The following is a 57,671-nucleotide window of genomic DNA, read 5'->3' as shown; positions in this document are numbered from 1 at the left end:
CGCGACGCCACAGGGAGGGTGCAGTGAACCGGTTCTCCATACCGTCTCTGACGCATGCGGGCGCGGAGGCGTCCTTTGTCCGCCACCAGTTCGCCCGGCTGTTACGCTGGGTGTACATGGTCGGGCACGGCTTCGTGGCGGATCAGTGTCTGCTTCGCGCCTCGGCGCTGGCCTACACCACGGTGCTCTCCCTCGTTCCGCTTCTGGCCGTGGCCTTCTCCATTTCCAAGGGCTTCGGCATCCAGAACTCGCAATTCATCCGCGAGATGCTCATGCAGGCCACCGCCGGAAATCCGGATGTGGTCGAAGCCATCATCGGCTACATCAACAACACCAACGTCGGCACCCTCGGCGTGGCTGGCGTGGCGCTTCTGTTCATGACGGTCATTTCCCTTCTGGGAAACATCGAGGCCAGCTTCAACTCCATCTTCGGCGTGAAGGCACAGCGCAACCTGTGGCGCAAGTTCTCGGACTACCTCGCGGTGACCATGGTCTGTCCGCTGCTCATTCTCGTGGCCATCAGCTCCACGGCCTCCCTGCAAAACAACGAAATCGTCCAGCGCATCCTCGGCGTGTCGGTGTTGAGCGCCCTGTACCTCGCCGCGCTCAAGCTGTTGCCCTACGTCACCACGTGGCTGGCGCTCCTGTTCATCTACGTGTTCATCCCCAACACGCGGGTGCGCCTGACCTCCGCCCTCGGCGGGGCCATCCTCGCCGGAAGCCTGTGGCAGATCGTGCAGGCGGGCTACATCCGCTATCAGGCGGTGAGCACCAACTACAACGCCATCTACGGCAGCTTCGCGCAGGTCCCGCTCTTCCTCATCTGGATGTTCATCAGTTGGACCATCGTGCTGCTCGGCGCGGAAATCTGCTTCGCCCTCCAGCGTAGCGACACCTACTACAGCGAAGCCCGCATGAACGAATACAGCTTCGACGACCGCCAGAAGCTCGGCGCGCTCATCCTCGCCCTGCTGACCCGCGCGTTCATCGACGCGCGCCCCACACCGTCCAACGAGGCCATCGCCAGCCGCCTCGGCGCGCCAGTCAAGCTGGTCAACGACGTGCTGTTCATGCTCGGCAAGGCGAATATCGTGGTCAAGGTGGACCGCCCCGGCGGCGAGGCATACGCCCTCGCCAGCCCTCCGACCACGGTCCACGTGCTCGACGTCATGCGCGCACTGGCCCGCTATCGCGAGACCACAGGACGCGAAATGTTCGACGCCCACGCCGAAGCGCTGGCCCCCATCTTCGACGGACTGCGCACAGCCGCTGCCGAAAGCCCCTCGAACCTCACCCTCGAAGCCTTCGCCACCGCCTGTGCCGACCTGCCCTTCTGCGCGCCCGACACCGGCCCCGCACAGCATACGGACGAGAAATGAAACACAGCTACCGCTTCTTCCGAAACACGGACTGCGCATACTTCCCCTGCCACGCCAAGGCCGATCCAGACAGCTTCAACTGCCTGTTCTGCTTTTGCCCGCTCTATTTCCTCGAAGACTGCGGCGGAAACCCCACGGACCTCCACGGCATCAAGGACTGCTCGAACTGCACGCTCCCGCACTCGCCAAACGGCTACGACCACATCATCGCTCGCCTCAAGGTCGAGTTCGACCGGCGCAGGCGAACCGGAGACAACGACTGACGGCCCTTCACAGATCGAAGGATTGCCACTATGATGCCCGCCTATTGGCCGCATTGAAAAAACAAATGGCAAGTATGCCCTCACCGTCAGAACAGGAAACATCAATGACCATCGACATCCACGACATTCTGAAGCAGTCCCGGGACGCGGTCCCCTTCTCCCGCCAGCAGATCATCGACATGCTCGCCCTGTCGCCTAGCTCGCCCGAGGCGTACCTCATCATGGCCGAGGCGGCGCGCATCTCGCGCGAGCTGACCGGCGACCGCGCCGAAATCCACGCACAGTTCGCCCTGAACCTCGCCCCCTGCCCCAAAAACTGCGCCTACTGCTCGTTTGCGGCCATGAACAAGGTCTTCCCCAAGCCCATGAAGCTCACTGTCGAGCAGGCCGTGGAGCACGCCACGTTGCTTGAGGAACAGGGAGCCAACGCCGTCTACATGATGGTCACGGCCAACTATTCCTTCGACGAATTCTGCGAGGTCACCACCGAAGTCCGCCGCCACCTGCGCCCGGAGACCGTCCTCATCGGCAACCTCGGCGACCAGACATCCGACACGGCCCCCCGCCTGCGCGACGCCGGGCTCGACGGCGTCTACCACGCCCTGCGCCTACGCGAAGGCATCGACACCGGCATCGACCCCGAGCTGCGCAAGCAGAGCATCCGCGCCTTTCAGGACGCCGGACTGGTGGTCGGCACCTGCGTCGAACCCGTCGGCCCCGAGCACACCAACGACGAACTCGCGGACATGATCCTCTTCACCGCGTCCATCAATCCGGCCTTCAGCGGCGCGGCGCGGCGCATCACCATTCCCGGAACGGCCATCGCCAAGCGTGGCATGATCAGCGAACTGCGCATGGCGCACATCGTGGCGGTCGCCCGTCTGGCCATGCCGCGTTCCGTCATCGGCAACTGCACCCATGAGCCTTACTCTCTCGGCGCTGCCGCCGGAGCCAACCTCTTCTGGGCGGAACTGGGCGCAAACCCCCGCGACATCCGCGAAAACACCGAGGAAGGCAGAGGCTTCACCGTCGCCAAGTGCCACGACCTGTTCCGCGACGCGGACTGTGGCGTGCTCGACGGCCCCTCGGCCTTCTTCCGCAACAACTGAGCACCGAACAATCAAGGACGGCCTACATGACACTCACCCGCAGAAACTCTCTCCTCCTCGTCGTGGTCCTCGCCGCTCTCGTGGCCGGTTTCTGGGTATGGAACTCCCTCAAGCCGAAAGCCGTTGAGGCCCCCGCCCCCGTGGTCGAAGCCCCGGCGACGGACTACGTCTCCGAGCTTCCCGCACCCGTTTCCGATGACCAGAACGCGACGGCAGAGCAGAGCGCGCCCCCTGCGGAAGAGGTCAATGCCTCGCAGGTTCGCGGCGTGGCCGCACCGGAGCATCCGCAGGACGACGCCGTGGTCACGCCCGACTTCGTGCGTGACATCGCGCGCCTGTGCGCCACGAACTACCATCCCGCGCACACCCGCAACAACGATTCCGCCATCGGCATGACCACGCTCACCTTCAAGAAGCTCAACATGCACTACGGCGTGAACCTCACTGGCCTACACACCGGCACCCGCGACGTCCTCGAAGGCCGCACCGCCGTCCTCAATCACCTCATGTCGCCCATCGCCCTGCGGCTGGTCTACGGCCTCTATGCCGACGCCTTCGTGCAGGCGCTCGGCGAAGAGGCGCTGGCCCAGACCCGCGAATACCGCCTCGACGACGGCGGATATGCGTTCCGCAGCCTCACCGAGGCCGAGGCCCGCGGCATGCTCACCCTCTACGCCCAGCTCGTGGACGAAATCGGACTCTGCTTCCGCACCTTCGCCCGCCAGCCCAAGCTCGTGGACGCCATGCGCAACTACACTCTCGCCGCGCGCAACGTGAACGCCGCCTACGGCACCTACGCCGACCTCGAAGCCTCCGACGCCGCACAAGCCAAGCTCGACGCCGTGGCGCAGGACATCAAGCAAGCACTCACGGAACGCGACCGCCTGCGCAACACCATCCTCGCCATGGCCATGCCCACCAAATCCCGCAAACTCCTCACCGGCGGCGACGTCATGGATATCGCCACATGGATATCCCGCCGACTCGCCACCAACCCCGATAACATCAACGGTATCGGTGCACTCGCCTCACTCAGTGAGGAACTCTCCACGTCCCTGCGCTCCGCCACCCCCACCCCGCAGGCCGACACGGCACAGGCCCAGCCCTGACCTCGGCCCACGACACAAACGCACAACGGCCCGCCTCCGCAAGGAGGTGGGCCGTTTTCGTTGCCGCGCCCCGCGCAGCGGCTAGCGCACCGCCGCTGTGGCGAGCCGTATCGTTCATTGCCACATGCAAGACGAAGGCTCCGCCGGCCAAGGGGCCGCTGGCCCCCTGGACCCCCGACATGCGATGGGCCGTCTGCCCTTAGCGGACCGTACGGCTTTGCGCGACGAAGCCCTAGTGAGGATTGTCAAGGAAATCATTTCCTTGACCGGGTCCAGGGCAGAGCCCGGCCGCCGGAGGCCCAGCCCCGCGCAGCGACGGGCGCTGTGGCAGGGCGTATCGTTCGTTGCCACATGCAAGACGGAGGCTCCGCCGGCCAAGGGGCCGCTGGCCCCCTGGACCCTCGACATGCGATGGGCCGTCTGCCCTTGGCGAGCCGTACGGCTTAGCGCGACGAAGCCCTAGTGAGAATTGTCAAGGAAATCATTTCCTTGACCGGGTCCAGGGCAGAGCCCGGCCGCCGGAGGCCCAGCCCCGCGCAGCGGATTTCCCCCTATGGCCACTAGGAAACGGCGTAATAGCCGATGCCGACGAGGATAACGGAAGCGGCGCGCAGGGTCTGGTTGGCGGCGATGAGCTTGAGCGCAATGCTCGGGCGGAACATGCCCGCGTAGTAGGGGAGCTGATGCCTGAAGGCACGCATGGGTGTGGACAAGACGTTGCCGAGGAGCAGGGCAAGGACGATTTCGCGCACGGCGAGGGTACCGCCCTGCAGGAGCGCTCCGGCGGTGGCAAGTCCGGCGGTGAACTCTGCGGCAACGTGGAAGACGACAATGGAGAGGGCCTCGGCCGGGAGCCACGAGATAAAGGTGACGTGGTCGGCGAGGAAGGTCTCGAAGGCGGCGAACGCGCCGTAGCGATTCAAGAAGAATATGGCGACGTAGACTGGCACGGTGATGCGCAGAATGCGGCTGATGCGCTGGCGGAAGCGCTTCCATGTCCGGTCAATGGCCTCGCGCCACGAGGTGGAGGCCTGCTCGTCGAGCCGACACACGACGCACCCCGGCGGAAGCGGGGGCAGGACGAGGCGACCGAGCAGGATGATAAACGAGGTGCGCAGGAAGGCGGCGCAAAGGGTGAGACCGACGTAGATCACCGCCGCCTGCCCAATGAAGGGGACGGTGATGAAGAAAAGGGTCGGCATGTGCAGGAAATAGGTGGGCAGGCTGTTGAACAGGTTGGAAATCATAAGTTCCCTGTCGGACAGCGTGCCCTTCTCGTGGGCCTCGGCAAGCATGGTGTTGGCCGCGATGCCGGAGAAAAAGGCCATGGAGAAGCTGGCCCCGGTGATGTCCTTGAGCCGCGCCACGCGGGTAAGCGGCTCGGCCACGCGTGCCACGGCGCGGGTCCAGTTGAGGGCCTCGATAAGGTTGCCGATAAGCAGGCCGAGGGAGATGAGGAAGACGAGGCGGCACAAAGGCCAGCCAAATCCGTGCCAGAGCGTGTTCAGGTCCATCGTTGCAATCCGTGGGGTGCTGGAATGTCAGGCATTGCGCAATACGCTACACAGACGGCGCACCGCTGCGTGGCGCATTCGTCCCGGCACGGTATCAGGCCACACGAGCACTGACAACAATGGCGCAGAAAAACCCCGTCGGGTTTCCCTGCGCCATCAAAATGCAGACTCGGCACTGGAGCGTGCATCGAAAGGAGAGGCTAGGCCTCCTGCATCATCCACACCATGCGGCCCACGACCTTGCTGCCATACTCCTCGATGGAGAGGCGCTGATCGGCGTGGCTGGGGTTCTCGGCCTTGAGGATGAAGCCGCCCTGCTGGGCGTCGAAGTACACGCGACGGATGACAAGCCCCTCGTAGGGGACGAGCACGCCGTATATCTCGCCGGAGGTAACGCCCTTCTGATCCCTGTCGAGACCGATGAATGCGCCGCGGCGGATGAGCGGCTCCATGCCTGCACCGTCCATCTTCACCACCAGCAGGGCCTCACGGTCGAAGCTGGCAGGAATGATGATCTTGCCGGCGGCAATGGGCTTCCACTGGCCCTTCTCGGTCAGCTCGCCACTCATGCCGTAATAGGTGACCACCTTACCCGACGCGAGGGGATCACCATAGGGCGCGCCTTCCTCGTGCAGGGTTTCGGACAGGGCAGGCTGATCGAAGGGCTGATAGCCTTCCTTCGTCTTTATGAACTTGGGTCCGCGCCCCATGGCCAGCCAATCGGGATTGAGCCCGTACTTGCGGAACAGGGTGAGGAACCAGTCGGCAGGAACGGAATCCCTGCGCTTCGCGTCGGAAATGCTCGACTGCCGGATGCCGAGGACCGTCGCCAGCTCGACCTGCGTACGCGTTGCAGTCGCGTCCTTTATTCGTTCGACAACCGGACCGAATCCTTGCCCGTACTTGGAACCAGTCTTGCTCATTCGCATATCCTTTTCTTTCCCCGGGCAAGTTGACAGCATATGTACATGCCTATATAGTCCACCCACCAGAGAATATTATGGAAAATGAAATCGGTAAAATCCTTGACCAAAATCCAGCCAACCGTCAGGCCGCGCTGCGTGCATGGCTCGCCTATCATGGCGTGCAGATGAAAGACCTCGCACGGATGATAGGGGTTCATCCCTCGATGATGACGCACATCGTCAAGGGCAACAGATCACCGGCCAAACGCATCGAACAGCTCGTCGCTCTGGGCATCCCGCGCCACCTCCTTCCGGAGCCGTCGCGTCCTCCCGGACGCCCCTCTGCAAAAAAGCAGAGCACACCCGTCGCGCCATCCATCCCCTTTCTCGGATGAACCAGCACCTGCCGACAGGGACGGCACAACCAAAGCGCCCGACACGAACGTCGCGGCACATATCCGCGACCTTCCGTTTCGGCACACCCCAGCTGCACGTACAGACTGCTTGATAATCTCTAATAGGACTTCTTGCGGCTGGCAATTATCATAGTATTTTGCTCCAGTTTGTCAATTCGCGCCACGCAAGCGAGAAAACAGACCACAACCATCTGTTTTTCCGCTCCTTTCACCCACGGATAACGTCCGCTGCCCGACATCGGATATATTCAAATCATGATGCGAAGTGTGTCGCTGAGTATGGATTGCCGCGCGGTGTCCATCGCGGCACCGATGAAGGTCTTCGGCGGAACCAATTCCGTAGGCACGCCTGACCGACGGGGAATTCCCACAGCCCTCTGGTTGGGCCATCTCCCCCGCCGAGCGATGTCCATCGACATCTCCTCCCCGTCCGCCGAACGAAAACGGCCCGGAGACGTATCCCCGGGCCGTGACGTTCTTCCCGTCAGCTAAAGCCCTCTTCAGCCCGCTGCGCGAAGCTCCCTGATAAGTCCCTGCAACTGCGAGGCTCGCGAAGCGATGCCGCGAATGGCCAGGGCGGATTCCTCTGTTCCACGGGCGGTCTCGGCCGAAACCTGACTGATCTCCTCGACGGAGCTGTTGATCTGCTCCGACGCGGCGGACTGCTCCTCCGCGGCGGTGGCGATGCTCTGCGCCATCTGGGCGGTCTGCTCCACGCTGCTCACGATGCTTCCAAGCATGTCCCCGGCCTCGCGGGCATGCATGACCGTGGCGGCAAGGGCCTCCTCGGCCACGCGACGCTTGGCGATGGTGCTCTGCACGGACTGCTGCACCCCGGCGATGGCCCGGCCGACCTCTTGCGTAGCGGCCATGGTCTTCTCGGCCAGCTTGCGCACTTCGTCGGCGACGACGGCAAATCCACGTCCGGCGTCGCCAGCGCGGGCGGCCTCGATGGCCGCGTTGAGGGCGAGCAGGTTGGTCTGGTCCGCGATGTCGGCGATGACGGTCATCACCTCGCCGATGGAATCGGCCTTTTCGCTCAGGTCGTTCATGACGGCGGAGAGTTCCTCGGTGCTCGTCTGCACCTGCGCCACATCCTGCACGGTGTCCACGACACGCTTTCTACCTTCCAGCGCGTCATGCTTGCTCTGGTCCGCCGTATGAGCCGCAGAGGACGAGTTGCGTGCCACCTCAAGGATGGTGGACGTCATCTGCTCCATGGCGGTGGCGGTTTCGGTAACGCGACGCTGCTGTATCTCGGCCCCGCGCGAGGTCTGCTCCACCTCGGCGGCGAGCTGCGACGCGGCTGCGGACAGGCCCTCGGAAATTTCGGCGGCCTGCGCGGAGACCTCTTTGATCTTCTCAAGCAGCGAACGCACGTGCCGTTCGTTCTCGCGCGCCTCCTCCATGGCTTCATTGGCCGCGCGAGCCTGCTCGGCGGCCTCGTCGCTCTTGGCATGGGCCTCGTTCATGGCCCTGCGGATTCCGGCGACCATCATCTCGATGTCGTGCCGCAGGCTCTCGAATTCGCCTGAGAAGGCTTCCCTGCCCACGGCCTCGTAATCTCCGCCTGCCACATCACGCGAGCACTGCTGGAGCCTGTCGAGCGGTCTCGAAATGGACCGCGCCACAAGCACCACGCACACCAGAAGCGCAACCGCGATGCCAAGCGTGGCGGGCACCGCTGCGGATATGACGCCCACGAAGACCCGCTTCTGTCGGGCGCTCGCCATGTCGGCCATCTCCAGCACGGCAGGCTCCACCTTGCGCGCCACATCCGTGAACACCTGCTGCTGTGCGGCACTTTCGCCCCGGCCATCCACATAGCGCCCAAAGGCTCGGGCATAGCGATCGAGATAGGCCGCGAAGTCCGCACGGTCCATTTCGGAAACGCTCTCCGCCACGTTGATCTGCGTACGGAACCGCGCCAGTTCCGACTCAAAGGCCGCGACGTACTCCTGCCTGCCTCGGATGATGAAATCCTTCTCGTGACGACGCAGTTGGAGCAATTCCGTCATGAGCGACGCATCACCGAGTCCTTCGATTTCGCTTTCAAGGGAGTGAATAGCCGCGCGAAGTTCGCCACGCATGCCGTCCTTTTCTGTCAGGCCCAGATCGCGCTGCACCCCAGCCATGGAACGAAACGCCTTCTCGTAGTCGCCGATGAGCGCCACGATGCCCCCGACCTTCTCGGCAGAATCGGGATGAACCTCGGCAATGCGCTTCAGCTTGACGCGCACGTCATCCAGCGCTGCGATGGTCTTTTCCTCATAGACCGCTTCATTGCGCGCCAGGAAATTCTTTTCGTGCCTGCGCGCCTGAAGCATTGCGCTTTCGCCCTCGCGCGCGAGGGATTCCAGCTGCATGGCCGCGCGAATCTGGCTGCATCCGAATGCACCGATCGCGAACATAACGGCAAGGCCACCAACGGCAATTCCAGCTATGAGAAGCAACTTTGTCTTGACGGTCATTCCCTCTCTCCTGCGTTGTCACCAACGGCGTCAGAATGTTGCGCAACCAGTCATGCATACGTGGCGGCGCACGCATGCTGGATACGTTCCCGATATCCCCCTCCAGAGAATCGGGTATATCGAACAATATGCATAAAGCTGTTATTGTGGATACAACCGAATCATCGAGAAAGGCAAGTTTTTTCACAATATTACAATATCGGGAACACAATGTGACGAATTGCATACTCCATGCCTGCTCATATGCATCATCTGATGCTCAACACGGTACACCATCTGTCGGCATGCATGGTCGCGTGCGTAATGGGAGGAGCACATTCCTTCCTGCGTGGGCGCTTGCAGACGAGGGATCCACTTCGATACCGCCCGCGCGCGGCACGCGTGGCACGGTGTTTGCGATATGTCGAAGCGAAGGCAATTTTTTCCTTCCGGGCATAATCGGTTGCGTGCAAGGAGTACGGTCATGAGTTTTTCATCCCTTTACGTCGGGACGACGGGCATGAAGTCCCACGGCGAGCGGATGGGTGTCATCGGCAACAACCTCGCCAACGTGAGCACCCTCGGCTTCAGGGGATCGGAGGTCCACTTCGAAACCCTCATGAGCCAGTTCACGACGACGGGGGCCTCGCCTGATGTCGCCGTATCCCAACGGGGCCTCGGTGTCGGCCTCGGTGCCATCCTCACGGACTTCAACGAAGGCGGCTTCGAACCAGGAACCGCATCCACGGACCTCGCCATCGCTGGCGAAGGGTTCTTCCGCGTGGTCAACGGCGACAAGATCCGCTACACCCGCGCAGGAAACTTCCGCTTCGACGAAGACGGCTTCCTCGTCGATCCCAACGGCTTCCGCGTGCAGGGACGTACCGTGTCCGACGACGGCGTCGTGTCCGGCGCATCGTCGGACATCTCGCTCAACATCGGCGACGACGGACAGATCACCGTACCGCCCTTCGCCACGCGCGAAGTGAGCCTGAGCCTAAACCTCGGCACCAACACACAGGACGAAGCCGTCACCGACGCCACGGACCCCTTCTTCGCGATGCTCAAGAGCTGGAACGCCAACGCCACGGACGGACCACTGTCCGAAGGCTCATCGTCCTACTCGACATCCATCAAGGTTTATGACGACGCAGGCGAAGCCCACACGCTGACCGTACACTTCGACCCCGTCTCGGCCAGCAACGCCAGCGGTCGCCGCACCTTCGAATTCGTGGCGGGCTTCGACCCGGCCGAGGACGGCCGCACGGGCATGTCCTCGGCGGCTGGGGCGGGGCTTGCCATGTCCGGCACGCTCACCTTCGACACCAGCGGCCAGCTCGTCGACATGTCCGCCTTCAGCTATTCCGGCGAAGGCGACGCCACGGACCCGGCCAACTGGAATCTCGCCGAACTGTCCGCCGACGGGCTTCCCGTCTTCTCCATGACCTTCCGCAACACGGACCTCACCACCGGCGAAGTCACGACCTCCGGCGAAAGCACCATCGCGCTGGACCTCGGCCTGTCGGCTACGGCATGGGATTCCGGCGCTCCGGCCACCGCCGCAGAGGTCGGCAGCAACGCGGGCAGCCTGCCCTCCATGTCCACGCCCACGGTCCGCAACCTCGCTTCCACGGCCTACGAGGGCACCAGTTCGACCATCGTCCAGAGTCAGGACGGTAGCCCCGAAGGCTACCTGATGAGCATCAACATCGACCGCACGGGCATGATGGTCGGCAACTTCTCCAACGGCGTGCACAAGGATCTCAGCCAGCTCACCCTGTACACCTTCCAGAGCAACTGGGGGCTTCGGCGCGAGGGGTCGAACCACTTCTCGGAGACGGCCCAGTCCGGTGCCGCCGTGGAAGGCACGCCCGACACGGACAATCTGGGTGCCATCACCTCGCAGACGCTGGAGACCTCCAACGTGGACATGGCCGAACAGTTCGTGAAGATGATATCCACAGAGCGCGGCTTCCAGGCCAACTCCAAGGTCATCACCACGGCGGACATGCTGCTTCAGACGCTGGTCAACATGAAGCGCTAGGCAAACCTTTCCGCCCACGCGATATTCGAGGCAGGCCCGTGCTCTGCCGCCACCACGCACGAAAAAGGGCGCTCCCCATGGGGAGCGCCCTTCATTTTACGATTGCGGCAGTTCCTACAGACCGAGATTGGACTTGAGGTAGTCGTAGTCGATGCTGGAACTGACCAACTGCGCGCCCTGACGTATCTTGATCACATCGCGCAGCTTGTGGCGGGAGAGGATGGTCTCCATCTTCTTGGCCACGGAGTAGGTGTCGTCGCGGACGATGACGATGGGCACCTCCAGCACCTCGGAGCGGGTGAGGATGATGTCGTTGGGATAGAGGTTGCCGGTCAGCACGAGGCAGGGGCAATTGCCCTCCAGCGCCACAAGCTGCACGTCCGAGCGGTCGCCGCCGACGATGATCGCGGAATTCTTGTTCTTGCGGAAGTGGGTCATGAAGTTCTCCACCTGCATGGTGCCGATGAGGAAGTTCTCGACCACCTTGTCCGCCTTATTGTGCGCGGAGATGACCTTGCCGCCCAGCCGTTCGGCGAGGTCGGACACCTTGATGGCACCCATGAGCGGATCCTTGGGGATAACGCCCAGCACCTTCACGCCCGCGCGCTCCAGACAGGGGCGCAGCATGCCTTCCACCTCGTCCATAAAGGACGGCGGAATATCGTTGAGGATGACACCTGCCAGCGCATCGCCGAGGGTCTCCTTCATGACCATGAGGTAGTCGTACTTCAGCTCCTCCTGGTAGCGGTCAATGACCACCGCCTTAAGGCCGAGCTCGCGGACCACGGTGATGCCGTCCACGTTGCAGTACTTGCCGGAGTACATGCTGCCGGAGCCGCCGACCACGGTAATGTCGTTGCCCGCGCTGATCTTGGCGTAGGCGTCGCGGATGCCGGACATGAGGTCGCCGCACTGGCCGGAAAACGCGCGGACCTTGAAGTCCTGCGTAACCAGCACCGGAGTGACGTCCTCGGGTTCGTTCTTCAGCCCCAGAATGTTCTGGACGAAGTAGGCGTCCTCGTCCCAGGGGCGGCCGCCCATCTCGGTCGGCATGGCGCCCACGGGCTTCATGTAGCCGACGTTGTAGCCGTCCTTCTGGAGCTTGAGGCCCAACCCCATGACCACCATGTTCTTACCGGAAAACCCGGAGGTCGAGCCTATGTAGATGCCTGGCATTGTGTCCTCCTCATCTATGCTATGGCCTCTGTTTACACCTTTTTTTCTGCAAAGCAAACGAGTTGCGTACCGCCTGCCGCCCTACTCCGCGTGCGTGCACAGGGTCACCCGCACGTCGGCCACGGTGGCCCCATCATGACTGACGAGAATGGGATTGAACTCCGCCTCGTAGATGTCCGGGAAATCGAGGGCGAGCTGCGACATGGTCAGCAAAATGTCCTCAATGGCCTTGAAGTCCACTGGCGGTTCGCCGCGCACCCCGCGCAGGAGCGGGTAGGAGCGTATCTCGCGAATCATGACGTGGGCGTCGTTCAACGTGAGCGGAGCGAGGCGGAAGGCGATGTCCTTGAGCACTTCCACGTAGATGCCGCCAAGGCCGAACATGATGAGCGGCCCGAACTGCGGGTCACGCTTGAAGCCCACGATGACTTCCTTGGCACCCTTAGGGGCCATGGCCTGCACAAGGCAGCCGGAGATGAAGGCATCCTTGCGCAGGCGCTGAGCGCGCGAGGTGACATCCATGAACGCAGCACGCACGGCCTGCGCGTCGGCCAGCCCCACGCGCACACCGCCCACGTCGCTCTTGTGCGAGATCTGGGGCGATGCGATCTTGACCACCACGGGATAGCCGATCTGTTCCGCTGCGGCCACGGCCTCGTCGGACGTGCGAGCCAGCGTGGTGGGCGGCACGGGCAGTTCGTATGCGCGCAGCAGTTCCTGCGCCTGAAATTCCACGATCTCGACGCATCCGGAGCGTCTGGCCGAGGCGATGAGCCGCTCCGCGCGCCCCCGATCGCTGCGGTAGCACACCTCCACCGGGGCCGGGCTGTTCTTCCACACGTAGTGGCGATACATGGCCTCCACGCTGGCGATGGCCGGCTCGGGGAAGCCGTAGCACGGCACGCCAGCCTCCAGCAGCAACTCCCGCCCAGGTGCCACGCGCTTCTGCCCCATGAAGCAGGCAAAGATGGGTTTGTCGCAGGTGGCGGCCACGTCGGCCACGGCCTGCGCCGTCTCCACGATCTGCGCCGATGCCGTGGGGGTGAGCAGCACGAGGATGGCGTTGACCAGCTCGTCGGCGGCCACGGCCTCAAGGGTCTGGCGATAGCGCACGGCGTCGGCGTCGCCGATGATGTCAATGGGGTTGTAGAGCGAGGCGAAGGGCGGCAGGAAGGTCTTCATGCGCTCCACCGTGCTCGCGGTCAACGGACTCATGAGCAGCGCGCTCTTTTCGCACACGTCGGCGGCCATGATGCCGGGCCCGCCGGAATTGGTTATGATGGCGAGGTTGGGACCGGCGGGTAGCGGCTGGCGCGAGAAGGCCTGCGCAAGGTTGAACAGCGTGGCCACGTCGGCCGCGCGCATGACGCCCGCCTGCGAGAATGCGGCGGCATAGGCCTGCTCGGACCCGGCCATGGCACCCGTGTGGCTGGAGGCGGCCTTGGCACCCGCAGCCGTGGTGCCGGACTTGATGACGATGACCGGCTTGCGGGCGGTGACCTCCCGGGCCACGCGGATGAAGCGCGCGCCATCGTCGAGGCTCTCCATGTAGCCGATGATGACGTCGGTGTCCGGATCGTCTCGCAGGTATTCGAGCATGTCGGATTCGTCGAGCACTGCCTTGTTGCCGAGGCTTATGAACTTGGAGAAGCCGATGTTCTCGCCGAGTGCCCAGTCGAGGATGGCGGTGCACAGCGCGCCGGACTGCGAGAAAAAGGCGATGTTGCCGCGCGGAGGCTGCCCGGCGGCGAAGGAAGCGTTGAGGCCGCAGGCGGTGTTGTTCAGGCCGAGGCAGTTGGGACCGAGTAGCGCGATATTGTTCTCGCGGGCGATGGACGTGAGTTCCTGTTCAAGGTAGTACCCTTCGCGTCCGGTCTCCTTGAACCCGGCGGTGATGACGATGACCGCGCGGACCTTGCGCTCGGCGAGTTGACGCACGGCGTCCACGACGTGCCGGGGCGGGATGCTCACCACTGCGAGGTCGAGCGGCGACGGTAGTTCCGCGATGCTCGGCACCACCGGCAGGCCAAGCATTTCGCCGCCCTTGGGGTTGACCGGGAAGATTTTCCCCTGAAATCCGGCCTCGACGAGGTTGGACAGAATACTGTGACCGACCTTGCCCGGAGTGGCCGATGCGCCTATGACTGCAACGGTTCCGGGATTGAAGAGCGCTTCAAGATTGCGTTCGGGCATGATGACCTACGTGCGGAGTACAAGATGAATCAGGACCTCGAAACACTGCAGGAAACTATTTCCCATCGGTTTATGCAAGTCAAGCTCCTGCAAACGGCGTTGACTCACAGTTCCTATGCCAACGAACACGGCGAGGATGCGGGCGACAACGAACGTCTCGAATTCCTCGGGGACGCCGTTCTGGAGTTGTGCACTTCCGAGATGCTGTTCGCGCGCTTTCCGGATGCGCCGGAAGGCCAGCTGACGCGTCTGAGGGCGCGGCTCGTGAGTGAGCCTGCGCTGGCCGACGTGGCTCGCGAGCTTCATCTGGACCAGCTCATCCAGTTGGGAAAGGGCGAAGAGCAGCAGGGCGGACGCGAGCGCGACTCGCTGTTGTCCGACGCGCTGGAGGCCGTATTCGGCGCGGTCTTCCTCGACGGAGGCTACGCGGCGGCAAAGGCCGTGATCGCGTGCGTGTTCGAAGAGCGCTGGCCCACCAGTTGCGACGTGAAGCGCGTCAAGGACGCCAAGAGCAGATTGCAGGAACTGACGCAGAAGCTCTTCAAGGAGCGCCCGGTGTACGTGCTGACGGACAGCACGGGTCCGGAGCACGCCAAGACCTTCGTCGTGGAGGTCACGCTGCCGAACGGCACCGTGCTTCGCGCCGAAGGGGCGAGCATGAAGAAGGCCGAGCAGAACGCAGCGGCCAGCGCCATCGATTTTCTGGAGAAACGCTAGAGGCGGGAATGGCATATTCCGGGGAGACCACCATTGGCCTCCCCGGCATATGTCTTTGGTCGGGCAGAAGACGCAGCAGGATGCCGATCAGACGCCCGAGGCCGGATCAACCGCCGCCGCCGATGAGCTGCATGGCCATGCGCGGCAGGCTGTTGGCCTGGGCAAGCATTGCCACGGCGGACTGGGTGAGAATCTGGTTGCGCACGAATTCGGTCATCTCGGTGGCAACGTCCACGTCCGAGATACGCGATTCGGCGGACTGAAGGTTTTCAGCCTGAATCTGAAGGTTGGAGATGGTGTTCTCCAACCGGTTCTGCAACGCACCGAGGTTGGCGCGGATCTTGTCCTTCGAGATGATGGCCGCGTCGAGCGCCGCCAGAGCGGCCTGCGCCAGCGACTGGGTGGAAATGCTCATGCCACCCTGGCTGGTTGCCGAATCCGCAGCGAGGCCGATGCCGAAGTGGCTGGCCGTGGCACCACCGATGGAGATGAAATAGTAGTCTTCCGACGAATCGTTGCCGGTGCCGAAGTGAATCTTCATCGGACCGGAGGGCTGGAGCCCGGAACCGTCATGATCCGTGGGGATCGCGCCGGTGAGGGTGCCGTCCAGCAGGTGGACCTGGTTGAAGTCCGTGGCGGTGGCGATTCGCGTGATTTCCGACGCCATGGCCTGATACTCGGAGTCGATGATCAGACGCTGGTCGGAGTTGTAGGTACCGGTGGCTGCCTGTTCCGCAAGTTCCTTCATGCGGATGAGCTTCTCGTCGATGACCTGAAGCGCGCCGTCGGCGGTCTGCACCATGGAGATGGCGTCGTTGGCGTTACGGATGCCCTGGTTCAGGGTCGACACGTCCGAGCGCATGAGCTCTCGGATTGCCAGTCCCGCAGCGTCGTCGGCGGCCGTTCCCACGCGCAGGCCCGAAGACAGGCGGCGGGTGGACGTAGCCAGCTGACCATAACTCATGTTCAGATTTCTGGCCGCGTTCATAGCCATCAGGTTGTGATTAATGACCAAAGACATTTCAAAACCTCCTTGTTTTGACTTGTCTTTCTAGAAGCAGACCGCGTGCCAAAAGCAACTTATCGTTACATTCTACATAGTTATAAAACGCACCTTCTCAAATTCGCCCACCACACTGCCGTTTTCGGCCTTTTTTTCCCCCTCCGGGTCGGCAGGATGACGCTTGGCCCGGCAGGCAATGCCACAGCCTTGTTCAACTTTTGACCATCCGCCGAGAAGTCCCCGCCACACACAGGTTTTCGCATCCCTGCCCACCCCTAAACCCGTGGACAAAATTGCCGATGAAGTGAATGAAGCCTCATGTACCCGCCCGTCGGCGGGACGCGGCGAGGGGGTGGAACCATGCAACTCACGGAAATTCTGGCCAAGGCCGCGCAGGCCTACGAGCAGAACCTGCGCATCGAGCGGACGCAGGACCGTCCGCACGGCGACGAGGGCACGACGAAGCAGCTTCCCGAGCACAAGGACGACGCGACGCGACGCATAGCGAAGGTCGATGCGGCGCGCTCGGTCCTCGAACCGGTGGAGCGTTTCGCCATAAGCGTGGGCGTGGACCTCAAGTTCCACGTCAATGCGGATACCGGCGAAATGCAGGCGGAGGTGCGCGACTCCAGCGGGCACAAGGTCATCCGCAAGGTCCCCGCCGACGAGGTGATGCGCCTTGCGGCGTCCATCAAGGAACTCTCGCATAATTTCTTCGACCGCGAGCTGTAGCTCCCCTGCGGCGCAAGACGCCACGCTCCCCGCCAAACGAAACGCAAGACGCCCCCACCAGTTGCTGGCGGGGGCGTTCGCTTTCGGGGTCCGCGCCGGGCCGGGCATGACCCGGGCGCGGATTCGGTTGGAAAGGCATTCGGTATGCGTCAATCGGTCACGGTCTATCTCTTCATCGAAATGACGGTCTGGAGCATGTTGTCGGTGGTGGTGATGACCTTGGAGTTGGCCTGGAATCCGCGCTCCGTGGAGATCATTTTCACGAACTCCTTGGCGAGGTCCACGTTGGACTGCTCAAGGGAGTTGGAGTTGATGCTGCCGTAGCCGTTGGCGTTGGCCGGTCCTGCGGTGGCCTCGCCGGATTCGCGCGTCTCGGAGAAGAGGTTCGATCCGTCGCGCCTAAGGCCCCACTTGTTCACGAAGTCGTAGAGCGTCACCTGATAGAGTTCGAGAACCACACCGTTGGAGTAACGGCCGGTGAGAATTCCGTCGCGATCCACCGAGACGCTTTGCAGGAAGCCGAAGGTGTAGCCGTCCTGCGACTGGAACTGCGTGGAGCTGGACCCGGCGAAGCTGGTGGTGGCCTTGGAGTTCAGCACGGGGTCCGAGAATCCCGGCAGATTGTTGATGTCCGTGCCGACCTGTGAAGCGTTGGAGACCGTGGCTCCGGTGCTCCATCCGCTGTTGGGGTCGCCGTTGGTCAGGCCGAAGTTGACGGCGATGGGCTTGGCGTTGGACGCGCCGACCACGCTGGCGTTGGACTGCAAGGTGAAGTTGGCGACGAACACGGGCTGGCCGTCCGTATTGAAGTCCGCGGCCTTCCAGTTGGACAGTTCCTTGATGTTGGTGCCGGTGGACGTCTCGTCGAGGGTGAAGGCGCTCTGGTTGCGCAGCTGCCCGGCGGAGTCGAAGGTCAGCGAGCCAACCATCATAATGCCCGCGGCGGAGGTTCCATTGACGGCGACACCGCCGATGGTGCGACCGTCCTCGCTGGGCGGAACGGTGACCATGTACTCCCAGTACTGATTGCCGCCGGAGTTGCTCGCCGTGACCTGATCGAAGTACACGGTCAGTTCGTGGGCGGTGCCGCCCTCGTCATAGACCTTGATGGTGCTCTGGTAGCCGAACTGCGTATCGCCAAGGGGCGTCTCCGCCTGTCCGTCCCAGTTGCTGAACATGCTGAAGAAGGGATTGGCGGCCCAGGTGGAGTTGTCCTGCCCGGCAGTGCCGTCGAGGTTGACGACCATGGTCACGTTCTCGGTGGCCTTGGGCTGCGCGGTGAAGCCTTCGACGCGGATGTCCTTGGGCGCGCCGGTGCCCTTGATGCTCGACGTGGAGGAGGATTGTCCGGTGGTCTGCCCCGAGGCGATGGACGAGCCGCTACTGCTGGGAATTTCCCAGCCCTGCAGCACGTAGCCGTGGGGATCGACGAGGTAGCCGTCCTTGTCGAAGCGGAAGTTGCCCGCTCGCGTGTAGTAGTTGGTCTCCTCGTTCTTGACCTTCACCCGGAAGAATCCGCGGCCGCCGATGCCGAGGTCCGTGGCCTCGGTGGTGGTCTCGAACCCGCTCTGGCCGAAGTCAGCATAGATGGCACCGATGCCGACGCCTCGGCCGATCTGTCCGATACCCGCGGCGGTGTTCACGTCCTGGCTGATGAAGTCCTCGAAATACATTCGAGAGCCTTTGAAGCCGACGGTGTTGACGTTGGCAATGTTGTTGCCAATGACACCCATCTGCTCACCGTGGGCTCCGAGTCCGGCCACGCCGGTCCACATGGAAGCTGACAGACCCATTACCGAACCTCCTTATTCCTCAGTGGGAGCGTCCTGCTCCGTTTCGTTCCCGGCCGAGGCCTTCACGACTTCCTTCACGAAGTTGAAGGCGACGACGCGTCCGTCGGACAGACGCAGGTAATTCTGACCATTGGCGTACTGCACGCCCTCCACCAGTCCGGAAACCTCGGTCTGGGTGAGGATGGCCTCACCATCCTTGCCTTCCGCCGCAAGGGCCACATAGTAGAGGCCTTCGGGCAGAGCGTTACCCCTCCAGTCCTTGCCGTCCCACTGGAAGTCGTGCTCCCCGGCGGCCTGCGAACCGAGCTGGATGGTGCGGATGATGTTGCTGTCCTTGTCGAAAATGTTCATGTACACCTTCTGCGCCTCGCTCTTGAGTGCGTAGAAGAGCTGGCTCACCGAACCGTCTTCGCGGATGCTCAGGTTGTCGCCGAGCGCGCGGACTTCCTTGCCGATGAAGTTGGAGGCGTTGACCATTTCCTGATGGATGGTCTGCTGCGACAGCGAGGCCACACCCTTGTTGATGGCCGTCAGCTGCTCCAGATTCGAGAACTCGGCGAGCTGGGAGGTGAATTCCTTGTCGTCCATGGGATTCAGGGGATCCTGATGCTGCAGCTGCGCAACGAGCAGGGTCAGAAAGTCCTCCTTGTCCAGCTCGGACTTTCCGGTGAACTTCCTGGTATCGTAGAGTTCCTTTTCGGCTCTGCCGATGATGTTTCCTGCGTCGTACGTCTGCATGCTGCACCTCGTCCGGGCTATGCGAAGAGATCAAGCCCGCTCTGGGAAGAATTTACCTTTCCCAGGGCATTGTGCATTTCCCGGGCCAAGCCTTCGCCCTCGGTACGCAATTGCTGCCACATGCCGCGCCACTGGCCCTGGCTGGACTGCTGCTGGGCCATGTTGTGCTGCCCCGCGCCCTGCCAGTTCTGCGAAAACTGATCGCCCGCCAACTGGGTCTGCACCTCAAGGCGCTGCACCTTGAGGCCCTGATTCTCCAGCGTCTGGCGCAACTGGGCGAGCTGATCGCCCACCACGCGGCCCGCGTCCTGCGAGTCCACGCGGATAACGGCAGAAACTTCCTTGTCGCGGACGGTGAGCACCACGTTGAGCTTGCCGAGGTCCGCGCCGTCGAGCTTCAGGACCATCTGCTTGCGCCCGCCCGAGAGGTTGCGCAGGATGCCGGTCTCCACCTGACGCATCACGCGCGCGGCGGCCTCGCGGTCCATCTGGGTCTCGGGCTTCGCGGCCCCGGTGGCCATGCGCAGCGCGGCGTGGGTAATCTCTGCGGCGCGAGCGGCCTCCTGACCAAGCAGCGTCTGCGTCGTGCCCTTGTCCTTGCCGGTGCTCTTCACCTTGCCGAGGAACTCCATCCACGTACCCTCGTCCCCGCTGCGGCCGAAGCGCGAGCCGTCCTGCCCCTCGCCGGAAGCGCCCTCGCGTCCGGTACCGGTCCATGCGGCCTTGTGCCCGGCCGCGCCGCTCTCGGCGGCGCGGGTATGGGGCGCATCGCCCTGGACAGTGACAGGCTGGTCGCCATTCTTCGCGCCATGTCCGGCCGCGCCATGGCGGGCAGCCAGTTCGGCAGCGTTGCGCACGTCGCCGCCCGTGGCGGCTTCTGCAGTGGCCTTGCCCGCGGCGGCCCGACGCAGGGCCGGGGCAGCATTGGGATCGGCGCTCAGGATGCGTTCGGCCACGCCACCGGCGGAACCAGCGGCCCCGGCGGCCCCGGCCACGCCCTGCGCCTGCGCACCGGCAGCACGCTCCCGACGTCCGTTCTCGGCCAGCACCTTCTTGTTGCGGGCATCGTTGCCGCCGCGCGCGTCGGCCAGTCCGGCCACATCCGCACGGGCCAGCGCCTTTTCGAGGATAGCGCCAAGGGTTTCCTGCAACTTCTGCATGGCGTTGCCCTCGGCCTCGACATCGGCGGCCACCTCAGACTTGAGCTGGGTCATCATCTGCTGCAACCCGGCCACGCCGACACTCGCGCCGTCACGCCCGCCAAGCAGGGCCTTGAGGCGTCCAATGGCCTGATCGGACAGCTTCACCGTCCGGCCAAGCAATTCGAGTTCACCGGCGCTCACGTCGATGGTCGCGTCCGGCGGCAGGGAGGCGAGCTTGTCACCCACGGCCTGCCACACGGAGCTGAACTTGCCGCGCGTCAGGTCGCCCACGAGGGACTCGGCCTTCTGCGGAGCAAAGCCCATCTTCTGGAAAAGATTCTGCAACTGGCGGGATTCGTCCTGCGTCAGCTCGACCACGGCCTTGTCCAAAGCCCCCATGCGCGAGGCCAGCGCGGACACGAGTTGCCCCCATGTCACGCCGGATTCGCTGGTGATCTTCTCGCCAAGCGCGTCGATCTCTCTGCGGGTCAGCCCGAAGGCCTTCAGGTCCTCGCGCAGGTCGGCAAAGTCTTCCCGGGTCAGCTTGAGATTCTTCAGCCCGGCAACGCCCTTGGCTCCCGTCTTCCCGGAGAGCTTTCCAGAGAGCTTGCCGAGCGCGGAACCTGCATCGGGCGCGGCCTGCGCATCCCCGGCGTTTCTCACGCCCGCCAGCGCCTGCAACACGGCGATAGCGTTGCCGCCCTGCCCTGCGCTCGCCGCCAGCGCACCACGCGCCGCCTTGCCCGGCCCGGAGGCCGCGACGCCCACGACGGACGCGGCGGCAGTTCCGGCGAATCCGCTCAGGCTGGACACGCGTTCCTGCTCACCCTGCACATGGTCGTCCACGACCCGTTCGAGGTCGTCCTGTTCGAGCTTGCGTGCGTGCAGACCGTACTGGGACATCTGCGTCTCGAAATACCGCGAGAAACGCCCATCGCCCGTCTTGGCGGGCTGCGCGGCCTTCACCGAGGTTCCGAAGATGTCGTCTGCGAGATCGCTTATGGTAGGAAAAATTTGCATGTATGGACTCCCTCGCGGGGACAAGTACAAGGCGCGTGCCAACACGCCGCGCACCGCACTCCCGGCCCAGCGCCATCTTTCCATTCCACCGCAACGACCGGACGCGCGCACGCGAAAAGGCCGCCACCCGATGGGTGACGGCCTTCCAGAGGAGCCGGGGCGGCAAGCCGCCCCGAGCATGCATGCGATATGCGACGCTGTGCGCTAGTTCGCGGAGCCGTTGGCCTCGGCGATGCGCGTTGCGCGTCCGAAGCCGTACTTCAGCATGAAGGCGACCAGCGCAATCACGGCAGCGGCGACACCGCCCATGATGGAGGTCTCCATGGGCAGTCCGAAACCAATCTCGGCCTGCATGATGAAGGTGGCGCACACGGCGGTCATGAAGGTCGCCGGGACGGTGGCGATCCAGTGGAACTTGCCGCTCTTCACGAGGTACACGGCGGCGGACCACAGCACCAGCATAGCCAGCGTCTGGTTGGAGAAGCCGAAGTAGCGCCAGATGGTGGAGAAGTTCTGGGTGGAGATCACGTAGCCCACGAGGAACAGGGGCACGGCAATCAGCAGGCGCTTGGACGCGGCGGTCTGATCCATCTTGAAGGTCTCGGCGAGGATGAGACGCGTGCTGCGGAAGGCGGTGTCGCCGGAGGTGACGGGCAGCACGATGACCGCGATGACGGCAAGGAAGCCGCCCACGGGGCCAAGCAGGGTGTTGGAGACCTCGTTGACCACCGCCGAGGGGCTACCAGCCGCGATGACGGCGGAGAGGGCCTCGGGGGAGTTGTAGAAGGACATGCCGATGGTGGCCCAGATGAGGCCTATGATGCCTTCGATGATCATGGCACCGTAGAACACGGAGCGTCCCTCGCGCTCATTCTTCACGCAGCGCGCCATGAGCGGGGACTGCGTGGAATGGAAACCGGAGATCGCGCCGCACGACAGCGTGATAAACAGGAGCGGCCACACGGGCTTGCTAGCGGGGTGGACGTTGGTGGCGATGTCGAGGTTGGGCAGAATGTCATAGCCGCCCATGAACAGGGCCACGCACAGGGAGAAGGTCATCACCAGCAGCAGAAGGCCCATGGCCGGGTACAGGCGGCCGATGATCTTGTCGATGGGCAGGATGGTGGCCAGGAAGTAGTAGCCGAAGATGCAGGCCACGAAGATGCCGGTGTTCATGCCGGTCAGGCCGTGGAGCAGCTTGGCCGGGGCCAGCACGAAGACCACGCCGACCAGAAGCAGCAGCACCACGGAGAACACGCGCATCACCTGACGAGCGGGCATGCCCATGTACTCGCCGACGATCTCGGGCACGCTGGCACCACCGTTGCGCACGGAGAGCATGCCACTGAAGTAGTCGTGCACCGCTCCGGCGAAGATGCAGCCCACCACGATCCACACCAGTGCCACGGGGCCGTACAGCGCGCCGAGGATGGGGCCGAAGATGGGGCCGATGCCCGCGATGTCGAGCACCTGAATGAAAATGAGCTTCCACTTGGGCAGGGGCATGTAGTCCACGCCGTCCTGCTTCTCGTAGGCCGGGGTCACCCGGTTCTCGTCCGGACCCATGATGCGGTCAACGATCTTGCCGTAGGTGAAGTAGCCCGCGATCAGGGCAAACAGACACGCAAAAAAGACTGCCATAGAAACCTCCTCCGATACGTCTCCCCCGGTTCGCCGGGGACGCTTTTTTTCTCGGCTCCCCTTTTAATTGACGCACGGCGGCGTGCGCAACACCTCCAGGACGAGATGCGGTTTTGGAACGACGAAGTGCCGCATCGCCGGGATGAACCGCACGACCGCGAGGGGCGAAATGCGCGTTTGGAAGGATGGAATGCAGGGCGAAACGCCAAAGGAGGATACGAGGAAAGAAAAGAAGCGAAGCGTGTCGGGGGGATGCGCCCCTCACGCTCGGGCGGATCCGCCACAGCGGCCCGCCCGGTGGGGAAAATCAGGCCACGGCCTCGGCGTCCGTGACGCGCGGAATGCGAAACGAGACGGACGTGCCACGGTCCGGCGCGCTGGTCAGGCTGAGCCTGTGACGCGCGCCGAATACCTGCTCAAGGCGCATGTTGCAGTTGGACAGGCCGATGGAATCGCGCCGCGAGCCAAGGCCGCCCTCCAGCACGCGGGCCGCCTTTTCGGCGCTCATACCCACGCCGTCGTCCTCGACCACCACGTTGAGTTCGTCATCGGCCACCCACGCGCGCAGACGCACCAGACCGCCCTCCTCCTTGCGCGATATGCCGTGACGGATGGAGTTTTCCACCAGCGGCTGGATGAGCAGCGACGGCATGAGCCAGTCCGCGCATTCGGGGGCCACGTCGATCTCGGCGCGCACCCGCTCGCCAAAGCGGGCCTGCTCGATGGACAGGTACGAGCGCACCTGCTCCAGTTCCTCGCTCATGCGCACGAAACCGCGCGTGTCGAGGTTCTTGCGCATGAAGCTGGCGAGGTCCTTGAGCAGATCGCGCGCCCGCTCCGGGCTGGTGCGGCAGAAGGAGGCGATGGTGTTCAGCGAGTTGAACAGGAAATGCGGGTTGATCTGCGCCTGCAGGTGCCGAATCTCCGCGTTGGCCCGCAGTTGGGACTGAATCTGGATGTCCTCCAGCTCAAGCTGGGTGGAGAAGAGTTGCGCGAGGCCCTTGGCCAGCTCGAAACGCACCTCGTCGAGCTGCACGCGGCGGCTGCCGTAAAGCTTGAGGGTGCCCACGATGCGCCCGCCCTTGGTCAGCGGCACGATGATGCCCGCCCGGAAAGGGCAGCCCGGATGGTCGCAGCCGATGTCCGACGCGCGGCGCTGGAAGAGCGGTTCCCCGGTCTCCAGCACCTGCCGGGTGGACTGGGTGCGGATACAGCGGCCGGGCAGGTGGTGATCCACGCCCTCGCCCACGTGAGCCAGCACGTTTTCCGTATCGGTGATGGCCACGGCGGCCGCGCCCACGTGGTCATAGATGATGCTCGCCGTGGCCTTGGCCGCCTCGGGATTAAGCCCGGTGCGCAGATAGCCCACGGTGAGGTTGGCGATGGACAAAATGTCGTGCGCGGTGCTGGACTGGCTCTTCTCGCGATAACGAGAGAGCAGCTTGATGGTCTGCACGAAGAGCGCCGCGCCGATGGAGTTGACCACGATCATGGGCAACGCGATGAGCTGCACCAGTTCCACCGCATCCGTGAACGGACGGGATATGGCGAGCACGAGCAGCATGTGCGTGCACTCGCCCACGAAGGCCACGCCAGCGGCGTAGCGCCAATCGAGGCGTCGCTCGCCAAGGCGCGTGGAGATGAATCCCGCCACCGTTCCTTCGAGGATGGTAGCCAATCCGCAGGGCAGGGCCGAAAATCCGCCGATGTCGATGAGAATGCGATGCCCGCCAGCCATGAGACCGGCGGCGATGCCCACCAGCGGCCCGCCGAAAAGCCCGGCCGGAACCACACTCATGGCGCGCAGGTTGGCCACGCTGTTGAAGACCATGTTGCCGCTGTAGGTGCCCATGATGCCGAACGCGCCGAAGAGCAGAATCTGGAACACGCGGCTGGCGCGCCCCGGATGCTTCAGCCCCATGTCGCGCAGGGGATTGAAGTGCAGAAGCAGAAAGGCTGCCGCAATGATCAGCCCGAAGCGTTCAACGAGGGAAACGAGAAGGACCCCGATGGTCATGGCATTCTCCGAATGGATGGATTGCCCGCCCGCGCACGGCGGAACGGACCGCAGGCAATAGCACCCTTTGCGCACGCACCGCAACAGGGCGGCCAAGCCCTCGGCAGCACGGCACTTCCCGTGGGCTACAGGCCGAGGCGCTCCTTGAATCCGCCCACGCGCGAGCGGCTCACCGTGACTTCGGTCCCCTCGGCGTCGTCGAGCACAATGTTATACTTGCCGTGGAACCACGGCGAAAACTCGCGCACGTGGGACAGGTTCACCAGCGCACCGCGATTGGCTCGAAAAAACGGATGCCGCGCAAGGCGCGACTCCAGCCTATCGAGGGTCATGCCCCCATGGCAGGGAGCGCTGGCGCGATGGGTGTAGGCCATGACCTTCTTGCCCTCGGCCCGCACAAGGACCACGTCCTCCGGGGCGAGCAGCACAACGCGCCCGCCCTGCTCCACGGCCACGCGGGTAAGCTGGGCGGACATACCCATGCCTTCGAGCACGCGCTCAAGATCACGCCGCACCTCGGCCCCCCGGCCGCCACGCCCGGCCAGCCGCTGGCGTAGCCGCTCCACGCAGCCCTGCAAGCGCTCCTCGGAAACGGGCTTGAGCAGATAGTCCACAGCGTTGGCCTCGAAGGCGCGGATGGCATACTGGTCGAAGGCCGTGGCAAAGACGAACAGTGGCGGATCGTCCATGTCCAGCGTCTCGGCCACGACGTGAAAACCATTGCGTCCGGGCATCTCGATGTCGAGAAACACCACGTCCGGCTCGTGCTCGGCAATGGCGACCAGCGCGGAAGACGCCGACGCGGCCTCGGCCACGATCTGCACGTCCTCAAAACGAGACAGCATGTAGGCGAGCTCGTCGCGCGCGGGCGGCTCGTCATCGACGATGATCGCCGAAATGCGGGGGGATTCGGTCATGCGCTCTCTCCTTGAGGCCCATTGGATACGCGCCCATTCTGCAACGGCAACGCCCCGTGGGGCAAGGCGCAATCCGCTAGCGCAGCGCCTCGTCCAGCGCCACCAGCTCCTCGGCTGCGGCGAGGCAGTCGCGAAGCGCCGGTGCCGACCAGTCGCTGTTGGACAGATGCATCTGGCACCAGCTGCGCAGGGGCTGGATGGCAGGGACGGAAGACTTCCAGAATCCGGGATCGAAGGCCTGCGCGCCCTTGCGCAGCGCGGGCTTCAGATCGCGCCCGAACTCCGCAACGGCGGCGGCCATGCGCTCGCGCAGGCGGGGATGGGACTCGGCGAGGGCAGCATAGGCGCTCTCGGCCGGACGACGGTCCCACAGGCCAAAGCGCGCAGCCCAGAAGGCCTGCCAGAAGCGGTCGAGCAGCTCGCGAGCCGTGGCCTCGCGCGGCGGCTCCAGCGGTGTCGAATCGTACAGCCCATGGGCGTCACGCCCCGTCTCTTCCAGCGCAAGGCCCGGCACGCCCGCCCGTGCGAGACGCCCAGCCCCCTCCGACACCAGCCGCGAGACAACATAGGACACGGCGGCGGGTCGCACGTTCGCGCGACACTGCGCCCCCCCGCGCGAGCACGACCAGCAGCCGGAGCAACTGAGCCTCGCACGCAGGACATGGTGCCCAGGCTGGTAGGGCCCTGTCTCCCGGCAATTCACGTTGCCCATGGACAGATTGAGAGTGTGCAGGCCGGTCCACGCGGCCAGATGCATGGGACCGGTGTCCGGTGTGACCAGAAGCTCCACGGCCTGCCCCGTGGCCGCAAATTCCGCGAGGTTCAGCCGCCCGGCAAGGTTCAAGATGTCGCCGGGCAGGCCTGCTGCCACCTCCCGCGCAAGTTCGACTTCCTTGGGCCCGCCGAAAAGCATGGGCCGCAGCCCGCGCCGCAGAAGCTGCCGACCCAGTTCGGCCCAGAAGGTCGCGTCCGGCCGCTTGGCCTCGTCGCTGGCCCCAAGAAAAAGGCCCACATTGCGCCGCGCGGCCCCCGAAAGGATGCGCGGTTGCGGCCAGCCCGTGGCGGCCATGAGCGACGGGGGCACGACGTCGAGGGCGTTGAGGTCCGCCCAGTGGAAGAGATTGTGCCTATTCCCGCCCACAAGACTTGCGCGGTAGAGCTGCCACGCGCCGCGAATGTAGCGCGTGCCGTCCGGCATACGCACCGGGCCGATGGTCTCGTCGGAGCGAAGCTCCCCGGCCAGTTTCGCGGCGCGATCGTCGTGACTCAGGTTGACGACGAGGTGGAAGCGCTCCTGCCGCAGACGCGCGAAACTCGCCTCGTTCCATGAAAAGTAGACCACCTGCGGGCCGATGGGCATGAGGTCGCGAAAGAACATCTCCTCAGCCGCCACCCACACCGGATGGCCCGGATAGGCCCGCATGAGCCACAGACACAGGGGAAAAGACAGGATGAGATCCCCCATGCGCAGGGTCTGGAGCACGAGGATGGGACGCGCGTCAGTCATGCCCGTCCCGGCCGAAGATGTCGCGCATGGTTTTGAAGAGCGCTTCGAGGCGATGCTCGTAGGTATGCTCGGCAAGGATGCGCCGACGCGCCGCGGTGACGATGCGCGCCCGCTCCTGCGGATGACCGAGGTAATGACGGATCAGCTCTCCTGCCTCGGCGGGGTCGGCGTAGGACGCGATCTCGCGCCCCGGCTCGAACAGGTCGTCCATCTGGGCGCGGCTGTCCGTGAGCACGAAGGCACCGCAGGCGGGCACGTCGAACACGCGCTGGTTCACCGCGCCCTTCATCTGCTTGCTCGTGCAGTTGAAATTGATCTCGGAAAGCGGATAGAAGCCCGGCAGTTCCTCGTAGTAGTTGAGTTCGCGATGCCAGCGCCAGTCGCGCCCCTCGCCGGGCAGGGTGGATCGCCACCCCTTGTCGCCCGCGATGAGCGGCGAATACGGCAGCGTGGCTTCCACGCAGGCGCGGCGATACTGGCGGGTCGCCTCCCAGGTGATCATGGTCTCGTAGCTGAGTCTGCGCTCACTGGTTTCAAGCCCCTCGAAGGCCCCCACAAGCTCCGGGTGCGCGGCGCGCAGATAGGCGCTGACGCTTCGCTCGGCGCTGTCTCCGAACCCGGCGGCCACCTCGCGGTAGCTGACCAGCAGCTCGCGCGGGAAATGCCCGGCCTTCATGCGGTGCCCCACCTTGTAGATCATGGAGTTGCCCACGAAGGACACCCGCGAGCGCCACGGATGCGCGGCCGGAACGCGGGCGGGCGGCACGAAACGCGTGGCGTCCGTGGCCAGTGGCAGGTAGTGCACATGCGAAAAGCCGAGCTCGCGCAGGGACTCCACGTTATCCGCGTCCCACGTGAAGATGGCCGTCCAGTCGCTGACGAGGCGGCGGTACAGGTAGAGGATGAGGTGAGGATTGTCCACGAACCACGAGGCCAGCGGCAGGCGCAGGCGTTCCAGCAGGTCCACCAGCACGCCCTCGCGGTCCACGCCGAGGTGGTTGATGGTGAACACAAAATCCGGCCGAAACTCGACCACCGCCGTGAGCAACTGCTCCACGAACTCGGTGCAGCCCGTCTCCTTGGAGCCGATGTTCAGAAAGCGGTGCGGCGTGCCGAGGCGCTCGCTGGCGCGCACCAGCTCGCCCACAAGGAAGTACTCGCTGGTGATGTAGAGCACACGCGGCGGCCACGAGCGGAACTTGGGATAGGCCGCCCGCGCCCAGAAATCGTAGCGTCCGCTGGCGGCGAGCTTCTCGGCCACGGCGGTGTAGTGCTCGCGGTCCAGCCGGCGGTAGGCCGAAAGCTGCACAGGCTCGAAGGCCCGCCCGCCGTTGTCCATCTGCCAGACGGTCAGTTCGCGAAGCGCACCCTCGGCGTCGGGCGCGTCGATCCACGTCACGCGGGGATTGCCAGCATAGCGTTCGCGAAGCCCCGTGTGCGCGAGGATGGGCCGCTCCTTGTCCACCACGGCCACGGGTCCGTCACACACCGCAAGCAGACGTTCGAGAGCCAGCCCGAGGCCGCTGCCAAGCAGCACGGGCAGCCTGCCCGAGGCGGGATCGAAGGCCGCCGCCGCGCGAGATTCCATCTCCCGCGCACCGCGCCCGAACAGGGCGAAGCTGCGCCCGTCGGCGCGGGTCACGCGGATGTCGGCGACATCGCCGCCCTCCATGACAGGTTCGGCGGTGTAGGAGGAAGCGAGTTCGGGCATGGGGGCTACCAGGTTTCGGTTTCGGGCCTGTGCAGGAGAAATTCCACGCGGCGATTGCGTGTGCGGTCCTCGGCGCGATCGTTGGGCACGAGGGGACGGGTTCCGGCGTAGCCCACGGCCTTGAGCCTGCGGGCCTCGATGCCGCCCTTCTCCACCAGCCAGCGCAGGGCGGCCGCCGCGCGCGCCGACGACAGCTCCCAGTTGGACGGATAGAGAGAGCCGCCCTCCTCGCGGTCATCGGTATGTCCGCGAATCACGCAGTTGAAATTGTATTCCTTGAGAATCTTGAGGACGTTCTCCAGCATCTTCTCGGAGCCGGGCCGCAGCGAGGCCTTGCCCTGATCGAAGAGATACGCCGATTCCACGCGCACCAGCACGCCTTCACGCTCGGCGGTGACGCCGGCGGAGCGCTTGAGTTCCGTGTCGTCCTCCACCAGCGCGCGCAACTGCATGGTCAGGTCCAGCACCACGCGCTGGTCCTGATTGAGCTTCACGCCCTTACTTTCGAGGCGCGTGGGGGAATAGGCGGCGAACGTGGCCTGCGGACGCTCCTTCTGCACGCCGAAGGCGTCGCGGATGGAGCCCATGAGCGTGCGGAAGTTGGCGAGGTCCTGATTGGCGAAGGACAAGAGCAGCACGAAGAAGCACAACAGCAGGGTCATCATGTCCGCGAAGGTCGCCATCCATTCTGGCAGACCTTCCTGAACCTCCGGCCCGTCGTCCTTGCGCTTGGGAATCTGAATCTGCTCGCCCATGCGACCCTCCGCCTACTTGTCGCCCCGAAGCGCCGGAGCGAGGAACGCCAGCAGCTTCTCGCGAACGATCTGGGGGTGCTCGCCGTGCAGGATGGAAATGACACCCTCCATGGCAATCTCCATGTACAGGGACTCCTCCTGCGAGCGCTCCTCCAGCTTCTTGGCCAGCGGCAGGAAGACCACGTTGGCCAGCACCGCGCCGTAGAGGGTGGTCAGGAGCGCGACGGCCATGGCCGGGCCGATGGCCGCGGGGTCCGACAGGTTCTGGAGCATCTTCACCAGACCGACGAGCGTGCCGATCATGCCGAAGGCCGGAGCCATGGTGCCCATGCCCTTGAACACGCCCTGGCCCTGCCGGTGGCGCTGCTTCATGAAGGAGATTTCGGTGTCCATGACCGCGCGCACGAGGGATTCCTCAGTGCCGTCGGCCACGAGCAGGATGCCCTTGCGGATGAAGGGATCGTCCACGGGAGCCTTTTCGAGGGCCACCAGCGATTCCTTGCGGGCCTTCTCGGCCAGCATGACGACCTGGTTGATCAGGGACGCGGCGTCGGTGTCGTGGGCGAAGAAGGCCTTCATGGCCACCTTGAAGGAGCCGAAGACAATCTTCATGGGGAACATGATGAAAGCCGTGGCCATGGTGCCGCCAACGACGATGAGCACGGAGGGCACGTCGATGAAGCCGCCAAGGCCGCCGCCGCCGAACATGATCGACCCGACGATGAGTCCGAATCCGGACAGAAGTCCAAGCAGAGTGCCGATATCCATTCAGTGGAAATCCTTACTTTCTCAAAGCTGGTGACTCGATGACGACTTCGTAGTCGCGATACTGGAAGCGGACATTTTCGAGATAGTCATCCACCACGAGGCGGGCCTCGCCGATGGTGACCTCGACGCCGGGGCGGACGCGTCCCGGCACGACCACCGCGCAGTTTTCGAGATCCTTGACCTTGTGGATGCTCTTCCACAACTCGTTGTGGCGATCCTTGAACAGGGCCAAGCGTTCCTCGTCGCGCGAGATGATGGGAAAGAATTCCTTGCGCAACTCGGGGTGCCGCTCCAGCCGGGAGCGGTTCTCGTCGAGCTGCGCGGTGAGCTCCCGGATGCGGGTACTCAACAGATGCGCCTTGTAGAGCGTCACCGCGTCGTAGCCGAGGATGAGATTCGTCTCGGTGGACAGCCCGCCGCCGAGCTGCTCGCCAACGAAGATCAACCGCGAACTGACAGCCCGGCCGCCCACCAGCATGCCCTTCACGGCGAGCTTATGGCCGGAATAGACATCGCAATGCATGCAGGCCCCGTCGATGAGCAGGCTGCGCCCCGCGAGCAGGCGGGCGTTCTCCGCGAAAGGCGCACGGATGTTGCGCTCGGCGCGGACCTCGGCCTTGCCGCCGCCCTTGATGCCGGACTCGACAACCACGGAATCCTCGGCGCGCACATCGGCACCCTCGACGATGTCCTTGACCATCACGTTGACGCCGCGCACCTCGAAGCCGGAGCGCACGCTGCCATGCACCACCACGTTGCCGCGAAAGAAAATGTTTCCGGTGTGGAAGTCCACATCGCGGCGGACATTCAGGGTCCGCTTCACCGTGATGAAGCCGTCCAGATAGAAGACGTAGCCATCGGCCGCAGCGAGCAGCCTGTCCGGATTGTCCGGGTCGAGACAGGTGTTCGGGCCAGCCGGAAAGAGCTTTTCGTCGTAGACGCACTTGATGGTGCCGTCGTCGACCTCGGGCGGCCACAGCTTCCACTCCGCCAGCACGTCCCCCCGGCGCACGTTCTGCACGTAGCCGAGGTTGTAGAAATCAACATGGCCGCCCGACAGCTGCCTCGGCTTCAGATTGAGATAGTCGAACGTCGGGTCGAAGTGGTGCAGCAGGTAGTACGCCATGGGCATCGCTCTCGCTGTTCGATGGTCGACCGGGATGGAAGTCCGCGCGCATCGCTCCGCTTCCGGAGTCCCTGACATACCGCCTTTCCTCGTGAAGTTCCAGCATCTTGCATCGTGGTTCGCCCCGCGATGCGCCGCCTTGCCTCAAAAATCCACGCTATCGAGCAACACCGTAACCGGTCCCCAGTTCGTGAGCGACACGTCCATCATCGCGCCGAACTCGCCTTGGCGCACACGTCCGGGGAGCATGGCCTCCAGATCGGACACCAGCCGCTCGTACAATTCTATGGCATTTTTCCCGTCGGCGGCAAGGTGGAACGACGGTCTGCGGCCCTTGCGACAATCGGCGTAGAGCGTGAACTGCGAGACCACCAGCACCTCCCCGCCGAAGTCGCGAAGCGACAGATTCAGGCGGTCGTCCGCGTCGGGAAACACCCGCAGATCGAGCATCTTGCCGAGCATGGTCTCCCACGTGCGCGTGGTAGGAAGCTCCGGCGCATCGTCACGCCCGAAACCGGCCAGAACCAGAAGCCCCGGGCCGATCTCGCCAACGGTGCGCCCGTCCACGTCCACCCGCGCGCCTCGCACGCGCTGAAGATGCAGACGCACGGCTACTCCTCGAAGTAGGTGGCCGACTGGGCGGGCTTCTCGCTCACGGTCACGCTGTGCACGGACACTCCCGTGTCCGCCAGCCGCGCCGCGAGTTCATGATAGATGTAGCGGGCCAGATTCTCCGAGGACGGATTATGCTCGGCGAACTGGGGCAGTTCGTTCAGGTGACAGTGGTCCAGACCGCCGAGAATCTCGCCGAGCATGGTCTTGAGCACCTTGAAGTCGATGAGCAGTTCCGTATCCGGAGTGAGGGTGTCGCCCTCCACCTGCGCCTCGACATTGAAATTGTGGCCGTGCATGCGTTCGCATTTGCCCTCGTAGTGCCGCAGCTGGTGCGCCGCGGCGAAATCGCGGCGTACCGTCAGCCGCCACTTGCCCTTCTTCTGCATCGTCATCTCTCGAAAAAACCTCAACGTATCGTGTTATGCGAAACCATCCACCCCGGCCGCACAGGCTGCCCGGCTAGAGCGATTCCACGTCCTTCCAGAATTCGCGGGTCGGCGTCACGCTGTAGCGGGGCCCGAGCTGGAGCTTGCACTCGCAGTCGTCCACACGCACCAACATCTGCACGGGGATCTTGCCCGTATGCCGTGCCAGAACGTCCTTGAGCCGTGCGCGGCCGCCCTCGTCGAGCGTATCGGCCTCCATCACCAGCAGCACCGGTTCCTGATTGCCCGCCAGTGCGTCGGCCAGAATCTTGAGTTCCTCGGTGATGAGCTTGGCCCGCTTGGGCACGCCCTCCTCTTCCTGCGGGCCGCCGTCGCGATCGCTGACCTTGCCGATGAACAACAGCGGCTGGTCCATGTCCAGAATCTCGCGATACTTGGCGTAGGCCTCGGGGAACATGACCGCCTCGCCCGAGCCGGTGAGGTCCTCCACCTCGCAGAAGGCCATCTTGCCGCCCTTCTGGGTGATAATCTCCTTACGGGCGGTGACGAGAATGGCCGTGCGTACCTCCGCGCCTGCAGCGTAGTCCGCCACCTGCACGAGGCTCGGCAGGCGCATGCGCGCCAGCTCGTGACGGAAGGACAACAGCGGATGGCTCGACAGGTAGAAGCCGAGGGACTCCTTCTCGAAGCGCAGCTTCTCGTCGTCCGGCCACTCCTCGATGGGCGGGCCGTCCGTACCGATGCCGGTTCCGGGCAGGCTCGGCATGCTCATGCCCGCCGCGGCCATAAGCGACATCTGGCCGGAATTCTTGTCCTTGGCCTTCTTCTGGGCCAGCGCCACCACGCGGTCCAGCGCGTCGAACATCGCGGCGCGGACCACGCCGAAACCGTCCATGGCACCGGCCTTGATGAGATGCTCCAGCACGCGCTTGGTGACCTTGCGCAGGTTCACGCGCTCGCACAGGTCGAGCATGCTCTTGAACGGCCCCTTCTCGGCGCGGGCGTCCACGATCTCGCGGATGGCCTCGTCGCCGACGTTCTTCACGCCCGCCAGACCGTAGCGAATCTGGCCGTCGGCAGGCACGGTGAAGTGGCGGTGCGAACTGTTCACGTCCGGCGGCAGCACCTCGATCTCGAGATCGCGGCAGGCGGCGATGTACTTGAGCACCTTGTCGGTGTTGCTCACTTCCGACGTGATCATGGCGGCCATGAATTCCGTGGGATAGTGCACCTTGAGGTAGGCGGTATGGTACGAGATGAGCGCGTAGGCCGCCGAGTGCGACTTGTTGAAGCCGTACGCGGCGAACATCTCCATCAAGTCGAAGATTTCCGTTGCCTTGGCGGCGTCCACGCCGAGTTTGGCCGCGCCCTCGTTGAAGAATGCGCGCTGCTCGGCCATGGCCTCGGCGTTCTTCTTGCCCATGGCGCGACGCAGCAGGTCTGCGCTACCAAGGGAGTAGCCCGCCACCACCTGCGCGATCTTCATGACCTGTTCCTGGTACACGATGACGCCGTAGGTATCCTTGAGTACCGGCTCCAGCTGCGGCAGCGGGTACACCACGGGCACCTCGCCGTGCTTGCGCTTAATGAATTCCTCGACCATGCCAGAGCTGAGCGGTCCCGGCCGGTAGAGGGCGAGCATGGCGATGATGTCCTCGAAGCAGCTCGGCTTGAGCATGCGCAGGTACTTGCGCATGCCGTCGGATTCCACCTGGAAGATGCCATCCGTGTCGCCACGGGAGTAGAGGTCGAAAGTCTCGGGATCGTCGAGGGCCAGCGTGTCGAGGTTCGGCGGTTCCTTGCCGCGCTCGGCGATGATGTCCACCGTATCCTGGATCACGGTCATGGTCCGCAGGCCGAGGAAGTCGAACTTGACGAGGCCGACCTTCTCCACGTGCTTCATGTCGTACTGGGCGACTGTTTCGCCCTTCTTCCCGGTATACAGGGGCAGGTAGTCCCACATGGGCCCGTCGGAGATGACCACGCCCGCCGCGTGGGTGGACGCATGCCGATGCAGGCCCTCCAGACGGCGCGAAATGTCGATGAGCTTGGCGATACGCGGATCGGCCTTCATGCGCTCGCGCAGCTCCGGCTCCATCTCCAAGGCCTTGTCGATGGTCATCTTGAGGTCTTCGGGGATAAGCTTGGCTATCTCGTTGACCTCGGGGAAGGCGATGCCCAGCGCGCGGCCCACGTCGCGCACCACGGCCTTGGCCTTCATGGTGCCGAAGGTGGTGATCTGCGCCACGGCGTTCGCGCCGTACTTCTCGCCAACGTACTTGATGACTTCCGTGCGCCTGCGTTCGCAGAAGTCCACGTCGATATCGGGCATGGACACGCGTTCGATGTTCAGGAAGCGTTCGAACAGCAGATTGTACGGCAGCGGATCGAGGTTGGTGATGCGCAGGGAGTAGGCCACGATGGAGCCTGCCGCCGATCCGCGGCCCGGCCCCACGGGAATCCTGTTGCGCTTGGCCCAGTTGATGAAGTCCTGCACGATGAGAAAATAGCCCGGAAAGCCCATCTCGGTGATGACGCCAAGCTCCATTTCGAGGCGGTCCCAGTAGACCTTCTCGTCCACCTTGTAGGGCATGTTCTTCAGGCGTTCGCGCAGGCCGTCGCGGGCCATGTCGCACATCTGGTCGTCAAGGCTCTTGCCCGGCGGCACGTCATAGACCGGGAAGAAGTACTTGCCCATGCGGATTTCGACGTTGCACTGCTCGGCGATGCGGGCCGTGTTCTCGATGGCCTCGGGGCAATCGGCGAAGGCGGCCTCCATCTCCGACGGCGGCCGGAAGTACAGCTTATCCGTGCCGATGCGGAAACGCTTGGCGTCGTCCACGCAGGCGTTGGTCTGCACGCACAGGAGGATGTCGTGGGCCTCGTGGTCCGCCGCGGTGAGGTAGTGGCAGTCGTTGGTGGCCACCAGCGGCAGATTGGTGTGTGCGGCAAGCTCGCGCAGCAGGACGTTGGCCTGATCCTGCTCCTTCAGGCCGTTGGCCTGCAATTCGATGTAGAAGCGTCCGGGGAAAATGGCCTCGTACTCGCGGGCGGTGACAATGGCCTTGTCCATGCCCTCGTTCAGCACGTCCTGCACCACCTCGCCCTGAAGGCAGGCGGACAGGGCGACGATGCCCTCGCTGTAGCGCTTGAGGATTTCGCGGCTGACGCGCGGCTTGTAGTAGAAACCGCGCAGGTAGCCTTCGGACACGATCTTGGCGAGATTGTGGTAGCCCACAAGGTTCTGGGCCAGAAGCACCAGATGGAAGCGCTTCTTGGCGTCCTCGCCCTCGAAGTTAGTGTGCGGGCCACGCGAGACATAGACCTCGGAGCCGATGATAGGCTTCACGCCCTGCTTCTTGGCTTCAAGGTAGAATTTGGCCGCCGCGAACATGTTGCCGTGATCGGTGACCGCGACGGAAGGCATGCCGTACTCGATGGCCTTGGAGCACAGGTCGCCGAGGCGGATGGCGCCGTCAAGCAGACTGTATTCGGTATGGCAATGCAAATGGACGAAATCGGACATGGGTATGCGTATCCCTGACGGGTTGGGGTCGTTCGGGTTGGTGTACGCGTAGGGGGTACCAGAAAACGCCGTCGGCAACAAACGCCAAGCGCCAGAGGTTCCCGGCTGGGCCGTCGGGGGGGGAGTGCCGTCATGCCGGTGTGTTGCGGAAATTCCCCACGCGCACACGGCCGCATTCCTTCGAAAATTTCCCGGACCGACCGCACGGGGGGCGCGGCACGCGGCACGCCAGCCTCATCCCCACACCACAGTCTCCCCGGTGTCAAAGCATGAAAAGTGTCAGCCTGCTTGCGCTTACATCCATTCAGGATGTATGGGAATCATGTTTCCCAACCGCTACCGGAGGCACCGCGATGGACCCCGCAGGCGAAATCCGGGCACTCACAGACAGGATTGCCCGGCTCGAACAGGAAAATGCCGCCCTGCGCGACACGGGCGAAGACCTTGAGCGCGAACTCGTCATCTACCGCGCCGTGCTTGAAGGCATGGCCGACGGCATCCTGCTCATGCAGGAAACCTTCACGAAATGCAACCAGAGCGCCTGCCGCATCTGGAAATGCGAAAAAGGCGACATCATCGGCTATTCCCCGGAGAAGTTCGCCCCGCCCTTTCAGCCAAACGGCCGCGAATCCGTCGGCATGGCCCACGAGAAGATACAGGCGGCCCTAAAGGGTGCGCCCCAGCGCTTCTACTGGAAGGACCTGCGCGGCGACGGCACCCTCACCGACACCGAGGTCTTCCTCAAGGCCGTGTCCATCAACGACACGGACTACGTCGTCGCCACCGTGCGCGACATCACCGACGAGCTACGCAAAGAACGCGAGCGGACCATCCTCTTCGACCGCATGGAGCACATCCTCGAAGCGCGCACCCGCGAACTGCACAGCTCCCACGACCTGCTCAAGGACGAGCGCTCCTACCGGGCGCAGGTAGAGGCTGACCTCGAACGGGCGGACCTCGAACTCAATCAGGTCTTTGAAACCTCCACCGACGGGCTCATCGTCACCGACTCACACAAGAACATCCTCAAGATCAACCGGGCCTTTCTGGAACTCTCCGGCTACCGCGCCGAAGAGGTCCACGCGCGTAAGTGCTTCGAGATATTTCCCTGCGAGAACTGCGACCGCAAGCGCTGCCGAGCCGCCACCCGCCTCAAGGGCCGCAACCGCGTGGACTACGAGACGGAGTGCATCTCCGCCACCGGCGAACGCGTGGCCTGCGCCGTCACCGCCACCAAGCTCAAGGAATCGAGCGGCACACAGGTGGGCATGGTCATAAGCTACAAGAACATCACGGACTATCGGCAGTGGGTGCAGGCCCTGCAATACTCCGAGGAACTCCACCGCATCACGCTGGCCAGCATCTCCGACGCCGTGTTCATCACCGACGACGACGGCAACTTTCACTACGTCAGCCCCAGCGTGGAAGGCGTGTTCTGCCTCACCGAGGAGGAGGTGTGGTGGCTCGGCAACATCCACGAGCTTCTGGGGCGCGGCTTCTTCGACCTCGCAGAGCTGGAGGCGCGCGGCGAAATCCGCAACATCGAGCTGTCCCTCACCGACAGGCAGGGCGGCCCGCACGAGCTCATGGTCAACGTGAAGCGCGTGAACATTCAGAACGGCACAGTACTCATCACCTGCCGCGACATCACCGAGAAATCCCTCGCCGAACGCGAGGCGCGGCTCAAGCACGAGCAGCTCATCCACGCGGGCAAGATGGTTTCGCTTGGCATCCTCGTCTCCGGCGTGGCGCACGAGGTGAACAATCCCAACAACTACATCATGCTCAACACGCAGCTCCTCTCGCGCATGTGGCACGACGCCGCCCCCGTACTGGAGCGCTACCACGAGGAACACGGAGACTTCCTCATCGGCGGCCTGCGCTACTCCCACGCCCGCACCCGCATCCCCGGACTCTTCGACAGCGTCCTCGAAGGCTCCGCACGCATCAAACGCATCGTGCAGGACCTCAAGGACTACGCCCGCCACGACTCAACGGACATGAGCCAGACCGTGCACGTCAATTCGGTCATCAAGCACTCGCTGAACCTGCTCGGTAACCAGATTCGCAAATCCACAGACCACTTCTCCATCGCCTTCGAAAAGACGCGACCCCGCGTGCGCGGCAACTACCAGAAAATCGAGCAGGTCATCATCAACCTCGTGCAGAACGCCTGCGAGGCCCTGCCGGACAAGTCCCACTCCGTGGCTGTGGAGGCAATCACCCTCGCCGATCCAGCGAGGGTCACCGTCCTCGTGCGCGACGAGGGCACGGGCATAACGCAGCAGGACATGCAGCACATCATGGACCCCTTCTTCACCACCAAGCGCGACATCGGCGGCACGGGGCTCGGCCTCTCCGTCTCGCAGAAGATCGTGCAGGAACACGACGGAACGCTGGAATTCACCTCCGAACCCGGCAGGGGAACCGTGGCCGCCCTCACCCTGCCCCTCATGCCCCCCGAGGAGTAGCCCATGCCAAGCGACCACCGCGCCATCCTCATCGTGGACGACGAGCCGTCCACCATCGACAGCTTCGAACTCTCCCTCGCCTCGCAGGGCATGCAGGGCATCGACCGCTGCGAGGACAGTCGCGCTGTCATGGACCTGCTGGCCAAGGCTCCGGCGGACGTGGTGCTCCTCGACCTCGTCATGCCCTTCGTCACCGGCGAGGAACTCCTCGAACGCATCCGCGCCGCCCACCCGGAGACCGAAGTCGTCGTCATCACCGGCATCGACACCGTAGACAGCGCCGTCACCTGCATGCAGGCCGGAGCCTTCGACTATCTGGTCAAGCCCGTGGACGGAAACCGCCTTTTCGCCACCGTGGCGCGGGCGCTGGAGATGCACCGCCTGCGGCGCGAGAACTCCTCCCTGCGTAGCGGCTTCCTGCGCGACACCCCCGCGCGGCCCGACCTCTTCGGGCACATCATCACAGACAACCCGCGCATGCTGCGCATCTTCAAATACATCGAGGCCATCGCGGACTCCCGCCAGCCCGTGCTCATCACCGGCGAGTCCGGCACCGGCAAGGAACTCGTCGCCCGCGCCGTGCACGCCGCCAGCGCCGCCAGCGGCCCATTCGTCCCGATCAACGTGGCTGGGCTGGACGACACCGTCTTCAGCGACACACTCTTCGGCCACGTGCGCGGAGCCTTCACCGGCGCGCAGAACGCACGGCGCGGCCTCGTCGAGAACGCGGCGGGCGGCACCCTCTTCCTCGACGAAATCGGCGACCTCTCCCCCGCCTCGCAGGTCAAGCTGTTGCGCCTCATTCAGGAGCGCGAGTTCACGCCCCTCGGCGCGGACATGCCCAAGCCCGCCGAGGCCCGCGTCGTCGCCGCCACGCACCGCGACCTCGAATCCCTGCGCGACTCGGGGCGCTTCCGCGACGACCTCTTCTACCGCCTGTGCATCCACACCATCCACCTGCCCCCGCTTCGCGAGCGCAAGGACGACCTCCCCACGCTGGCCGAGCACTTTCTGCGCAAGGCCGCACGCGCCCTCGGGCACGATGTGCCGCGCGTCCCCCCACAGCTCCACGCCCTGCTCGCCTCGCACGACTTCCCCGGCAACGTCCGCGAGCTGGAATCCATGATCGTCGATGCCGTCAGCAACACCACCGGCCCCCAGCTCCCCATGCTGCCGTTTCGCCGCCGCATCGCCCCAAGCCCCATGCCCCAGTGCTCCGCTGCGGACAATTCCGGCCAGCCGCCGACCATCGCCTTCCCCGAACGCCTGCCCACCCTCTCCGAAGCAGCGGACCAACTCATCGACGAAGCCATGCGCCGCGCAGGCGGCAAGCAGACCCTCGCCTGCACCCTGCTCGGCATCTCGCAACCGGCACTCAGCAAGCGCCTCAAACGCCGAACCGCCACCCACGACTAGGCCTGCGGCGCGGAGATATGGCCTCCGGCGGCCGGGGCTTTGCCCCGGACCCCAGTCAAGGAAATGATTTCCTTGACAATCCTCAATAGGGCTTCGTCGCTAAAAGCCGTACGGCCCGCCAAGGGCAGACGGCCTGTCGCATGTCGGGGGTCCAGGGGGCCAGCGGCCCCTTGGCCGGCAGAGCCTACGTCTTGCATGCGTCCATGAACGATACGCCCCGCACACCGCACCACCGCGACACGCCCCGCACACAGTTCCACAGCACCCCGCCCACCCAGCCATAACCGCAGGCATGCCATTCCCTTTGGAATACTCCCCAATCGCCCCGCCACACCGAGCGTTCTGCGATTCTCGCGGCGTTCGGCCATTCCGAATGGCATAGTCGCGCGTTGGCGACCGTATGCCGAAGGCTCCAGAAAATTGGCTACTGACGGGGGTGGAGTGGCACATGGTGGGGCTGGCATGGTTCTTCCAATAAGTAAAGTGTCGCGCGGAGATGTATCTGCCCGAAAACGCAAGAGACCCGCCAAGGAGGAACGGATGAAGAACTCCCGCAACGAGACACCGAAAACTGGCGAAAAAGGCCTGTCGCGCCGTGGATTCCTGCTGACCGCCGGCCGGGCGGCCGGTGGTTTCGCGGCCGGACTCGTCTATCTGAAGAGTACCGGTTCACTGGCCTTTGCCGCACGTCCGGGTGGCGATGAGGCCCAGCTTCCCGGCCCAATGTACGAACTGCGGTTCGATACGGCCAAGTGTGCGGGCTGCGCCTACTGCGAAATCGCCTGCGCGCAGTTCCACGAGGGCCACGCGGACCCGACCTCGCACCGCAACAGCTTCACCATGAAGCCCGTGCTGGACTTCATCGGCGTGAGCGCGCTGTCCGCCAACGCGCCGGGCTGGCCGCAGCCGCTGGCGCGGGCCACCTTCGCCGAATTTTCCGAAAACGAATTCTGTCGGCAGTGCGAATCGCCCGAATGTCTCGACGCCTGCCCCGAGAACGCCATCTTCGTGGACCCGAAGACCGGCGCGCGCGTGGTGGACGAGAAGAAGTGCGTGGGCTGCGGAACCTGCGCCGAGGCCTGCCAGTACGGCATGATCCACGTGAGCGAAGCCACCGGCACGGCCATCAAGTGCGACCTGTGCGGCGGTGATCCCCAGTGTGTCGCCTGGTGCCCCACGCAGGCCATCACCTTCCACAAGCTCTAACCGCCAACGCAGGGAGACTCGGACATGAACAAGGACGTGTACGGAAACATGGGGACGATCCTGCGCATCGACCTGACGGACGAATCCGTCGCCTACGAGGACGCGCGGAAATATTATAAGGATTGGCTTGGCGGGCGGTGCCTCGCGCACTACCTGCTGTTCAGCGAAGTGGACGTGGCCCGCACGGAGCCGCTGTCGCCCGAAAATCGCATCTACATCGGCACCGGTCCCTTGAGCGGGACGACCTTTCCCAGCTCCGGGCGCACCCATGCGTGCTTCCTGTCGCCCATGAACTACTCCGGCTGGGGCGACTCCAACTGCGGCGGGCATTTCGGTCCCGCGCTCAAGCGCTGCGGCTTCGACATGGTGGTCATCTCGGGCCGTGCGAAGCGCCCCGTGTATCTCTACGTCGAGAACGACACCGTGAGCATCCTCCCCGCCGATGATCTGTGGGGCAAGGGCACCATCGACACGCAGGCCGAACTGATCGCCCGCCATGGCGAGCCGACCAAGCTCCTGTGCATCGGTCAGGGCGGCGAAAACCTCGTGCGCTTCGCCAACGTGCGCACAGAGACCACCAACTCCATGGGCCGCTGCGGTCTGGGCGCGGTGTTCGGCTCCAAGAACCTCAAGGCCGTGGTGGCCAAGGGCACCAAGCCGGTCAAGCTGTTCAAGCCCAAGGAATTCTACGAGGTCACCAAGCAGCTTCGCGACGACCTCATGAATCCCGAGTTCGGCAAGGCCCACAGCGCCACGTATCAGATCATGTCCAAGTGGGGCACGCCGGGCATCACCAACCTCATCGGCACCACCGGCATGGTGCCCATCCGCAACTGGCAGCGCTGCGGCATCGACCCGAAGTTCGACAGACTGGTGCGCGCGTGGAGCACCGAGCACGGCACCCGGCGTGAAGCCTGCTTCACCTGTCCCGTGCACTGCCACGCGGCCTACGCCGTGAAGGACGGCAAGTACCCCACGCGCGGCGGTGGTCCCGAGTACGAAACCACCACGGCGCTTGGCCACAAGTGCGACGTCGGCGACGACAAGGCCGTGCTCAAGCTCAATTCCATGTGCAACGACTATGGTCTGGACACCGTGGAATGCGGCGCGCTGTTCTCCACGCTGATGGAGCTGATGGAGCGCCGAATCATCGACAAGGAGTACCTCGACGGCATCGACATGCAGTTCGGCAATGCGGACGCCATGGTCGAGATGATGCCGATGGTGGTCTTCAGAAAGGGCGTGGGCGATCAGCTGGCGGACGGGCCGTGGCGCGTGTGCAAGCGCATCGGACCCGAGGCGCTGAAGTCCTGCTACCACCAGAAGGGCATGTGCGCCACGGGCGTGGAAACGCGCTCCACCATCGGCTCCATGCTCCAGTTCGCGGTGTCTCCGCGCGGTTCGCACCATCTCAACGGTCTGCCCACGGCGGAATGGGTCAACATCCCCCCGGTGGCGGTCAAGGTGGCCGGATACGCGGAAGCTGGCGACGTGCGCTCCTACCATCCGCAGGCCAAGGCCCGGCTGGTGCGCTACTACGAGAACATGTTCTTCCTGTCGGACAGCCTCGGCATCTGCAAGTTCAACTTCGGGCACCTCGCCTTCTGGCACGACAGCGGCGAGGCGCTGGACTACATGTACGACCAGTTGTGCAAGGCCATCTACTACGCCACCGGCATCAAGTACACGGTGGACGAGCTGTTCACCATCTTCGAGCGTTCCAACCAGATCGAGCGGGCAACCATCGTCATGCGCGGCTGCCGCCGCGAGGATGACCAGCCCAACTGGAAGTGCCTGAACGAGGCCTGCCCGGGTCAGCATCCCGTCGGCCCCATCCCGCTGCCGCCCATCGACGCCGAGAAGTTCAATAAAATTCTCGACGCCTACTACGACGAACGCGGCTGGGAGCGCGAGACCGGCATTCCCAAGAAAAGCCATCTGAAGAAGCTCGGCCTCGGATTCGTGGCCGACAAGATGGGCGCGGCGCTGAAGGTCGTCTAGCGAACAACGGGCCGACGCGGCGCTGCCCGCGTCGGCCCTCTTCCGCGGAACTTTCCGCGCAGCATCCGGAGTATGCCATGAAACGACTGCTTCTCGGGCTGGCCCTGCTTCTCGCCGCCGTCGGACCGGCATTTGCCGCCGACGGGCACTACGTCAACGGACTCGAAGGCATCAAATGCGCCAGCGTGCCGCCGCCGGGCTACTATCTGCGCACCTATGTGGCAGCCTACAACGCCGACCGCGTCAACGACCGTGACGGAAACCGCGTGGACATCAACCCTGACGTGGACGTCATCGCGCTGGCGCTGCGCCCCATCTGGATCACCGGGTACAAGGTGCTCGGCGCGGACTACGGCGTGCAGGCCGTCATTCCGTTCAAGTACACCCACCTCGACAACAGCGTCATCGACGCCGACACGCGCTCCGGCCTCGGCGATATCGACCTCACGCCGGTTCTGCTGGCGTGGCACACGGACCGCTTCGACGTGGCCTTCAGCTACGAGCTGTTCCTGCCCACGGGCGACTGGTCCAGCTCGCATCCGGCCTCGCCGGGCAAGAACTTCTGGACGCACATGTTCTCGCTTGGCGTCACGGCGTACCTCGACGAGGCGCGCACGTGGTCCTTCTCCATCCTGCCGCGCTACGAGGTACACACGGAGAACACCTCCACGGACGTGACCTACGGCAACGACTTCCACTTCGAATGGGGCCTCGGCAAGCAGTTCGGCCCACTTGAGGTCGGGCTGGCCGGATACTGCCACTGGCAGGTCACGGACGATTCCGGCAGCGGTGCCACGTGGGACCGCGACGTGCACGACAGGGCCTACGCCGTCGGCCCGGAAATCAGCTACATGTTCGAAACCCTCGGCGTGCAGGCGAGCCTGCGCTATCTCCACGAATTCGAAGCCGTGGACTGCACCAAGGGCGACATGGGCGTGCTCACCATTACCAAACCGTTCTAGACACCTCTGTCCATCCCATCCAACCGCCCCGCCGTCGGCCCGCAAGGTCGGCGGCGGGGGCCTTTTTGTCGAGGGCCATCTCGCGCGCTTGCCTCGGCGGGCATCCTCTGCCAATGTGAGAATAGACGGAGAGTCCTTTTCCTGCCGAGGTTCCGGCGTGTCGTTTCGGGCATGCCACGGACGTTCCGGCAATGCAGGGAGAAGTCGCATGCGCATGATGGTCCGGCTTGCCGCAGTACTGCTATGCCTCTCCATGGGCGTCGCCCATGCGAGTGAGCCTATACGTGTGGCGGCCATATTCGCGGCCACCGGCGAGGCATCGCTCAGCAACGCCTTGAGCTTCGACGTACTGCGTTTCGGGGTGGAGCGAATCAACGCCGATGGGGGGCTGCTTGGCAGGCCCGTCGAACTGCTGGAATTCGACAACAAGAGCATTACCGTCGCATCCAAAACCGCTGCCGAGGCGGCCGTGGCGCAGGGGGCGACGTTCGTTATCGGACCGTCGTGGAGTTCACATGCTCTTGCCGCTGCGCAGGTGTTGCAGAAAGCGGGCATTCCCATGATGGCCACCACCGCCACGGCTCCGGAGGTGACCAAGGTGGGCGACTTCATCTTTCGGGCGTGCTTCCTGGATGACTTCCAAGGCGTGTGCGCGGCGGAATTCGCGTGGCGGGATCTGCATTTCAAGCGCGCCGCAGTGCTGGTAAACGTCAGCAATGCCTACAGCGTGAGCCTCGCGTCCGAATTCGAGCGAGCCTTCACAGGTCTCGGTGGGGACGTGGTCTATCAGGCCGAGTATCTGACGGATGAACGCAATTTCGAGGAAATTTTCGCAAACGTCGTGCGTCGCGAGGCGGAGGTGGTTTTCATTCCCGGGTATCCGCACGATACGGGGCAGGCTATCACGCAGGCCCGCTCCATGAATCTGGCGGTGACCTTCCTCGGTGGGGACTCGTGGTCGCCAATGAACAGGATGCCTCTGGGATGGAGCAATTCGACGAGCATCTATTACGTCACGCACTGGCACAGGGACGCACCCACCCCAGAGAGCCGCGCATTCGTCGAAGAATTCTCGCGCGCGGCGGGGGCGGATGTTCTGGCCGAATTATCTCCTGGGAATGTGCTGGCCTATGATGCCTTACAGCTTTTCGCCGCCGCCGTGCGCGCGGCGGGCAGTGCGGAGCCAAGGCGCATTCGCGACGCGCTGGCCGCAACGAATGGCTTTCGCGGAGCGACGGGGACGTTCAGTTTCGATGAGCAACGCAATCCGCGCAAGGATGCCTTCATCCTGCAAATCGTCGGCGAGGATACGGTGTTCGTGAAGACGGTGCATTCGGAGGGAAAATGACCTTCGAATGCGTCGTGCTTTCGGCATCCGAGTTGCCATCGTGAATGATGGATGAACGGAACGCACCAACGTAGCCCGTCAGGGCGGTCCGTGAACCGGGAATCATTGGGCAAGGGGATGAACGACATGATCCGCGCGCTCCTTATCCTCACCATGGCGCTACTTCTGGCGCATTCCGGCACGGCCTTCTGCGCAGAGCCGATTCTCCTCGGTGCCGTTTTCGCCAAGACCGGGTTGGCTGCCAAGGCGAACATTCACAACTATCGAATGGTCCGTTACGCCGTTAACGAGATCAACGAACGTGGCGGATTGCTTGGGCGCAATGTTGTGTTGCTCGAATACGACAACGCAAGCTCATCCCTTGGTTCCAGCGCGGCTGCGGCGCAGGCCGTGGCCGATGGCGTGTGCTGCGTGGTGGGACCGTTCTGGAGCGCCCACGCGCAAGCCATGGGAAAGGTGTTGCAGCGGGCACGCGTGCCGATGATCGCTGCCGCCTCAACGGCAGACGCGGTAACCGAGGCCGGCGACTACATATTTCGCGCCGGATACGTCGATTCCTTCCAGGGACGCGTCATCGCCGCCTTCGCGCTGGAAGATCTGAAGGCGCGCTCCGTATCCGTACTGACCAATATCAGCACCACCTACAGCCCCGGGCTCGCCGCTGCGTTCATCAAACGCTTCGAGTCCGGAGGCGGGCACGTTGTGCAGCGTGGCGAATATCTTCTCGACACAACTGACTTCAGTGGGTTTCTCCTGTCGATGCGGGAGTTGCGCCCCGATATCGCATTTCTCCCGGGATACTCGCGTGATACGGCCCTCATCCTCATGCAGGCGCAGAATCTCGGCTTGGATACGGTCTTCGTGGGCGGCGACGGGTGGTCATCGCTGAACGACTACCCCGTCTTCAAAGCGGGTTTCAAGGGACGCGGTTACTTCGTCTCCCACTGGCACCGGGACAGCCCCGTACCGGAAAGCCACGCCTTTCTGGCACGATATGCTGCAAAAAGTGGGGACACGGAAGGAGACGCCACACCGGCGAGCATGGTCAGCTATGACGCCGTGGGACTCTTTGCTGATGCGGTGCGCAGGGCCAACAGTTGCGAGCCTTCGGCCATCCGCGACGCTCTGGCCGCCACGCGAGACTACCCCGGCGTAACCGGGCGCATCACCTTCGACGACAAGGGGAATCCATCGAAGCAGGCCGTGATTATCCGGCAGAACGGCAATCGGCCAGAATTCGTCCGGATCGTCCAGCCTTACGAGGCAGGAACGGAGTAACATGGCAAACGGACAGTGGACGCTCAAGCACAAGCTCAACGTGGCCATCATCGCCACGTTCCTGCTCATCGCCGCGGTGGCCGTGGTTGTGCTGTCTGATTTGCAGCGCACGCGCATGACCAAGGCCATCGACGACATCCGTCTGCTCCTTGAAACCATCGTCCAGCGTGATCTGGAGCCGCTATCCAATGAACTCTTCGAGGGGCGCATTCGGGCGCTGGAACTGCGCATCCATCGGATGCTCGACGTGCGCGGCGTACTGGAGGTCGAGGTGCATGACGCGCAAGGCTCACCCCTCGTCAGCACCACCACAGCCAACCTCGATCAGATTGCACCACTCTCGCCGGACGAAATGCATGGGCTGGAGGGAAAGGCCGTCATCAGTAACGAGACATGGGGCGGACAGAGCACCCTCGTCTTCGCGCGCGAGATACGAATCATCGGCACGCAGCTCGGATTCATCTCCATCCGCTACGCCCTCGGCCCCGTGGAACTTGCGGAATTGCGCACCCGACAGGTCTTCATCGGGCTGTTCCTCGCCATTTTGCTCACCATGCTCGTCGTGCTCAATGCGAGCCTGTCACGGATGATCATCGACCCCATCCGCGCGCTTCGCGACGTGCTCAACGAAATGCGCAGCGGCAACCTCGACCTGCGGGTCAAGACGAAAAGTAGCGACGAGGTGGGGGAACTGGGCAAGGCCTTCAACGAGATGTCCGCCGAACTTTCGGCAACCTATCGAGAGGTCGACGCCAAGAACGGTGAACTGCGCGAGCGCAACGCCGCCCTGCGAAACGAGATAACCGAGCGACGGCGCGCCGAGGAGGAGGCCCTGCGCCTCCAGCGGCTCCTGGCCGACGTGTTCGACTCCATGCCCTCGATTCTCGTGAGCGTGAATCCCGATGGAACGGTCAGCCAATGGAATCTCCGCGCGCAAGCGTCCACGGGATTGAACTCGCACGACGCGCAGGGCCGACATCTCACCGAGGTCTTTCCACGCCTCGGACGCGAGATGGACAATGTGGCCCGCGCCATCCGCGAGAAAACGCCCTTCGTCACGCAGCGCCTGTCGCACCAGAAGGATGGTGAAACCCGCTTCGAGGACGTCACGGTCTATCCGCTCATGGCGGAAGGCGTGTCCGGCGCGGTGATACGGATGGACGACGTGACGGAGCGGGTGCGCATTGAGGAGATGATGATCCAGACCGAAAAGATGCTCTCCGTCGGCGGACTGGCCGCAGGCATGGCCCACGAGATCAACAACCCCCTCGGCGTCATCCTTCAGGGCGTGCAGAATATCGAACGACGGCTTCTGCCGGACATCCCGGCCAATGTCGTCGCCGCGCAGGAGGTGGGCTGTTCCCTCGACAAGGTCCGCGAGTACCTCGATAAACGAAAGATACTGCGCATGCTTTCCGGCATGCGCGACGCAGGCAAACGCGCCGCGCGCATCGTCTCCAACATGCTCGACTTCAGCCGCAAGAGCGAGTCGCGCATGGGCCCGCACGACCTCGCGACCATCGTGGACGATACGCTCGAACTCGCCGCCAACGATTACGATCTCAAGAAGAAGTACGATTTCCGAAAGATCATCATCGAACGAGAGATGGCGCAGGACATGCCGTCGGTAGTCTGCATCCGCACGGAGATCGAACAGGTGCTGCTGAACATCCTGCGCAACGCCACGCAGGCCATGGCCATGCACGGCACCGGCGAAGCCGAGCCCCACCTTGTCCTGCGGACCTACCTTGAGAACGGACACGCCGTCATCGAGGTGCAGGACAACGGTCCCGGCATGGACGCGGCACTCCAGAAACGCATCTTCGAGCCGTTCTACACCACCAAGCCTCCCGGCGTTGGCACGGGGCTCGGGCTTTCCGTCTCCTACTTCATCATCACCCAGAACCACGGCGGCGAGTTCCATGTCCGCTCGGAGCCGGGGCAGGGTGCCACCTTCATCATCCGCCTCCCACTTGGCGCACGGCAGACCGGCGAGGGCGACCCGTCGCTTCGCGTCTAACCCGCCATCGCCAACATTCCCGTCAATTCTCCAGCCGCACGCATTGGCTGTAGTAGGCCGTTCCGCCGCCACGGTCCGTTTCCATTGGGGCGATGATCGGATTGAGGCTACGGCCATGGCGCATCCACCCGCCGCGACGGACGATAACCGCCGAGGGGTGAATGGTTTCGTCGAAGCGCACCCGCACCGCCACCCGTCCGCGCGGGGTGGCCGCATAGACAGGGACGGACGTATCCAGCCCCACAACGCACGGATTGGCTGGCGAAACAAACGCCTCCAGAGCTTCCGGGTCCTCATCAACCGGAATCTGCGAGTGGATGGCCCTGCGGCTGACAAGGGTCAGCAGACGGCAGGGGTACTTGGCGTGGGCGTCCGGCTCTGGAGACAGGACGTCCGGCAGGCGGCACAGCCCGTCAGGATGCGCGAAACACATACCCTCAAAGGCCACCTGCGGCCACGAGGCCTTCAGGAATCCCGCCGCGCGCAGTTCCTCCGGCGTGGCATGCAAGGCAGGCGAATCCAGCGCCGTACGCAGCGCCTCCTCCCTATCGGGCATGATGATGGGCTCGGCCAGCCTGCTCCCCAGTTCCGCGAGGATATCCCAGTCGCAGCGCGCCTCGCCCGGGGGGTCCAGAACCTTTGCGGACCAGTTCACCCAGTCATGCAAGCTCGACCCCACCACGTCCTCACGCTCGGCCATGAGGGCGCAGGGCAGGATGAGGTCCGCGCGAAGGGCCGTGTCCGTAAAGAACGCCTCCACCGCGACCACGAATCCGCATCTGCCGAAGGCCTCCGCCGTCACGTCGCCCGCAGGAAGCTGGTTGATGAGGTTCACACCGTCCACCCAGATCATCTCGATCGGCGGATCGGCCTCGATAATGGCCCGGCCAATGTCGTGCACGGGCAGCGCGCGCGGAGCCGGGGCGACGTCCCGCGCGGCCCATTTGATGAAATTGCGTCCGGACGAATGCCCGTAGTAGCTCCCCCCGCCGGAAATGCCCATGTTCCCCGACAGCGTCGCCACCGCGTCGATGAAGCGCACGTTCTCGCCGCCGTTCAGGTAGCGCTGGAGTCCCCAGCCCACCAGCGTGGCCGTGGGACCGTCCGCCGCGTACCAACGCAGGAGCCGCGCGTAGTCCTCAGGCGCGACATCGCACGCGCCGAGCAGTTCCCCAAGGTCCAGCCCCGCCAGAAGCCCCCGGAATTCCTCGAAATTCGCACAGCGGTCCGCCACCTCGTCGGCCACACCCGCATCCGCGAGGCCCATGCACAGCGCCGCGGCGAGAAAGCGGTCCGTCCCCGGACGGATGCGCACCATGTGGTCCGAAAAATCGGCGTTGCCGTCGCCGCCGGGGGAGATGCTGAGCACCTTCGCCCCGCCCTTGCGGGCATTGCGCACGATGGCCGCCAGATGCACCGAGCTTCGCGACAGGTCGCGGCCCCAGTTCACGATGCGCGCGGCATTCCCCAGATCGTGGATATCGTTCTGCGCCAGCGCGCCGAAGTCCTCCTCGAAAGCGGCCATGCCCGCCGAGTCGCACGGCGAACCGCACGTCGTGGACGCCCCGAGCTTGCCGAAGAACCACTTCGAGGCGTCGGCCAGCACGCCCCGGTAGCCGTAGCCCCGGACATGCAGGATGGATTCCGGACGCGAACGCAATCGGTCGATGCGCTTGGCGATGAGCCGAAACGCATCGTCCCAGCTTACCGGCCAGTAGTTCGCCCCCTCGCGCACCAGCGGCTGCGTGATGCGGTCCGGATGCGTTAGGCGCTCGCAGAAGCGGGCCGTCTTCGGGCAGATGAAGCCCCGCGTGAAGGGATGATCCGGATTGCCCGTGAACGACAGACTCCCGTCCTCGCGGCAGGAAACCGCAAGGGAACAGGTGTCCGGACAGTCGAGAGTGCATGCCGTGATGCGTTTTTCGTTCTTCATTGCAATGGGATAGCCCATCGCGGTGCCCTCCGTAAAGCCTCGCGCCATCGCCGCGCCGTGGGCGCAGTGGCGGGGCGTGGCTGGGGCGTATCGTTCGTGGGCGCAGTGGCGGGGCGTATCGTTCACTGACAGGTGCAAGACGTAGGCTCCGCCGGCCAAGGGGCCGCTGGCCCCTTGGAACCCCGACATGCGATAACCGTGGGTGCCCTTGGCAAGCCGTGCGGCTTTGAGCGACGAAGCCCTAGTGAGGATTGTCAAGGAAATCATTTCCTTGACTGGGGTCCGGGGCAAAGCCCCGGTCGCCGAAGGCCCTGCCCGCGCAGCGGTTGACCGCCGTGGCGTTGCCTTCGGCGCGCGGGGCGGGTATGCCTGCGGCCATGGGTCAGGAATATCTCATCCCCGCCGTGGACCGGCATTGCGTCGAGGAAACGATCAAGCGCAGCCGATTCATCACCACCATTGCCCGTGCGGACAGCATCGAAGCCGCCCGCGCCTTCATCGACACCATCCGCCACGAGCACCCCGACGCCACCCACTACTGCTGGGCCTTCAACGCCGGACCGGCGGGCGATACGGCCCGCATCGGTTGTTCCGACGACGGCGAACCCTCCGGCACTGCCGGACGCCCCATGCTCAACGTGTTGCAGCACTGCGACGTGGGCGAGATCGCCGTGGTCGTCACCCGCTACTTCGGCGGCGTGAAGCTCGGCACCGGCGGCCTCGTGCGCGCCTACTCCGGCATGGTCCAGCTGGGGCTCGACAGCCTCCCAACACGCCGGACCTTCGAGGCCGCGCGGCTGCGCGTCGGCATCGACTACCGCCACATCACCCTCCTCAAGCGCCTGCTGCCCGAGTACGAGGCCACCATCGAATCCGAAGCCTTCGCGCAGGACGCGACCTTCACCCTCATGCTCCCCGCGCGCAACGCCGACGCCCTGCGCGAACGCGTCACCGAACTCACCGACGCCACGGCACGCATCGCCACGCTGCGCGACGAGGCGTAGCGCTGTGGCCGAGCGTGTCGGTGGGGCGCAGTGGGCGGGCCGTATCGTTCACTGACGGGTGCGAGACGTAGGCTCCGCCGGCCAAGGGGCCGCTGGCCCCTTGGAACCCCGATTTGCGACAGGCCATCTGCCCTTGGCGAGCCGTGCGGCTTTGCACAACGAAGCCCTAGTGAGGATTGTCAAGGAAATCATTTCCTTGACTGGGGTCCGGGGCAAAGCCCCGGCCGCCGGAGGCCAAGCCCCACGCAGCGGCCCATCCCCTCACGCCCTCCGCACCAACCGGCTGAGCACTACACCCCACAACGAAAAAGGGGGGATTCCATATGGAATCCCCCCTTTCTTGGAAGCGTTTTGTGGCGCGTGCGGGCTACATGCCCTTGGCGACGCGCTTGATGAGGCGAAGGAGCTGGTTGGTGTAGCCGCCTTCGTTGTCGTACCAGATGATGAGCTTGAGCATGCGCTTGTCCATCACGCTGGTCAGCAGGGAATCGACGACGCCGCCGTAGGGGCTGGACACGTAGTCGATGGAGACGAGCGGCTCGTCGGAGTAGCCCATGTTGCCCTTCATGGGGCCTTCGGCTGCGGCCTTGAGCACGGCGTTAACCTCTTCCACGGTCACGTCGCGTTCCAGCTCCACAACGAGGTCCACGAGGGAGACGTTGGGGGTGGGGATGCGCATGGCCATGCCGTCCAGCTTGCCCTTGAGCTCGGGAATGACCGCGGTGACGGCCTTGGCCGCGCCGGTGGTGGTCGGGATGATGCTCATGGCGGCTGCGCGGGCGCGGCGGAGGTCCTTGTGGGAACCGTCGAGGATGCGCTGGCTCATGGTGTAGGAATGGATGGTGGTCATGAGACCGTGGCGGATGCCGAAGGTATCGTTAATCACCTTGGTGGCCGGAGCCATGCAGTTGGTCGTGCAGGAGGCGTTGGACAGAATGTGGTGCTTGGCCGGGTCGTAGAGGTGATCGTTGACGCCGGGGACGATGGTCAGGTCCACGTCCTTGCCGGGTGCGCCGATGATGACCTTCTTCGCGCCGCAGTCGATGTGCTTGGCGAGGCCTTCGCGGTCCTTCACCTTGCCGGTGGTCTCCACGACGATGTCGGCGGGGCCGTTGCCCCAGTGCCATTCGCCGAGGGGATCGCGCGACACCTTGACCTGATGGCCGTCGATGACGAAGCCCTCGTCATTGGCGACGATCTCGCCGTTGTAGCGGCCATGGACGGAGTCGTACTTGAGCAGGTGCGCCAGCGAGGCGTTGTCCGCGCGGGCGTTAATCATGGACAGTTCGACGTCCTTCTCCTGCGCGAGAAGACGGGTCAGAAAACGACCGATGCGGCCGAAGCCATTGATGCCAACCTTGACAGCCATGGTGTTTCCCCTCTTCGTTTAGATGGCGTTGGAGCAGCCGAGCACGTTCTTGATCTTGTGCTGGACCATGTTCTTCACAGCGGTACGCGCGGGGCCGAGGTACTTGCGCGGATCGAACTCGGACGGATTCTCCATGAGCGTCTTACGGATGACGGCGGTCATGGCGAGACGGATATCCGTGTCGATGTTGATCTTGCACACGCCGTAGGTCGCGGCCTTGCGCAGCAGGTCTTCGGGCACACCCTTGGCGCCGGGAATCTGGCCGCCGAACTGGTTGGCCATTTCCACGAACTCCTGCGGAACGGAAGAGGAACCGTGGAGCACCAACGGGTAGTCGGGCATCATCTTGGTGATCTTCTCCAGCCGCTCGAAATCGAGGCGGGGCTCGCCCTTGAACTTGTACGCGCCATGGCTGGTGCCGATGGCGATGGCAAGGGAATCGCAGCCGGAGCGCTCGACGAATTCCATGGCCTGATCGGGATCGGTGTACACGTTCTCCTCGGAGACGACGTGCTCTTCGATGCCAGCCAGACGGCCGAGTTCGGCCTCGACCCACACGCCCTTGTCGTGGGCGTAGTCCACCACGCGCTTGGTCAGCGCGATGTTCTCGTCAAAGGGCAGGTGCGAACCGTCGATCATGACGGAAGTGAAACCGCCGTCGATGCAGGCCTTGCAGATGTCGAAATCCGCGCCGTGGTCGAGGTGCACGCAGATGGGCAGGTCGGCATCCACGAGAGCCGCCTCCACGAGCTTCATGAGGTAAACCTGGCTGGCGTACTTGCGGGCGCCTGCGGAGACCTGGAGAATAAGCGGGGCGCGCTCCTCCTCGGCCGCGGCGATGATACCCTGAATGATCTCCATGTTGTTCACGTTGAAGGCACCGACGGCGTAGCCGCCCTTGTAGGCCTTCTGGAACATCTCCCTGGGTCCGGTAAGTGGCATGAGGTCCTCCTCGCTATCCTGTTTAGTAAATCTATCTCATGGACGACGCCCCGGCGAAAGCCCCCGCTCGCGGAAGCTCTGTTAGGCAGCCCCGTCCCGCCAGACGCACTGCGGCCGCCCGGGCCGGGGGCACCGGTCCGGGCGGACTGAACATGAAATCGATATTTTATAGTCCCGACAGAGGCTTGCTGTCAACGAACGCCCATGGAGCGCAACAGTTCCAGAGCATTTTGGTCGGTGAAGTTGAACTTGAGCGGCGTGAGCGTGATGTGCCCCTGACTGAGCAAAGCCCTGTCGGTCCCCGGCGACACCCGGTCCGGCGGGATTTCGCCTTCGAGCCAGTAGTACGCGTGGCCGCGCGGGTCGCGGCGCTCCTGATACCAGTCGTTGTACGAGGCCCGCGTCTGCGGGCACAGACGCAGCTCGCGCGCCTGCTCCACCGGCCCCTTGGGAAAGTTCAGGTTGAGCAGCGTGTCGCCAGACAGCGCGGTCCAGTCGGTGCGGGCGATGAATTCCGCCACCCATGCGGCCTGGCCGGAGAGGTCCGTGGGCGTCCAGTCGTCGTAGGAGACGGCGAGGGAGGGAATGCCCATGAGCGCCCCCTCGGTGGCGGCGCTGACAGTGCCGGAGTAGATGATGTCCACGCCCACGTTGCAGCCGCTGTTGATGCCGGAAACCACGAGGTCCGGCGTCACGCCACGAAGTAGCGTGGTCAGGCCGAGCTTCACGCAGTCCACGGGCGTGCCGTGCACGCCGAGGCCATGGAAGCCGTTCTCGGTGAAGGTCTTCACCTTGAGGGGCATGGCGATGGTGATGGCGTGCCCCACGGCGGACTGCTCCGACACGGGGGCCACGACGTGAACGTCGTGCCCGGCGTCGATGAGCGCCCGGTACATGGCACGCAGGCCGGGGGCCTGAATGCCGTCGTCGTTGGTCAGAAGAATATGCATGTCGATTCGAGAGGTTGAAGGTGACGCCGCGCTCGCGGCGCAGCGGGTGCGGCTTTCCCGCATCATGCGACAATATCCCATGCCTCGCGCGGCCGCAACGCTGCAATCGTCATAGGGCTAGGACGCTTGCGAATGGCGGGAATATCTGGCGACACAGGGGAAGCTGTGGCACAATGGAAGGCTGCGCCCGCGAAACGAGCCCTCCCCGGCCACGGCGCACCGCACCAGTTGCGCAGGGAATCCCCGTGAAGGCGAGCACGCAGGAGGCCCACTCGGAATGCTGTTCAATTCCTACATCTACATCTTCTGCTTCCTGCCGCTGGCCGTGGTCGGATACTTCCTCGCGTGCCGCGTAGGGCACCGCCTCGGCGTGGCGTGGCTGGCCGCGTCCTCCGTGGCCTTTTACGGCTGGTGGAACCCCGCCTACGTCCCGCTGCTGGCGGTCTCGGTCATCGTCAACCACACGGCGGGTCGCGCCCTTTCGCGCCGGGCGCTGGCCGCGCGCGACAACCGCTGGCCGCTAACCTGCGCCGTGGCCTTCAACCTGCTGCTGCTCGGCGTGTTCAAGTATGCGGACTTCGCCACCGAGAACCTGAACCGCCTGCTCTCGCTCACCCTGCCCGAACCGGGCATCGTCCTGCCGCTGGCCATCAGCTTCTTCACCTTCCAGCAGGTGCGCTACGTGGCGGAATGCGCGCGCGGCACCGTGCGCGAGGACGATTTCACCGAATACTGCCTGTTCGTGACCTTCTTTCCCCAGCTCATCGCCGGACCCATCGTGGACCACCGCGAGATGATGCCCCAGTTCGCGGACCCGGCGGGCGCGCGGCCCAACTGGCGCAACGTCGCCGCCGGAGCGCAGCTCTTCGCCGTGGGCCTGTTCAAGAAAGCCGCCGTGGCGGACACCTTCGCCGCGTGGGCGACGCTCGGCTTCGACCACACCCCAAGCCCGACCATGGCCGAGGCGTGGGCCGCCGCGCTCTCCTACACCTTCCAGCTCTATTTCGACTTTTCCGGCTACACGGACATGGCCACCGGATCGGCGCTCATGCTCAACATCCGCCTGCCCGCCAACTTCGACTCACCCTACCGCGCCCTAGACATCCGCGACTTCTGGCGGCGCTGGCACATCACGCTGTCGCGCTTCCTGCGCGAGTACCTCTATTTCCCCCTCGGCGGCAGCCGGGGCGGCGAGGTTCGCGCCGCGCGAAACGTGATGATCACCTTCCTCCTCGGCGGGCTGTGGCACGGGGCGGGCTGGACCTTCGTGGCGTGGGGCGGCCTGCACGGGCTGGGCGTCGTCGCCCACCGCATGTGGGAGCGCGCCGGACTGCGCCTGCCGCGTGCGCTCGGCTGGGGCGTGACCTTCATCTTCGTCTGCGTGTGCTGGGTGCTCTTCCGCGCGCACAGCCTCGCCGATGCATGGCGCATCGTCACGGCCATGTTCTCCGGACCGTGGACGGGGCTTGCGCCGTCGGTCTGCCGCACGGACACGGGCGCGGAATTCGTGTGGCTGGCCATCGCGGCGGCGCTCGGCGGATGCCTGCTCCTGCCGTCGAGCACGCGCATCCCGGAGACGTACCGCCCCACGGCGGCCGCGCTGGCAATCTTCGCCACGGTGTGGACCGTGGCCTTCGTCAACCTCTCCGGCTACTCGGAGTTCATCTACTTCAGGTTCTGACGCATGGACGCGAACAAACGCCAATGCCTCGCCATGGCCGCCATCATCGCCCTCGTTCCGCTGCTGCTCGTGGCGCTGAACAGGACGGTGATCTCGCGCCTATACACCCTGCCTCACGGCATCCGCGAGGCGGACGCGCCCTTCTACACCTTCATGCGCCTCACCCCCGGCTACCGGGGGCGCACCTTCCGCCCCAACGCCTACGACGGCGTGCGAAGCGAACGCTACAGCGTCAACGCCCTCGGCCTGCGCGGCCCGCAGCCGTACCCCGGCCACGACCTCGTCGTCCTCTCCGGCGACTCTACCCTCTTCGGCCTCGAACTGGACGACGCGCAAACCATCCCGGCCCTCGTCGGGCAGTGCCTCGGCGACGGCGTGGACGTGCTCAACGCGGGCATCCCCGGCAAGGCCCTCACGC

The 57,671-nt window shown here is 64.3% G+C and carries 43 protein-coding genes (1 of these 43 cut by a window edge); 19 read left to right on the top strand and 24 right to left on the bottom strand.

Annotated elements, in window-relative coordinates; translation table 11 throughout:
• The first annotated feature begins 23 nt into the window (after positions 1 to 23).
• The 4 genes from GGQ74_RS10685 to GGQ74_RS10670 all read left to right on the top strand — a co-directional run bounded on the left by GGQ74_RS10685 (position 24) and on the right by GGQ74_RS10670 (position 3,860).
• Complete coding sequence (locus GGQ74_RS10685; RefSeq protein WP_167941538.1) at positions 24 to 1,379, top strand: YhjD/YihY/BrkB family envelope integrity protein; 1,356 nt, start codon at positions 24 to 26, stop codon at positions 1,377 to 1,379.
• Positions 1,376 to 1,642 (top strand): cysteine-rich small domain-containing protein, encoded by a 267-nt coding sequence (locus GGQ74_RS10680; protein ID WP_167941537.1) that lies wholly within the window; start codon positions 1,376 to 1,378, stop codon positions 1,640 to 1,642. Before GGQ74_RS10685 ends, GGQ74_RS10680 begins: the two co-directional genes overlap by 4 nt.
• A gap of 104 nt (positions 1,643 to 1,746) precedes the next feature.
• Positions 1,747 to 2,751 carry a radical SAM protein gene (locus GGQ74_RS10675; RefSeq protein ID WP_209280154.1) on the top strand — a complete coding sequence of 335 codons (1,005 nt, stop codon included), beginning with the start codon at positions 1,747 to 1,749 and terminating at the stop codon, positions 2,749 to 2,751.
• Positions 2,752 to 2,777: 26 nt separating this feature from the next.
• Positions 2,778 to 3,860 (top strand): hypothetical protein, encoded by a 1,083-nt coding sequence (locus tag GGQ74_RS10670; protein ID WP_167941536.1) that lies wholly within the window; start codon positions 2,778 to 2,780, stop codon positions 3,858 to 3,860.
• Positions 3,861 to 4,420: 560 nt separating this feature from the next.
• Here the strand turns inward: GGQ74_RS10670 and GGQ74_RS10665 are convergent.
• Both GGQ74_RS10665 and GGQ74_RS10660 read right to left on the bottom strand, forming a co-directional pair.
• Complete coding sequence (locus tag GGQ74_RS10665) at positions 4,421 to 5,374, bottom strand: hypothetical protein (protein ID WP_167941535.1); 954 nt, start codon at positions 5,372 to 5,374, stop codon at positions 4,421 to 4,423.
• A 200-nt stretch (positions 5,375 to 5,574) separates the two neighbouring features.
• Positions 5,575 to 6,297, bottom strand: coding sequence for a LexA family transcriptional regulator (locus tag GGQ74_RS10660; RefSeq protein ID WP_167941534.1), 723 nt, complete (start codon positions 6,295 to 6,297; stop codon positions 5,575 to 5,577).
• A 77-nt stretch (positions 6,298 to 6,374) separates the two neighbouring features.
• Here GGQ74_RS10660 and GGQ74_RS10655 point away from each other — a divergent pair, with 77 nt between their 5' ends.
• On the top strand, positions 6,375 to 6,674 hold the full coding sequence (locus GGQ74_RS10655) for a helix-turn-helix domain-containing protein (RefSeq protein ID WP_167941533.1): 300 nt from the start codon (positions 6,375 to 6,377) through the stop codon (positions 6,672 to 6,674).
• Between the two features lie 521 nt (positions 6,675 to 7,195).
• Here GGQ74_RS10655 and GGQ74_RS10650 read toward each other — a convergent pair.
• Positions 7,196 to 9,166, bottom strand: coding sequence for a methyl-accepting chemotaxis protein (locus GGQ74_RS10650; RefSeq protein ID WP_167941532.1), 1,971 nt, complete (start codon positions 9,164 to 9,166; stop codon positions 7,196 to 7,198).
• 463 nt (positions 9,167 to 9,629) lie between these two features.
• Here GGQ74_RS10650 and GGQ74_RS10645 point away from each other — a divergent pair, with 463 nt between their 5' ends.
• Positions 9,630 to 11,189: a flagellar hook protein FlgE gene (locus GGQ74_RS10645; RefSeq protein WP_167941531.1), complete on the top strand. Its 1,560-nt coding sequence runs from the start codon at positions 9,630 to 9,632 to the stop codon at positions 11,187 to 11,189.
• Positions 11,190 to 11,303: 114 nt separating this feature from the next.
• Here the strand turns inward: GGQ74_RS10645 and GGQ74_RS10640 are convergent, their stop codons facing one another.
• A complete protein-coding gene (locus tag GGQ74_RS10640) occupies positions 11,304 to 12,365 on the bottom strand; it encodes a phosphotransacetylase family protein (RefSeq protein WP_167941530.1) in 1,062 nt (353 codons plus the stop codon).
• A gap of 81 nt (positions 12,366 to 12,446) precedes the next feature.
• Positions 12,447 to 14,558 (bottom strand): acetate--CoA ligase family protein, encoded by a 2,112-nt coding sequence (locus tag GGQ74_RS10635; RefSeq protein ID WP_209280153.1) that lies wholly within the window; start codon positions 14,556 to 14,558, stop codon positions 12,447 to 12,449.
• Between the two features lie 24 nt (positions 14,559 to 14,582).
• On the opposite strand from GGQ74_RS10635, the gene rnc reads away from it, so the two are divergent.
• On the top strand, positions 14,583 to 15,275 hold the full coding sequence (gene rnc, locus GGQ74_RS10630) for a ribonuclease III (protein ID WP_167941529.1): 693 nt from the start codon (positions 14,583 to 14,585) through the stop codon (positions 15,273 to 15,275).
• 106 nt (positions 15,276 to 15,381) lie between these two features.
• Here the strand turns inward: rnc and GGQ74_RS10625 are convergent, their stop codons facing one another.
• Entirely contained in the window at positions 15,382 to 16,296 is a 915-nt protein-coding gene (locus tag GGQ74_RS10625; protein ID WP_167941528.1) for a flagellin N-terminal helical domain-containing protein, read from the bottom strand.
• Between the two features lie 342 nt (positions 16,297 to 16,638).
• Here GGQ74_RS10625 and GGQ74_RS10620 point away from each other — a divergent pair, with 342 nt between their 5' ends.
• The gene (locus tag GGQ74_RS10620) at positions 16,639 to 17,010 is read left to right on the top strand and encodes a flagellar protein FlaG (RefSeq protein ID WP_167941527.1); all 372 of its coding nucleotides are present in this window, start codon (positions 16,639 to 16,641) and stop codon (positions 17,008 to 17,010) included.
• Positions 17,011 to 17,174: 164 nt separating this feature from the next.
• Here GGQ74_RS10620 and GGQ74_RS10615 read toward each other — a convergent pair whose 3' ends face one another.
• The 14 genes from GGQ74_RS10615 to dnaE form a co-directional block, all read right to left on the bottom strand.
• Positions 17,175 to 18,803 carry a flagellar hook protein FlgE gene (locus GGQ74_RS10615; RefSeq protein WP_167941526.1) on the bottom strand — a complete coding sequence of 543 codons (1,629 nt, stop codon included), beginning with the start codon at positions 18,801 to 18,803 and terminating at the stop codon, positions 17,175 to 17,177.
• Between the two features lie 12 nt (positions 18,804 to 18,815).
• Positions 18,816 to 19,541 carry a flagellar hook assembly protein FlgD gene (locus tag GGQ74_RS10610; RefSeq protein WP_167941525.1) on the bottom strand — a complete coding sequence of 242 codons (726 nt, stop codon included), beginning with the start codon at positions 19,539 to 19,541 and terminating at the stop codon, positions 18,816 to 18,818.
• 17 nt (positions 19,542 to 19,558) lie between these two features.
• Positions 19,559 to 21,703: a flagellar hook-length control protein FliK gene (locus tag GGQ74_RS10605; protein ID WP_167941524.1), complete on the bottom strand. Its 2,145-nt coding sequence runs from the start codon at positions 21,701 to 21,703 to the stop codon at positions 19,559 to 19,561.
• Positions 21,704 to 21,907: 204 nt separating this feature from the next.
• Entirely contained in the window at positions 21,908 to 23,344 is a 1,437-nt protein-coding gene (locus GGQ74_RS10600; protein WP_167941523.1) for a carbon starvation CstA family protein, read from the bottom strand.
• A 307-nt stretch (positions 23,345 to 23,651) separates the two neighbouring features.
• A complete protein-coding gene (locus tag GGQ74_RS10595) occupies positions 23,652 to 25,361 on the bottom strand; it encodes a sensor histidine kinase (RefSeq protein ID WP_167941522.1) in 1,710 nt (569 codons plus the stop codon).
• A 125-nt stretch (positions 25,362 to 25,486) separates the two neighbouring features.
• Positions 25,487 to 26,278: a LytR/AlgR family response regulator transcription factor gene (locus GGQ74_RS10590; protein WP_167941521.1), complete on the bottom strand. Its 792-nt coding sequence runs from the start codon at positions 26,276 to 26,278 to the stop codon at positions 25,487 to 25,489.
• Between the two features lie 76 nt (positions 26,279 to 26,354).
• The gene (locus GGQ74_RS10585) at positions 26,355 to 27,785 is read right to left on the bottom strand and encodes a glycosyltransferase family 9 protein (RefSeq protein ID WP_167941520.1); all 1,431 of its coding nucleotides are present in this window, start codon (positions 27,783 to 27,785) and stop codon (positions 26,355 to 26,357) included.
• Complete coding sequence (locus tag GGQ74_RS10580; protein ID WP_209280152.1) at positions 27,778 to 29,496, bottom strand: CgeB family protein; 1,719 nt, start codon at positions 29,494 to 29,496, stop codon at positions 27,778 to 27,780. Before GGQ74_RS10580 ends, GGQ74_RS10585 begins: the two co-directional genes overlap by 8 nt.
• A gap of 5 nt (positions 29,497 to 29,501) precedes the next feature.
• Entirely contained in the window at positions 29,502 to 30,251 is a 750-nt protein-coding gene (locus tag GGQ74_RS10575) for an OmpA/MotB family protein (RefSeq protein ID WP_167941519.1), read from the bottom strand.
• 12 nt (positions 30,252 to 30,263) lie between these two features.
• Positions 30,264 to 31,019, bottom strand: coding sequence for a motility protein A (locus tag GGQ74_RS10570; RefSeq protein ID WP_167941518.1), 756 nt, complete (start codon positions 31,017 to 31,019; stop codon positions 30,264 to 30,266).
• 13 nt (positions 31,020 to 31,032) lie between these two features.
• Positions 31,033 to 32,145: a flagellar assembly protein A gene (locus tag GGQ74_RS10565; protein ID WP_167941517.1), complete on the bottom strand. Its 1,113-nt coding sequence runs from the start codon at positions 32,143 to 32,145 to the stop codon at positions 31,033 to 31,035.
• A 144-nt stretch (positions 32,146 to 32,289) separates the two neighbouring features.
• Positions 32,290 to 32,754 (bottom strand): D-aminoacyl-tRNA deacylase, encoded by a 465-nt coding sequence (gene dtd / locus GGQ74_RS10560; RefSeq protein WP_167941516.1) that lies wholly within the window; start codon positions 32,752 to 32,754, stop codon positions 32,290 to 32,292.
• A 2-nt stretch (positions 32,755 to 32,756) separates the two neighbouring features.
• The gene (gene queD / locus GGQ74_RS10555; protein ID WP_167941515.1) at positions 32,757 to 33,146 is read right to left on the bottom strand and encodes a 6-carboxytetrahydropterin synthase QueD; all 390 of its coding nucleotides are present in this window, start codon (positions 33,144 to 33,146) and stop codon (positions 32,757 to 32,759) included.
• A gap of 73 nt (positions 33,147 to 33,219) precedes the next feature.
• Positions 33,220 to 36,672 carry a DNA polymerase III subunit alpha gene (gene dnaE, locus GGQ74_RS10550; protein ID WP_167941514.1) on the bottom strand — a complete coding sequence of 1,151 codons (3,453 nt, stop codon included), beginning with the start codon at positions 36,670 to 36,672 and terminating at the stop codon, positions 33,220 to 33,222.
• A 353-nt stretch (positions 36,673 to 37,025) separates the two neighbouring features.
• Between dnaE and GGQ74_RS10545 the strand changes: the two genes are divergently transcribed.
• From GGQ74_RS10545 to GGQ74_RS10510, 8 genes are all read left to right on the top strand, one after another.
• Positions 37,026 to 39,143: a PAS domain S-box protein gene (locus GGQ74_RS10545; protein WP_167941513.1), complete on the top strand. Its 2,118-nt coding sequence runs from the start codon at positions 37,026 to 37,028 to the stop codon at positions 39,141 to 39,143.
• Positions 39,144 to 39,146: 3 nt separating this feature from the next.
• Entirely contained in the window at positions 39,147 to 40,559 is a 1,413-nt protein-coding gene (locus GGQ74_RS10540; RefSeq protein WP_167941512.1) for a sigma-54-dependent transcriptional regulator, read from the top strand.
• Between the two features lie 540 nt (positions 40,560 to 41,099).
• Positions 41,100 to 41,765: a 4Fe-4S dicluster domain-containing protein gene (locus GGQ74_RS10535; RefSeq protein ID WP_167941511.1), complete on the top strand. Its 666-nt coding sequence runs from the start codon at positions 41,100 to 41,102 to the stop codon at positions 41,763 to 41,765.
• A 24-nt stretch (positions 41,766 to 41,789) separates the two neighbouring features.
• Positions 41,790 to 43,766, top strand: coding sequence for an aldehyde ferredoxin oxidoreductase family protein (locus tag GGQ74_RS10530; RefSeq protein ID WP_167941510.1), 1,977 nt, complete (start codon positions 41,790 to 41,792; stop codon positions 43,764 to 43,766).
• A 77-nt stretch (positions 43,767 to 43,843) separates the two neighbouring features.
• On the top strand, positions 43,844 to 44,728 hold the full coding sequence (locus tag GGQ74_RS10525) for a SphA family protein (RefSeq protein ID WP_167941509.1): 885 nt from the start codon (positions 43,844 to 43,846) through the stop codon (positions 44,726 to 44,728).
• A 208-nt stretch (positions 44,729 to 44,936) separates the two neighbouring features.
• Positions 44,937 to 46,076, top strand: coding sequence for an ABC transporter substrate-binding protein (locus GGQ74_RS10520; RefSeq protein ID WP_167941508.1), 1,140 nt, complete (start codon positions 44,937 to 44,939; stop codon positions 46,074 to 46,076).
• Positions 46,077 to 46,202: 126 nt separating this feature from the next.
• Positions 46,203 to 47,354 (top strand): ABC transporter substrate-binding protein, encoded by a 1,152-nt coding sequence (locus GGQ74_RS10515; protein ID WP_167941507.1) that lies wholly within the window; start codon positions 46,203 to 46,205, stop codon positions 47,352 to 47,354.
• 1 nt (position 47,355) lies between these two features.
• The gene (locus GGQ74_RS10510; protein ID WP_167941506.1) at positions 47,356 to 49,374 is read left to right on the top strand and encodes an ATP-binding protein; all 2,019 of its coding nucleotides are present in this window, start codon (positions 47,356 to 47,358) and stop codon (positions 49,372 to 49,374) included.
• Positions 49,375 to 49,396: 22 nt separating this feature from the next.
• Here GGQ74_RS10510 and GGQ74_RS10505 read toward each other — a convergent pair whose 3' ends face one another.
• Positions 49,397 to 51,325, bottom strand: a complete 1,929-nt coding sequence (locus tag GGQ74_RS10505) for a molybdopterin-dependent oxidoreductase (protein ID WP_245168230.1) — start codon at positions 51,323 to 51,325, stop codon at positions 49,397 to 49,399.
• A 359-nt stretch (positions 51,326 to 51,684) separates the two neighbouring features.
• On the opposite strand from GGQ74_RS10505, the gene GGQ74_RS10500 reads away from it, so the two are divergent.
• Positions 51,685 to 52,311: a YigZ family protein gene (locus GGQ74_RS10500; RefSeq protein ID WP_167941505.1), complete on the top strand. Its 627-nt coding sequence runs from the start codon at positions 51,685 to 51,687 to the stop codon at positions 52,309 to 52,311.
• 367 nt (positions 52,312 to 52,678) lie between these two features.
• On the opposite strand, the gene gap is transcribed toward GGQ74_RS10500, so the two are convergent.
• The 3 genes from gap to surE form a co-directional block, all read right to left on the bottom strand.
• Positions 52,679 to 53,680 carry a type I glyceraldehyde-3-phosphate dehydrogenase gene (gene gap / locus GGQ74_RS10495; RefSeq protein WP_167941504.1) on the bottom strand — a complete coding sequence of 334 codons (1,002 nt, stop codon included), beginning with the start codon at positions 53,678 to 53,680 and terminating at the stop codon, positions 52,679 to 52,681.
• 18 nt (positions 53,681 to 53,698) lie between these two features.
• Complete coding sequence (gene fba, locus GGQ74_RS10490; RefSeq protein ID WP_167941503.1) at positions 53,699 to 54,622, bottom strand: class II fructose-1,6-bisphosphate aldolase; 924 nt, start codon at positions 54,620 to 54,622, stop codon at positions 53,699 to 53,701.
• 191 nt (positions 54,623 to 54,813) lie between these two features.
• Positions 54,814 to 55,572: a 5'/3'-nucleotidase SurE gene (surE, locus tag GGQ74_RS10485; RefSeq protein WP_167941502.1), complete on the bottom strand. Its 759-nt coding sequence runs from the start codon at positions 55,570 to 55,572 to the stop codon at positions 54,814 to 54,816.
• A gap of 277 nt (positions 55,573 to 55,849) precedes the next feature.
• Here surE and GGQ74_RS10480 point away from each other — a divergent pair, with 277 nt between their 5' ends.
• Entirely contained in the window at positions 55,850 to 57,253 is a 1,404-nt protein-coding gene (locus GGQ74_RS10480; RefSeq protein WP_167941501.1) for an MBOAT family O-acyltransferase, read from the top strand.
• Positions 57,254 to 57,256: 3 nt separating this feature from the next.
• Positions 57,257 to 57,671 carry the beginning of a hypothetical protein gene (locus tag GGQ74_RS10475; RefSeq protein WP_167941500.1) on the top strand. The gene runs 737 nt beyond the window's last position, so only the first 415 of its 1,152 coding nucleotides appear in the window; the start codon lies at positions 57,257 to 57,259; its stop codon lies off the right edge, out of view.

Origin of the sequence: Desulfobaculum xiamenense, from assembly GCF_011927665.1 — a bacterium.
Lineage (GTDB): Bacteria > Desulfobacterota > Desulfovibrionia > Desulfovibrionales > Desulfovibrionaceae > Desulfobaculum > Desulfobaculum xiamenense.
Note: the sequence above shows the minus strand (reverse complement) of the source record. Positions and strands in the feature narration are given on the sequence as shown.

Coding starts and splice junctions, on each gene's coding strand:
- GGQ74_RS10670 (WP_167941536.1), top strand. CDS start 2,778: ATGACACTCACCCGCAGAAACTCTCTCCTCCTCGTCGTGGTCCTCGCC.
- queD (WP_167941515.1), bottom strand. CDS start 33,146: ATGCAGAAGAAGGGCAAGTGGCGGCTGACGGTACGCCGCGATTTCGCC.
- GGQ74_RS10520 (WP_167941508.1), top strand. CDS start 44,937: ATGCGCATGATGGTCCGGCTTGCCGCAGTACTGCTATGCCTCTCCATG.
- GGQ74_RS10480 (WP_167941501.1), top strand. CDS start 55,850: ATGCTGTTCAATTCCTACATCTACATCTTCTGCTTCCTGCCGCTGGCC.
- GGQ74_RS10625 (WP_167941528.1), bottom strand. CDS start 16,296: ATGTCTTTGGTCATTAATCACAACCTGATGGCTATGAACGCGGCCAGA.
- GGQ74_RS10545 (WP_167941513.1), top strand. CDS start 37,026: ATGGACCCCGCAGGCGAAATCCGGGCACTCACAGACAGGATTGCCCGG.
- GGQ74_RS10575 (WP_167941519.1), bottom strand. CDS start 30,251: ATGGGCGAGCAGATTCAGATTCCCAAGCGCAAGGACGACGGGCCGGAG.
- rnc (WP_167941529.1), top strand. CDS start 14,583: ATGAATCAGGACCTCGAAACACTGCAGGAAACTATTTCCCATCGGTTT.
- GGQ74_RS10525 (WP_167941509.1), top strand. CDS start 43,844: ATGAAACGACTGCTTCTCGGGCTGGCCCTGCTTCTCGCCGCCGTCGGA.
- fba (WP_167941503.1), bottom strand. CDS start 54,622: ATGCCACTTACCGGACCCAGGGAGATGTTCCAGAAGGCCTACAAGGGC.
- GGQ74_RS10570 (WP_167941518.1), bottom strand. CDS start 31,019: ATGGATATCGGCACTCTGCTTGGACTTCTGTCCGGATTCGGACTCATC.
- GGQ74_RS10535 (WP_167941511.1), top strand. CDS start 41,100: ATGAAGAACTCCCGCAACGAGACACCGAAAACTGGCGAAAAAGGCCTG.
- GGQ74_RS10530 (WP_167941510.1), top strand. CDS start 41,790: ATGAACAAGGACGTGTACGGAAACATGGGGACGATCCTGCGCATCGAC.
- GGQ74_RS10665 (WP_167941535.1), bottom strand. CDS start 5,374: ATGGACCTGAACACGCTCTGGCACGGATTTGGCTGGCCTTTGTGCCGC.
- GGQ74_RS10640 (WP_167941530.1), bottom strand. CDS start 12,365: ATGCCAGGCATCTACATAGGCTCGACCTCCGGGTTTTCCGGTAAGAAC.
- GGQ74_RS10600 (WP_167941523.1), bottom strand. CDS start 23,344: ATGGCAGTCTTTTTTGCGTGTCTGTTTGCCCTGATCGCGGGCTACTTC.
- surE (WP_167941502.1), bottom strand. CDS start 55,572: ATGCATATTCTTCTGACCAACGACGACGGCATTCAGGCCCCCGGCCTG.
- GGQ74_RS10500 (WP_167941505.1), top strand. CDS start 51,685: ATGGGTCAGGAATATCTCATCCCCGCCGTGGACCGGCATTGCGTCGAG.
- dnaE (WP_167941514.1), bottom strand. CDS start 36,672: ATGTCCGATTTCGTCCATTTGCATTGCCATACCGAATACAGTCTGCTT.
- GGQ74_RS10650 (WP_167941532.1), bottom strand. CDS start 9,166: ATGACCGTCAAGACAAAGTTGCTTCTCATAGCTGGAATTGCCGTTGGT.
- GGQ74_RS10620 (WP_167941527.1), top strand. CDS start 16,639: ATGCAACTCACGGAAATTCTGGCCAAGGCCGCGCAGGCCTACGAGCAG.
- GGQ74_RS10590 (WP_167941521.1), bottom strand. CDS start 26,278: ATGACCGAATCCCCCCGCATTTCGGCGATCATCGTCGATGACGAGCCG.
- GGQ74_RS10595 (WP_167941522.1), bottom strand. CDS start 25,361: ATGACCATCGGGGTCCTTCTCGTTTCCCTCGTTGAACGCTTCGGGCTG.
- GGQ74_RS10645 (WP_167941531.1), top strand. CDS start 9,630: ATGAGTTTTTCATCCCTTTACGTCGGGACGACGGGCATGAAGTCCCAC.
- gap (WP_167941504.1), bottom strand. CDS start 53,680: ATGGCTGTCAAGGTTGGCATCAATGGCTTCGGCCGCATCGGTCGTTTT.
- GGQ74_RS10580 (WP_209280152.1), bottom strand. CDS start 29,496: ATGCCCGAACTCGCTTCCTCCTACACCGCCGAACCTGTCATGGAGGGC.
- GGQ74_RS10660 (WP_167941534.1), bottom strand. CDS start 6,297: ATGAGCAAGACTGGTTCCAAGTACGGGCAAGGATTCGGTCCGGTTGTC.
- GGQ74_RS10510 (WP_167941506.1), top strand. CDS start 47,356: ATGGCAAACGGACAGTGGACGCTCAAGCACAAGCTCAACGTGGCCATC.
- GGQ74_RS10610 (WP_167941525.1), bottom strand. CDS start 19,541: ATGCAGACGTACGACGCAGGAAACATCATCGGCAGAGCCGAAAAGGAA.
- GGQ74_RS10540 (WP_167941512.1), top strand. CDS start 39,147: ATGCCAAGCGACCACCGCGCCATCCTCATCGTGGACGACGAGCCGTCC.
- GGQ74_RS10680 (WP_167941537.1), top strand. CDS start 1,376: ATGAAACACAGCTACCGCTTCTTCCGAAACACGGACTGCGCATACTTC.
- GGQ74_RS10515 (WP_167941507.1), top strand. CDS start 46,203: ATGATCCGCGCGCTCCTTATCCTCACCATGGCGCTACTTCTGGCGCAT.
- GGQ74_RS10505 (WP_245168230.1), bottom strand. CDS start 51,325: ATGGGCTATCCCATTGCAATGAAGAACGAAAAACGCATCACGGCATGC.
- GGQ74_RS10565 (WP_167941517.1), bottom strand. CDS start 32,145: ATGGCGTACTACCTGCTGCACCACTTCGACCCGACGTTCGACTATCTC.
- GGQ74_RS10635 (WP_209280153.1), bottom strand. CDS start 14,558: ATGCCCGAACGCAATCTTGAAGCGCTCTTCAATCCCGGAACCGTTGCA.
- GGQ74_RS10675 (WP_209280154.1), top strand. CDS start 1,747: ATGACCATCGACATCCACGACATTCTGAAGCAGTCCCGGGACGCGGTC.
- GGQ74_RS10585 (WP_167941520.1), bottom strand. CDS start 27,785: ATGACTGACGCGCGTCCCATCCTCGTGCTCCAGACCCTGCGCATGGGG.
- GGQ74_RS10655 (WP_167941533.1), top strand. CDS start 6,375: ATGGAAAATGAAATCGGTAAAATCCTTGACCAAAATCCAGCCAACCGT.
- GGQ74_RS10605 (WP_167941524.1), bottom strand. CDS start 21,703: ATGCAAATTTTTCCTACCATAAGCGATCTCGCAGACGACATCTTCGGA.
- GGQ74_RS10615 (WP_167941526.1), bottom strand. CDS start 18,803: ATGGGTCTGTCAGCTTCCATGTGGACCGGCGTGGCCGGACTCGGAGCC.